Consider the following 57121-nt stretch of genomic DNA (forward strand, 5'->3'; position numbering starts at 1 on the left):
CGCAGCGTTCACGGCGTCGCCGAGCCACCGGCGGCGCCTGCCATGACCCGCGCCAGCATCTCGCGCGTGAAGCGCTCGTCGTACGGCGCCCCCGTCAGCAGCACCTGCAGACAGATGCCGTCCATCAGCGCGACCAGCGCCCGCACGGTGACCGGGTCGGTGCGCCGGGCGAGCCGGCAGGCCAGGTCCTCGGCCCACTCGGCGGCGACGGGGCGCAGGGCGGGGCGGCGCAGGGCGGCGAGATAGAGCTCGTACTCCAGCTCGACGCCCGTGCGGTCCCCGGACAGCCACTCGCCGAGGATCTGCGCGAGGTCCGTGGCCAGATCGCTCCCGGTGTCCTCCAGGGCACCGTGCGCGGCGACGACCTTGGCGAAGCCCTCGTTCGCCTGCCGCAGCGCCGCGACCATCAGTTCGTCGAGGGTCTTGAAGTGGTACGTCGTCGAGCCGAGCGGTACGTCCGCCTCGGCGGCGACCGAGCGGTGGCTCAGGCCGGCCAGGCCCTTCTCCCCCACGACCCGGATGGCCGCGTCGGTGATCCGCTGGCGGCGGTCGGGGTCGTAACGGCGGGGCATCAGTGCGCGCCTCCCAGGTTGAGCACCACGACCCCGACGATGATCAGCGCGATCCCGGCGGCCTTCTGAACGGTCATCTGCTCCCCGAGGAACACCATCCCGATCGCCACGATGGCGGCGGTGCCGAGGCCGGCCCACACCGCGTAGGCCGCGCCGACCGACATGGTCTTCAGCGTCTGCGCGAGCAGCGCGAAGGAGACGCCGTATCCGGCGAGCGTCAGCAGCGACGGCCACAGCCGGCTGAAGCCGTCGCTGAACTTCATGGCGGTGGTGCCGCCCACCTCGGCGGCTATGGCCGCGAGGAGCATGAGGAATGCCATGCGTACGAGTGTACATAACGGCGTTCGCGCAGCAGCCCCGGCGACCACCGACCCCGCCGGGCAAGGGCCGCCACGCCACCGACCTCGCGACTGCAGCGAGCAGTCGAGCACGACCCAACTCCGCCTCGTGCAGCCGGATATGACTGCGCGTCAGCCACAGCCGTCGGCATGTTCCGTCCACCGCCCGCGCGCGCAGGACGCCCAGCGCGCCGCCACAGGCCGGTGCCAGGTCTTGCGGGCGGGTTCCGCCACGCGAGCGAGGGACAGGCGTCGGATCGGCGACCCGCGCTCGACCCGCGCGGTCACCCGCCCGCGCCCACGCCCGGCCCGGGCAAGCGCTGTCCCGTTCGCTCCGCGGTCCACACGCCGAGGCCTGCCGGCCATCCTCACCACGCCAGGCCGTCGCCGGCCGGCAAGCCGGGACGGGAGCGGCGTTGAGTGGCAGATGTGAAGGGCGAGGCTCCACTTGAGGAAGTCCAATCCTCATAGAAATCGCTCGCTGAAACCACTCCCCGCGTCAGCCCTGCTCCACTAGGGTTTCAGCGCTCACTCACCCCACTCTCACATCCCCGGCCGCCGCCTCGGGCGCCGCTGGAGGAACAGCGCATGCCAGACACCACCCCCGAGCCGTCCCAGAACAAGCCCTGGGAGAACGGCTGGGCCCCCGACACGTCCCGGGCCCCCGGCACCCGAAGACTCTGGCTGGCCGGCGTGCTGGCCCTGGCCACGATCGTCGCCTGCGTGACGGCGATCACCGTGATGGACCACGAGAAGGACGATCCGGTACGGGCGTCGCCCTCGGGCTCCGCAACGGTCCCTGGTCTGATCTCCTACGCCACCCCGTCCACCGCCGACGCCACGACGCCCGCCGGCCGGAGCGGCCTGTCGTCCACCAGGACCAAGGCGTCCCCCGCAGCCAGCCCGCACGAGTCCGCGAACGGTGGCGCGGGGGCATCCAAGCCGCCCACGTCCCACGCGAGTTCACCCGGTCGCCCCAAGCCGTCGGCCACCTACAGGTCCGTCCGCTCGGTGAACTACCCCGACCGCTACTGGCACGTGAGCGGCGACTTCGTGAAACTGGACCCGATCGCCTCCGCCCCGGCCCGCCGCGACGCCACGTTCAAGCTGGTCAAGGGCCTGTGGAACGCGTCCTGTTACTCCTTCGCGACGTCGGACGGCACCTACCTCCGCCACCGCGACTTCGTCCTGCGCTCCGAACGCAGCGACGGGTCCCCCCTGTTCGAACAGGACGCGACGTTCTGCCCGCGGACCTCGTCGTACTCGGGCGCGGTCATGCTGGAGTCGGCGAACTACCCGGGCCGCTTCCTGCGCCACCAGAACTTCCAGCTCGAACTGGACCCGTATCAGCAGAGCGATCTGTTCCGGGCGGACTCGGCGTTCCGGTTGGTGGACGGACTGGCCTGAGCCGGGGCGTGCTACGCGTCACGGAAGGCGATCAGCGAGGTCTTCGGCCGCAGTACGCAGAACTCGTTGCCCTCGGGGTCCGCCAGCACCACCCAGCCGGCCTCGTCGCCCTGCCCGATGTCGACCCTGTGTGCGCCCAGTGCGAGGATGCGCTCGACCTCGGCCCCCTGGTCGTCCGGGGCGAGGTCGAAGTGCAGCCGGTTCTTGACGTGCTTCGGGTCCTCGACGGGCATGAAGCAGATGCCCGTCGGCGCGAACTCGTCCCGTCCGATGACGACTTCGCGTTCCCTCTCGGACAGCACCTTCCAGTCGAGGACCCGGCACCAGAAGCGGGCGAGTCCGGGAAGGTCGTGCGCGTCGACGACGAGGTGATGCAGCGAAACGGCCATACCGGAGAAGGTATGGCCGTTTCACGGGTGCCGCAGATGTTTTCCGGGTGCCTCAGACGTTGAAGCCCAGCGCCCGCAGCTGCTCCCGCCCGTCGTCCGTGATCTTGTCGGGGCCCCACGGCGGCATCCAGACCCAGTTGATGCGCAGCTCGTTGACGAGGCCGTCCGTGGCGGACTTGGCCTGGTCCTCGATGACGTCCGTCAGCGGGCAGGCCGCCGAGGTCAGGGTCATGTCGAGGGTCGCGATGTTCGCGTCGTCGATGTGGATGCCGTAGATCAGGCCGAGGTTGACGACGTCGATGCCCAGCTCGGGGTCGACGACGTCGTACAACGCCTCGCGGACCTCTTCCTCAGAGGCCGGCTTCATCTCAACGGTCTCGCTCATGCCGTCTTCCTTTCGGCGTCGGCGCCCAGCGCCTGGGCCGTCGCGTCCTTCCATGCCATCCAGCTGAGGAGGGCGCACTTCACCCGGGCCGGGTACTTGGAGACACCGGCGAACGCGACCGCGTCCTCCAGTACTTCCTCCATGGCGTCGTCCGGCTCGATCCTGCCCTTGGACTGCATCAGCTCCAGGAAGGTCTCCTGGACCTTCTGGGCGTCCGCCAGGTCCTTCCCGACGAGCAGTTCGTTGAGGACGGATGCGCTGGCCTGGCTGATCGAGCAGCCCTGGCCCTCGTACGAGACGTCCTCGATCCTCGTGCCGTCGTACTTCACCCGCAGGGTGATCTCGTCGCCGCACGTCGGGTTCACGTGGTGCACCTCGGCGTCGCCATCCCTCAGACCACGCCCGTGCGGGTTCTTGTAGTGATCCAGGATGACTTCCTGGTACATCGAGTCCAGCTTCACGCGGACAAACCTCGCATCTCTCAGCTCACGCCCTTCAGCCGAAGAAGTTCCGTACGTGCTCCAGGCCGTCGACCAACGCGTCGATCTCGGCCGGCGTGGAGTACAGATAGAACGACGCTCGCGTGGTCGCAGGAATTCCGTAGCGCAGGCAGACCGGCCGCGCGCAGTGGTGGCCGACCCGGACCGCGATGCCCTGCTCGTCGAGGACCTGGCCCACGTCGTGCGGGTGGATGTCGCCGAGCGTGAAGGAGATCGCGGCGCCCCGGTCCTCGGCCGTGGTCGGGCCGATGATCCGCAGGTCGGGAACATCCCCGAGGCGCTTGACCGCGTACTCCGTGAGCGCGTGCTCATGGGCGAGGATCTTGTCCATGCCGATCGAGGACAGGTAGTCGATCGCCGCGCCCAGACCGACCGCCTGCGCGATCGGCGGGGTGCCCGCCTCGAACTTGTGCGGGGCGGGAGCGTATGTCGACGAGTGCATCGACACCGTCTCGATCATCTCGCCGCCGCCGAGGAACGGAGGCAGGTCCTCCAGGAGCTCCTGCCGTCCCCAGAGCACGCCGATACCCGTGGGGCCGCACATCTTGTGGCCGGTGAAGGCCACGAAGTCCGCCTGCAGGGCCTGGACGTCCAGCGGCATGTGCGGGGCGGCCTGCGAGGCGTCGATGCAGACCAGCGCGCCGACCTCCTGGGCGCGGCGGACTATCGCGTCGACCGGGTTGAGCGTGCCGAGGATGTTCGACACCAGCACGAAGGAGACGATCTTCGTCTTCTCCGTGATGATCTCGTCGATGTTGGAGAGGTCGAGGCGGCCGTCGTCGGTCAGTCCGAACCACTTCAGCTTCGCGCCCGTGCGCTGCGCGAGCAGCTGCCACGGGACGATGTTGGAGTGGTGCTCCATCTCCGTGATGACGATCTCGGTCTCGTGGTCCACCCGGTAGGGCTCGTCGGCCCAGCCGAGCATGTTCGCCACGAGGTTGAGCGACTCGGAGGCGTTCTTGGTGAAGATCACCTCGTCGCGGCTCGGCGCGTTGATGAACGCGGCGACCTTGTCGCGCGCACCCTCGTACAGCGCCGTGGCCTCCTCGGCGAGCACGTGCACACCGCGGTGGACGTTGGCGTTGTAGCGCTCGTAGTACTCGTTCAGGGCGTCGAGCACCTGGCGCGGCTTCTGCGAGGTCGCCGCGTTGTCCAGGTACACGAGCTTCTGGCCGTCGTGGACCTGGCGGTCCAGGATGGGGAAGTCCTTGCGGATCGCCTCTGTGTCGAGGAGGCCCGGCAGCTGTGTCACGCGGATACGCCACCCTTCGTGTATGCCTCGTAGCCCTCGTTCTCCAGCTTGTCGGCGAGCTCCGCGCCGCCGGACTCCACGATCCGGCCGGCGGAGAACACGTGGACGAAGTCAGGCTTGATGTAGCGCAGGATGCGCGTGTAGTGCGTGATCAGCAGGGTGCCGACCTCGCCGCTCTCGCGGACGCGGTTGACGCCCTCGGAGACGACGCGAAGGGCGTCGACGTCGAGGCCGGAGTCGGTCTCGTCGAGGATCGCGATCTTCGGCTTGAGCAGTTCGAGCTGGAGGATCTCGTGGCGCTTCTTCTCACCGCCGGAGAAGCCCTCGTTGACGTTGCGCTCGGCGAAGGCGGTGTCCATGTTGAGGCGCTCCATGGCCTCCTTGACCTCCTTCACCCACAGGCGCAGCTTGGGGGCCTCGCCGCGGATGGCGGTGGCGGACGTACGGAGGAAGTTGGAGACCGAGACGCCAGGGACCTCGACCGGGTACTGCATCGCCAGGAACAGGCCGGCGCGGGCGCGCTCGTCGACGGACATCTCCAGGATGTCCTCGCCGTCGAGGGTGACGCTGCCGCCGGTGATCGTGTACTTCGGGTGGCCCGCGAGGGAGTAGGCGAGGGTCGACTTGCCGGAGCCGTTGGGGCCCATGATGGCGTGCGTCTCGCCCTGCTTCACGGTGAGGTCGACGCCCTTGAGGATCTCCTTCGTGGCGTTGTCGGCCTCGACGGTGACGTGCAGGTCGTGGATTTCAAGCGTTGCCATGGGTGCCTCAGGACTCCTGGTTGAGGGAGACGAGAACGTCGTCCCCTTCGATCTTTACGGGGTATACGGGGACGGGGCGCGTCGCGGGAAGGCCGGACGGCTTGCCGGTGCGGAGGTCGAAGCTGGAGCCGTGCAGCCAGCACTCGATCTGACAGTCCTCCACCTCGCCCTCGGAGAGCGAGACGTTCGCGTGGGAGCAGATGTCGTTGATCGCGAACACCTCTCCCTCGGTACGGACGACGGAAACCGGCGTGCCGTCGATTTCCACCCGCTTGGGGGTGTCCTCCTCCAACTCGCCCAGTCCACAGGCGCGTACGAAAGCAGCCATCAGACCGCCGCCTCCAGCTCCTCGTCGATCTTCACGAGGAGGCGCTCTTCGATGTCGTCGACACCGATCTGCTGGACGAGCTCGGCGAAGAAGCCGCGGACCACCAGGCGACGGGCCTCGTCGGCCGGGATGCCACGGGCCATCAGGTAGAAGAGCTGCTCGTCGTCGAAGCGGCCGGTCGCCGAGGCGTGGCCGGCGCCGACGATCTCGCCGGTCTCGATCTCCAGGTTCGGAACCGAGTCGACCCGGGCGCCGTCGGTCAGAACCAGGTTGCGGTTCATCTCGTAGGTGTCCGTGCCCTCGGCCTTCGCCTCGATGAGGACGTCGCCGATCCACACGGCGTGCGCGCCGTCGCCCTGGAGCGCGCCCTTGTAGGCGACGTTCGACTTGCAGTGCGGGGTGTTGTGGTCGACGAGGAGTCGGTGCTCCTGGTGCTGGCCGGCGTCCGTGAAGTACAGGCCGAACAGCTCGGCCTCGCCGCCGGTGCCGGCGTAGGAGACGCGGGGGTGCAGGCGTACCACGTCACCGCCGAAGGTGACCACGAACGACTTGAAGGTGGCGTCCCGGCCGATCAGCGCGTTGTGCTGGCCCACGTGCACGGCCTTGTCGTCCCAGTCCTGGACTGAGACGACGGTCAGCTTGGCGCCGTCGCCCAGGATGTAGTCGACGTTGGCGGCGATCACCGCGTCACCGGTGTGGTCGATGACGACGACGGCCTCGGCGAAGGCTTTCAGCTCGATCACCTGGTGGCCGTAGGCGACACCGCCCTCGCCGTGCACGGCGATGCGGATCGGCTCGGTGAGGACCGTCTCCTTGGGGACGGTGACCACACCGGCCTTCTCGAACGCCGAGTAGGCCTGGGCGGCGACGCGGTCCACCGGGGCACCGGCCCTGCCGAGGCGCGCGTCGTCACGGTCCACCTGTTCGACGGTGACGCCCTCGGGAGCCTCGACGGCGACCTTCACGGCCTCGCCGGTCGCGACGGCGGTGCCGTCGTGCAGCCCGCGCAGGCGCTCCAGCGGGGTGAACCGCCACTCCTCCTCGCGGCCGTGCGGGACCGGGAAGTCCGCGACGTCGAAGGACGGGGGCGCGCTCATGCGCGTGGCGACGGTCGACTCGGCGGCCACCGCGATCTGGCCCGCGGTGGTGGACCCCACGGGTGGGGGTCCCCCCGCCCGAACGGAGTTGAGGGTGGGGGAGTTCTGAGCCTCAGCCATGGCTGTCGGTCTGCTCTCTTCCTACGTCAGATTTCGCTGGCTGCTTTTCTGCGGAGCGGTCTTAACCGACCGCGCCTTCCATCTGCAGCTCGATCAGCCGGTTGAGTTCGAGGGCGTACTCCATGGGCAGCTCCTTCGCGATGGGCTCGACGAAGCCGCGCACGATCATCGCCATCGCCTCGAACTCGCTCAGACCACGGCTCATCAGGTAGAAGAGCTGGTCCTCGGAGACCTTGGAGACGGTGGCCTCGTGGCCCATGGACACGTCGTCCTCACGGACGTCCACGTAGGGGTACGTGTCGGAGCGGGAGATGGTGTCGACGAGCAGCGCGTCGCACAGCACGTTCGACTTGGAGCCGTGGGCTCCCTCGCCGATCTCGACCAGACCACGGTAGGAGGTACGGCCACCACCGCGCGCCACGGACTTGGAGACGATGTTGGAGGAGGTGTTCGGCGCCATGTGGACCATCTTGGAGCCGGCGTCCTGGTGCTGCCCCTCGCCCGCGAAGGCGATGGAGAGGGTCTCGCCCTTGGCGTGCTCGCCCATCAGGTACACGGCCGGGTACTTCATCGTGACCTTGGAGCCGATGTTGCCGTCGATCCACTCCATGGTCGCGCCCTCGTACGCCACGGCACGCTTGGTGACCAGGTTGTAGACGTTGTTCGACCAGTTCTGGATGGTCGTGTAGCGACAGCGGGCGCCCTTCTTCACGATGATCTCGACGACCGCGGAGTGCAGGGAGTCCGACTTGTAGATCGGGGCCGTGCAACCCTCGACGTAGTGGACGTAGGCGTCCTCGTCGACGATGATCAGCGTCCGCTCGAACTGGCCCATGTTCTCCGTGTTGATACGGAAGTAGGCCTGGAGCGGGATCTCCACGTGCACGCCCTTCGGCACGTAGATGAAGGAGCCGCCGGACCACACGGCGGTGTTCAGCGACGCGAACTTGTTGTCGCCGACCGGGATGACCGTGCCGAAGTACTCCTTGAAGAGCTCCGGGTGCTCCTTCAGGGCGGTGTCGGTGTCCAGGAAGATGACGCCCTGCTCCTCCAGGTCCTCGCGGATCTGGTGGTAGACGACCTCGGACTCGTACTGGGCGGCGACACCGGCGACGAGGCGCTGCTTCTCCGCCTCGGGGATGCCGAGCTTGTCGTACGTGTTCTTGATGTCCTCGGGCAGGTCCTCCCAGGACTCCGCCTGCTTCTCCGTGGAGCGCACGAAGTACTTGATGTTGTCGAAGTCGATGCCCGACAGGTCCGAGCCCCAGTTGGGCATGGGCTTCTTGTCGAACAGGCGCAGGCCCTTGAGACGGAGCTTGGTCATCCACTCCGGCTCGTTCTTCTTCGCGGAGATGTCCCGGACGACGTCCTCGTTGATGCCGCGCTTCGCAGAGGCACCGGCCACGTCGGAGTCGGCCCAGCCGTATTCGTAGTTGCCCAGACCCTCGAGCTCAGGGTGGGCAGTCTCCTCGATGGGGAGCGTCATGCGGGGTTCCTCCCGGCGGTGCTTGCAGATGCGTTGTCAGTGGTCTGGGAAATCTTGGGGATGAACGTCGTGCAGACGCCGTCACCGTGCGCGATGGTCGCCAGCCGCTGGACGTGAGTACCCAGCAGCTGCGAGAAGATCTCGGTCTCCGCCTCGCACAGCTGCGGGAACTTCTCCGCCACATGGGCCACCGGGCAGTGATGCTGGCAGAGCTGCTCACCTTTTCGCGGGAGGGGGGCGCTGCGAGCCGTAGCAGCGTACCCGTCCACGCTCAGGGCCTTGGCCAGGGCTTCGGTGCGCTGTTCGGGGGCGGCGGCCTCGATCGCCTGGCGGTAGGCAGTGGCCTGCTCGGCGATCCTCGCGCGGGCGAAGGCGACGACCGCCTCGTCCCCGCCGAACCGCTCCTGGATCCAGCGCAGGGCGTCCGCGGCGAGCTTGTCGTAGGACTGGTCGAAGGCGTCGCGGCCGCAGTCGGTCAGCGCGAACACCTTGGCGGGCCGTCCACGCGTGCGCGCGCCGTACACCCGCTGCTCCCGCGCCTGAACGACGTCGTCGGCGACCAGCGCGTCCAGATGGCGCCTTACGGCCGCGGGGGTGAGCCCCAGCCGCCCGGCCAGCTCGGTGACGGTCGACGGCCCGTGGTCCAGGATCGATCGCGCGACCCGGTTGCGCGTGGAGCGCTCCCCGCTCGCGTGCTCTTCCTGGTACACCCCCGTGGGGGTCTCCAGAGCCTCGCCGACGTTTTTCACAACACCATTGTTGCGTAATTCCTCAGGGCCGGGCAACCCGCGTCCCGCGGACTGGACGGTGCCCTGTGTCACTTAGGCACACCTAACCTGACCTGCGAAAACGATCTTTGGCCGACCAGGGGGCAGCCAATTCGGTGGCATCTGCGGGCACCTTCCCGGACACTGCTCAACCATGTCGACACCCCCTCCGACCGGCCCTCTTGTCACCCGCGACACTGTCGCCGCACAGGTACGCATGCTGGGTGTGGAGACCGGCGAGATTCTTCTGGTGCACTCCTCCCTCAGCAGCCTCGGCTGGGTCTGCGGAGGCGCCGTCGCAGTCGTCCAGGGACTGCTCGACGCGCTCGGCCAAGAGGGCACTCTGGTCGTCCCCACCCAGACCGGCGACCTGTCGGACCCGGCCCTGTGGGGAAACCCGCCGGTGCCCGAGGAGTGGTGGGACCGCATCCGGGCCACGATGCCCGCGTACGACCCCCTGCTCACCCCCTCGCGCGGGGTGGGCGTGATCCCGGAGACCGTGCGCGGCTGGCCGGGCGCCCGGCGCAGCGCGCACCCGCAGACGTCCTTCGCGGCGCTCGGCCCGCGCGCGGCGGAGGTCGTCGACGGCCACGCTCCCGACTGCCGGCTCGGGGAGCGGAGTCCGCTGGCGCGGCTGGAGCGGCTGGGCGCCCGGGTCCTGCTGCTCGGCGTCGGCTACGCGGCATGCACGAGCTTCCATCTCGCCGAGTACCGGATACCGTCGCCGCTCGTCCGGGTCGGGCGGCCGGCTCCGGGCGGCGGCTGGGAGGTGGTGACCGAGGTGTCGATCACCTCGGAGAACTTCGCCGAGCTGGGCCATGACTTCGAGCGGGATCGTGCCGTCGTCCGCGAAACGGTGGGCGCCGCCGACGCCCGGCTGTTTCCCGTGGCGGACGCGGTGGCGTACGCGGAGCGGTGGCTGGCGCTGCACCGGTCGCGGGAGGACGAGATCCCCACGGCGCCCGGCAGCGCTTCGGCGAGTGGAGATCCTGCACCCCCCGGTCCGGGCCGCCGACGGCGTACCTAGACTCTGGACCCATGCGAAGTGAGCCCGTGGTCCAGGTTCAGGCCCTGGTGAAGCGGTACGGCACGAAAACCGCTGTGGACGGCCTCGACCTGGTGGCCAAGGCGGGCGTGACCGCCGTACTCGGCCCGAACGGCGCGGGCAAGACCACCACCGTCGAGACCTGTGAGGGATACCGCAGGCCGGACTCCGGCGCGGTACGCGTCCTGGGGCTGGATCCGGTACGGCAGGCACGTCAGCTGCACCCGCGCATCGGTGTGATGCTGCAGTCCGGCGGCGTCTACTCGGGCGCGCGTGCCGACGAGATGCTGCGGCACGTGGCGAAACTGCACGCGAACCCGCTGGACGTGGACGCGCTCGTCGAGCGACTCGGCCTCGGCTCGTGCGGCCGTACGACCTACCGACGTCTCTCCGGCGGACAGCAGCAGCGCCTCGCGCTCGCGATGGCCGTCGTGGGGCGTCCCGAGCTGGTGTTCCTGGACGAGCCGACCGCCGGCCTCGACCCGCAGGCCCGGCACGCGACCTGGGACCTCGTCCGCGACCTGCGCACCGACGGTGTCTCGCTGATCCTCACCACGCACTACATGGACGAGGCCGAGCAGCTCGCCGACGACGTCGCGATCATCGACTCCGGCCGGGTCATCGCCCAGGGTTCCCCGGACGAGCTGTGCCGCGGCGGCGCCGAGAACACACTGCGCTTCACCGGCCGTCCAGGTCTGGACGTGGGCTCCCTGCTGAAGGCGCTGCCCGCGGACTGCTCGGCGGCGGAGCTGACGCCGGGCTCGTACCGGGTCGTCGGCAAGGTCGACCCGCAACTGCTGGCGACGGTGGCGTCCTGGTGCGCGCAGCACGGGGTGATGCCGGACCGGATCTCGGTCGAACGGCACACGCTCGAAGACGTCTTTCTCGAGCTCACGGGCAAGGAGCTGCGTTCGTGACGACCGCAACCGGTACGTACGCGCCGAAGCCCGGCGCGGCCCCCCTTCCCCGCATGATCGCGGCCCAGGCAGCGCTCGAGACGAAGATGCTGCTGCGCAACGGCGAGCAGCTTCTGCTGACGGTCGTGATCCCGACGCTGCTGCTGGTGCTGTTCAGCTCGGTGGACATCGTCGACACCGGCGCGGGCGAGGCGGTGGACTTCCTCGCGCCCGGCATCCTGGCCCTCGCCGTCATGTCCACCGCCTTCACGGGCCAGGCGATCGCGACGGGCTTCGAGCGGCGCTACGGCGTACTGAAGCGCCTGGCCTCCTCCCCGCTCCCCCGCTGGGGCCTGATGACCGCGAAGACGGCTTCGGTCCTGGTCACGGAGGTCCTCCAGGTGATCCTCCTGACGGTGATCGCCTTCGCGCTGGGCTGGTCCCCGGACGGCAACCCGGCGGCCGTCCTGCTCCTGCTGGTCCTGGGCACGGCGGCCTTCTCCGGCCTCGGCCTCCTCATGGCCGGCACCCTGAAGGCCGAGGCGACCCTGGCTGCCGCCAACCTGGTCTTCCTGCTGCTGCTCGTGGGCGGCGGCGTGATCGTGCCGATGGACAAGTTCCCGCAGGGCGCTCAGGACGTGCTGGGACTCCTGCCGATCTCCGCCCTCTCGGACGGTCTGCGGGACGTGCTGCAGCACGGGGCCGGCATGCCCTGGGGCGACCTGGGGATTCTGGCCGTGTGGGCCGTCGTGGGGCTTGCCGCCGCAGGGAGGTTCTTCCGCTGGGAGTAGGGGCGGGGCGGACCCTCGTGAAAGCGTGCACAAGTGGGCGCCTACGATGGTGCGCGTGCCAAACGTGACCCACGCCGACGCCGTGGCGGCCCTGCGCAACCCGCTCTCCTTCATCGCCGCACGCTGGACCCCGAAACCCGGGACGGTCCGGCGGGCGGCTCTCTCCGCGCTCGTCATGTCGGTGGTCATCGTGGTCACCGGCGGTGCGGTGCGACTGACCGGTTCCGGGCTCGGCTGCCCGACGTGGCCCAAGTGCACCGCGGACTCGCTCGCTCCCACCGGTGCGATGAACTTCCACAGTGCGATCGAGTTCGGCAACCGCATGCTGACGTACGTGCTGTGCGCCGCCATCGGCTGGGCGATCATCGCGGCGCGCTCGGAGAAGCCGTACCGGCGAAGCCTGACCCGGCTCGGCTGGGTGCAGTTCTGGCTGGTCATGAGCAATGCGGTGCTCGGCGGCATCGTGGTCCTGGTCGGCCTCAACCCGTACACGGTCGCGGCCCACTTCCTGCTCGCCTCGGCGCTGATCGCGGTCGCCACCGTGATGTGGCAGCGCACCCGCGAGGGCGACGGGGCGCCCCGCCCGCTGGTCGGCAGGCCGGTGCAGCAGCTGGTGTGGTTCCTGGTCACCGCCTCCGTGCTGCTGATCGCGGTGGGCACCGTGGTGACCGGCGCCGGTCCGCACGCGGGCGACTCGCGCGAGGTCGAGCGGATGCCGCTGGACTGGGAGACCGTGAGCAAGCTGCACGCCGTGCTGGCCTGGATCGTGGTCACGCTGACCTTCGCCCTGTGGTTCATCCTCAAGGCGGTGGACGCCCCCAGGAGCCCCCTGCACCGCACCCGCGAACTCTTCCTGATCCTGCTGTCCCAGGGCGTCATCGGCTACGTCCAGTACTTCACCAACCTCCCCGAGGCCCTGGTCGGCCTGCACATGCTCGGCTCGGCCCTGGTGTGGATCGGGGTGCTGCGGGTCCTGCTGGCGATGCGGGAGCGGCCCGAGCCGGTGGCGGACCTGCCGGGGCCTTCGGCCGAGGTGACGGTGGGCACGCGCGCGTAGGCGCTCACTCCGGACGGTGTCCACGTGGGCGCAGGCGCTCACTCCAGTCCGTACACCCTGCGCGCGTTCCCGGCCGCCACCATCCCCGCGACCCGCTGCGCGTCCGTGAGCGACCACGCTCCCTCGGCGACCCAGCCACCCAGCACCCGCCCCAGGGCCTCCCGGAACAACCGCGCTCCCACGACATGCAGCTCGGGCAGTCCGTGAGCCCCGCTGGAGAAGAGGATCTTCCCGAAGGGGGCCAGCTCCAGGATCTCGGCGAGGACGGTGGCCGCGCGGGCGCCGGTGCGGACCAGGGCGGCCCCCGAGTCGGCGTACACATGCGGGAAGACGCCCGCGAGATGGGCGGCGTGGCGGTGGTAGGGGTAGCCGTGCAGCAGGACCAGGTCCGTGCCCAGTCCGGCCGTGGCGCGGACGAAGTCGGTGAGCAGCACGGGGTCGGTGCGGTCGATGCGCTGGCCCGGTTCGCCGAGTCCCGCGTGGAGCTGGAGGGGCAGCCCGGAGGCCACGGCGATCCACAGCAGGTGCCGTAGCAGAACCGGGTCGGTCAGCTCGCCGCCCACCCTGCGGTCGGCCAGCCACCGCCCGGCGGCACCCCGCACCTCCCCGGGCCCGGGCGGCTCGGGCGCGAGCGCCAGACCGTGCCGTACGCCCGCGACGGAGGTGAAGGCCACGGCGCTTCCGGCGGCGCCGTGCACCGACTCGGCGAGGTTGGCGAGGAAGGACTCGACGGTGCCGGAGGTGTCGGCGACCTGCTCGGCCAGTAACTCGAGGCGGACGATCTCGCGGGCCTCGGCGGCCCCGGCGGACGCCAGCTCGGTGGGTCCGGTGAGGTCACCGGGCAGCCCCGTGTCGACCAGATACGTCGTGATGCCGCTGCCGCGCAGGAGTCGGCGGCCCGTCTCCGGTACGCCCAGTTCACGGCGCCGGGCGAGATAGCGGGCGGGGGGACAGTGCGGTTCCAGACCGAGCAGCGGGGGGCACCAGCGGCGTACGGCGAAACCGGTCTGTGTGTCGAAGAGGGTAGTGCCGGGCGCCGGCGGTCCCTCGGTGCGGGCCAGCTGGGCCTCGAAGGTGCCGAGGCCCAGCTCCGTCCTCAGTACGCCGTGGCAGTACTGGTCCACGAGGGACGGCGTTTCGATCATCCGGACTCCCCGTGTACCTGGACCGTGCGGTGCCTTACAGGTCCTAACGGGTGACCGGGGTACTAGGTGTTGCTCTCGCGCGCCCCGTGCGAAAAGCCGGGCGCGTTCAGGTGTTCGACGGGCCGCCCACCTGGATCCCCGCCATGCGCGTCCACTCGTACGGCCCCGTCTTCACCTTGGCCGCGAACTCGCCGTCGAAGTCCTCGTGAACGGTGATGCCGGACTTCTCCACCGCCTTCTCGGCCAGCTCGTACGAGGGCGCCACGAGGTCACCCCAGCCGCCGTCCTCACCGACGAGGACGATGCGCGCGCCGCGCTCACCGATGTGGGCCACCTGGCCCTCGGCTCCGCCGTGCGCCTTGGAGAAGGCGTTGATCTGCTTGGCGAGGCGCGCCACCTTGCGCTCGGCCTTCGGGTCAACCTGCTGAGTCTCTGCCATGGCCAGGATGCTACCGACGGGTAGATCGAACGGCGACGGGCGGGGTGCGTGGCCTTGGCCACGCACCCCGCCCGTCGGACGTCACCGGGGCGTCAGCGCAGGAAGGGGTCCACCGCGACCGCCACGAACAGGATCGACACATAGGTGATGGACCAGTGGAACAGCCGCATCTCCTTCAGCTTCCCGCCCGTCACCTCCGCCTTGGCCCTGTTCTGCAGCCCGTGCGCCTCCCACAGCCAGAAGCCGCCGGCCAGCAGCGCGACGAGCGTGTAGAACCAGCCCGTGTAGCCGAGGGGGGTGAGCAGGAGCGAGACCGCCACCATCACCCAGCTGTAGATCACGATCTGCCTGGCGACCACCTTGTTGGAGGCGACGACCGGCAGCATCGGCACGCCCACACGCGCGTAGTCGTCCTTGACCTTCATCGACAGCGGCCAGTAGTGCGGCGGCGTCCAGAAGAACATGACGAGGAAGAGGATGACCGGCGCCCACGACACGGAGTTCGTGACGGCCGACCAGCCGATGAGCACCGGAAGGCAGCCGGCGATGCCGCCCCACACGATGTTCTGCGAGGTGCGCCGCTTGAGGATCATCGTGTAGACGACGACGTAGAAGAGCAGCGCACCGAGTGACAGCCACGCCGACAGCCAGTTGACGGTGAGGCCGAACAGGAGCGTGGAGACCACCGCGAGGGTGATGCCGAAGGCGAGGCACTCGCGCGGGCTGACCATGCCGGTGACCAGCGGGCGCTGCGAGGTGCGGTCCATCAGCGCGTCGATGTCGCGGTCGATGTACATGTTCAGCGCGTTGGCGCCGCCCGCCGAGAGGTAGCCGCCGAGGCAGGTGAGCAGCACCAGCGTCAGGTCCGGCACACCCTGCTGGGCGAGGAACATCACCGGGACCGTGGTGATGAGCAGGAGCTCGATGATCCGCGGCTTGGTCAGCGCCACGAACGCCTTGACACGGGCCCCGAACGGCCGGTGACGCGGGCTCTCGCTCGCACCGAGTACCCCCGCTGGACGGGATTCGACGGCCGTCACGCACACCCCTACAGAGACATCCCAGCAAGCCCGACCCGTGTGAAGTCCCGGTAAAGGCTCGCGCGTACCACGCCACTTTAGACGTTGCCCATAGCCGGGCCTTCGCGGGGGTCGGGTCGTGTTGAAAGGTGCCGTCACAAGAGCCCGCCGCCACTCGCTTGAGCACTCGGACGAGCGCCTGCGTATTCAGTTGCCGAATGGCGATCCAGCCCGGTCGGGAGGCAGATCCCCGGGAGTCCCGGCAGTCTGGAATGACTCGAAAAGACGCACGTACTTACGGGGGTAGGCTCGACACCGGCCGGTGGGCGTCCAGTGCGCCGGCATTCGACATGCGTGACATGTGGAGAGGAGCCCTGACTCAGGGTGAGCACCAAGCCGACCACCACAGACCTCGAGTGGACCGAGTTGGACCAGCGGGCCGTGGACACCGCCCGCGTCCTGGCCGCCGACGCCGTACAGAAGGTCGGCAACGGCCATCCGGGTACGGCCATGAGCCTGGCGCCTGCCGCGTACACCCTCTTCCAGAAGGTGATGCGCCACGACCCGGCCGACCCGGACTGGGTCGGGCGGGACCGCTTCGTGCTGTCCGCCGGACACTCGTCCCTGACGCTGTACACGCAGCTCTACCTGGCCGGCTTCGGCTTGGAGCTGGACGATCTGAAGGCCTTCAGGACCTGGGGTTCGAAGACCCCCGGCCACCCGGAGTACGGCCACACCAAGGGTGTGGAGACGACCACCGGTCCGCTGGGGCAGGGTGTCGCCAACGCGGTGGGCATGGCCATGGCCGCCCGCTACGAGCGCGGCCTGTTCGACCCGGACTCGGCGCAGGGCGAGTCGCCCTTCGACCACTTCATCTACGCGATCGCCGGCGACGGCTGCCTCCAGGAGGGCATCTCCGCCGAGGCGTCCTCGCTGGCCGGCCACCAGAAGCTCGGCAATCTGGTGCTGCTGTGGGACGACAACCACATCTCGATCGAGGGCGACACCGAGACGGCCGTCTCCGAGGAAACCGTCAAGCGCTACGAGGCCTACGGCTGGCACGTCCAGCGCGTCGCCCCGAAGCCGGACGGCGACATCGACCCGCACGCTGTCTACAACGCGATCGAGGCCGCGAAGAAGGTCACCGACAGGCCGTCCTTCATCGCGATGCGCTCGATCATCGCCTGGCCCGCCCCGAACGCGCAGAACACCGAGGCCGCGCACGGCTCGGCGCTCGGTGACGACGAGGTCGCGGCCACCAAGCGCGTCCTCGGCTTCGACCCCGAGAAGTCCTTCGAGGTCTCCGACGAGGTCCTCAAGCACACCCGGCAGGCGCTGGAGCGCGGCCGCGAGGCGCAGGCCGAGTGGGACAAGTCGTTCCAGCTGTGGCGCCAGAACAACCCGGAGCGCGCGGCCGGCTTCGACCGCATCCACGCGGGTGAGCTGCCCGCCGGCTGGGAGGAGAAGGTCCCGGTCTTCGAGCCGGGCAAGGGCATCGCCACGCGTGCCGCCTCCGGCAAGGTGCTGCAGGCGCTGGGCGCGGTCATCCCCGAGCTGTGGGGCGGCTCGGCCGACCTGGCCGGCTCCAACAACACGACCATCGACAAGAACTCCTCGTTCCTGCCGGCGGACAACCCGCTGCCGGAGGCGGACCCGTACGGCCGCACGATCCACTTCGGCATCCGCGAGCACTCCATGGCCGCGGAGATGAACGGCATCACCCTGCACGGCAACACCCGTGTCTACGGCGGTACGTTCCTGGTCTTCTCCGACTACATGCGCAACGCCGTGCGCCTGTCGGCGCTGATGCACCTGCCGGTGACGTACGTGTGGACGCACGACTCCATCGGTCTGGGCGAGGACGGCCCCACCCACCAGCCCATCGAGCACCTGGCCTCGCTGCGCGCCATCCCGGGCCTGAACGTGGTCCGCCCGGCCGACGCCAACGAGACCGCGATCGCCTGGCGCGAGATCCTCAGGCGCTACACCAAGGTCTACGGCGAGGGCGCCCCGCACGGCCTGGCGCTGACCCGTCAGGGCGTGCCGACGTACGAGCCCAACGAGGACGCGGTCAAGGGCGGCTACGTCCTGTTCGAGGCCGAAGGGCCCGAAGGGCAGAGCGCAGCCGCGCAGGTCGTCCTGATCGCCACCGGTTCCGAGGTGCACGTCGCCGTCGAGGCGCGCGAGCAGCTCCAGGCCGACGGGGTGCCGACACGGGTCGTGTCCATGCCGTGCGTGGAGTGGTTCGAGGAGCAGGAGCAGGGGTACCGGGACAGCGTCCTGCCGCCGAACGTGAAGGCGCGGGTCGCGGTGGAGGCCGGTATCGGTCTGACGTGGCACAAGTACGTGGGGGACGCCGGCCGCATCGTTTCCCTGGAGCACTTCGGTGCTTCGGCCGACGGCAAGGTGCTCTTCCGCGAGTTCGGCTTCACTGCCGAGAACGTGGCCGCCCAGGCGCGGGCTGCGCTCGATTCGGCTGGCAACACCGCCGCCGCCCGGAACTGACGCTCACATACGACACGTAGGAGATGTAATTCCATGACAGACGCACTCCAGCGCCTCTCCGAAGAAGGCGTCGCGATCTGGCTGGACGACCTGTCGCGCAAGCGGATCACGTCCGGCAACCTCGCCGAGCTGATCGACCAGCAGCACGTCGTGGGCGTCACCACCAACCCGACGATCTTCCAGAAGGCGATCAGCGGCGGTGACGGCTACGACCAGCAGCTGTCGGACCTCGCCGCCCGCAAGGTCACCGTCGAAGAGGCCGTACGCATGATCACCACGGCGGACGTCCGCGACGCCGCCGACATCCTGCGCCCGGTCTTCGACGCCACCGACGGCCAGGACGGCCGCGTGTCGATCGAGGTGGACCCGCGCCTGGCCCACAACACCAGGGCGACGGTCGCCGAGGCCAAGCAGCTCGCCTGGCTGGTCGACCGCCCCAACACGCTCATCAAGATCCCGGCCACCAGGGCGGGTCTGCCGGCGATCACCGAGGTCATCGGCCTCGGTATCAGCGTCAACGTCACGCTGATCTTCTCGCTGGAGCGCTACCGCGAGGTCATGGACGCCTACCTTTCCGGCCTGGAGAAGGCCAAGGAGCGCGGCCTCGACCTGTCGCTGATCCGTTCGGTGGCGTCCTTCTTCGTGTCCCGTGTGGACACCGAGATCGACAAGCGGCTGGACGAACTGGGCACCGACGAGGCCAAGGCGCTGCGCGGCAAGTCCGCCGTCGCCAACGCCCGTCTCGCCTACCAGGCGTACGAAGAGGTCTTCTCGTCCGACCGCTGGAGCACGCTGGAGAAGGCGGGCGCCCGCACGCAGCGTCCCCTGTGGGCCTCCACCGGCGTCAAGGACCCGGCGTACAAGCCGACCCTGTACGTCGACGACCTGGTGGCGCCGAACACGGTGAACACCATGCCGGAGGCCACCCTGCAGGCCACCGAGGAGCACGGCTCGATCACCGGCAACGCCGTCGCCGGTACGTACGAGCAGGCCCGCGCGGACCTCGACGCCGTCGAGAAGCTCGGGATCTCGTACGACGACGTGGTCCAGGTGCTTGAGGACGAGGGCGTCGAGAAGTTCGCGGCGTCCTGGAACGACCTGCTCAAGTCGACCGAGGCGGAGCTGGAGCGCCTCGCCCCCTCGGAGGGCTGATCTCTTGGCTCCTTTCTCCGGTTCCGGAGCGAATCCGCTTCGTGACCCCGCGGACCGACGGCTCCCGCGTATCGCGGGGCCGTCGGGCCTGGTCATCTTCGGCGTCACGGGCGATTTGTCCCGAAAGAAGCTCATGCCCGCCGTGTACGACCTCGCCAACCGGGGTCTGTTGCCGCCGGGCTTCTCCCTCGTCGGCTTCGCGCGCCGCGAGTGGAAGCACGAGGACTTCGCGGCCGAGGTCCACGACGCCGTCAAGGAGCACGCCCGTACGCCGTTCCGTGAGGAGGTCTGGCAGCAGCTCATCCAGGGGATGCGCTTCGTGCAGGGCACCTTCGACGACGACGACGCGTTCGAGCGCCTGCGCGCCACGATCGAGGAACTCGACAAGGCGCAGGGCACGGGCGGCAACTTCGCCTTCTACCTGTCGGTGCCGCCGCGCTCGTTCCCCGTGGTCATCCAGCAGCTGAAGAAGCACCACCTGGCCGAGCAGACCGGCGGCTCCTGGCGCCGCGCGGTCATCGAGAAGCCCTTCGGGCACGACCTGAAGTCGGCCGAGGAGCTCAACAAGGTCGTCCACGAGGTCTTCGCCCCGGACCAGGTCTTCCGCATCGACCACTACCTGGGCAAGGAGACCGTCCAGAACATCCTGGCGCTGCGCTTCGCCAACACGATGTTCGAGCCGATCTGGAACCGGTCCTTCGTGGACCATGTGCAGATCACCATGGCCGAGGACATCGGCATCGGCGGCCGGGCCGGCTACTACGACGGCATCGGCGCCGCCCGCGACGTCATCCAGAACCACCTCCTCCAGCTGATGGCGCTCACCGCCATGGAGGAGCCCGCCTCCTTCGACGCGGACGCGCTGGCCGCCGAGAAGACCAAGGTGCTCGGGGCCGTACGACTGCCGAAGGACCTGGGCCGCGACACCGTGCGCGGCCAGTACGCGGCGGGCTGGCAGGGCGGCGAGAAGGCGGTCGGCTACCTCCAGGAAGACGGCATCGACGCCAAGTCGAAGACCGACACGTACGCGGCGATCAAGGTGGAGGTGGACAACCGCCGCTGGGCGGGCGTCCCGTTCTATCTGCGCACCGGCAAGCGCCTCGGCCGCCGGGTCACCGAGATCGCGGTCGTCTTCCAGCGGGCGCCGCACTCCCCCTTCGACCACACGGCGACGGAGGAACTCGGCAAGAACGCGATCGTCATCCGCGTCCAGCCGGACGAGGGTGTCACGGTCCGCTTCGGCTCGAAGGTGCCGGGCACCTCGATGGAGATCCGGGACGTGTCGATGGACTTCGCCTACGGCGAGTCCTTCACCGAGTCCTCCCCGGAGGCGTACGAGCGTCTGATCCTGGACGTGCTGCTGGGCGACTCGAACCTCTTCCCGCGCACCGAGGAGGTCGAGCTGTCCTGGAAGATCCTCGACCCGATCGAGCAGTACTGGGACCAGAACGGCAAGCCCGCCCAGTACCAGTCCGGCACCTGGGGGCCCGTGGAGGCGGACGAAATGCTTGAGCGAGACGGACGGAGCTGGCGCCGGCCATGAAGATAGACCTCACGGACACCACGGCCAGCAAGATAAACAAGGCGCTGGTGCAGGGCAGGCGGGCCATCGGCACGCCTGCCGTGGGCATGGTGCTCACGCTGGTCATCGTCACGGACGAGGAGAACGCGTACGACGCCCTGAGGGCGGCGAACGACGCCTCGCACGAGCACCCTTCACGCACTCTGGTGGTCATCAAGCGCGTCTCACGCACTCCCCGCGACCGTACGCAGTCGCGCCTGGACGCCGAGGTCCGGGTGGGCGCGGAGGCGGGGTCGGGCGAGACGGTCGTCCTGCGTCTGTACGGCGAAGTGGTGCACCACGCGCAGTCGGTCGTGCTCCCCCTGCTGCTGCCGGACGCACCCGTCGTCGCCTGGTGGCCGGTGAACGCGCCCCTCGACCCGGCAAGGGACCCCCTGGGCGCTCTCGCCCAGCGCCGTGTGACGGACACATATGCCTCGGAACAGCCGGTACGGGAGCTGACGGCCCGGGCCGACACCTACACCCCCGGCGACACCGACCTCTCCTGGACCCGCATCACGCCCTGGCGCTCGATGCTGGCCGCCGCCCTCGACCAGGTCACCTGCAAGGTGGAGTCCGTCGAGGTGGAGGGCGAGGAGTTCAACCCGAGCTGCGAGCTGCTCGCGATGTGGCTGGCGGACCGGCTGGACGTGCCGGTGAAGCGGTCGCTGTCGAACGGCCCGGGTCTGACGGCGGTCCGTATGGCCACCGACACGGGCCAGGTGGTCCTGGACCGCGCGGACGGCTCCCTCGCCACCCTCTCCATCCAGGGCCAGCCCGACCGTGCGGTGGCGCTGAAGCGACGCGAGACGGCCGAGCTGATCGCGGAGGAGCTGCGGCGGCTGGATCCGGACGACACCTATGCGTCGGCGCTGCGGTTCGGGGTGGAGCGGCTGAACCCGTCGGCGCCCGCGCCGTCGGCGCAACCCGCGGCCGAGGAGCCGGCCAAAGGAGAACCGGGCCGAGTCGAAACCCCTGTCGAAACCCCTGTCGAAGGCGCTGCGAAAGCTCCCGCGAAGGAAGCGGCGGCGGAGGCGGCGGTGACCGACGTGGCGAAGAAGGCGGCGGCGAAGTGAGCACTCCGCAGGTGGTCGTGCACCGCGACAAGGAACTGATGGCGCAGGCCGCCGCGGCCCGCCTCATCACGAAGATCGTGGACGCGCAGGCCTCCCGGGGCTATGCGTCCGTGGTCCTCACGGGCGGCCGCAACGGCAACGGCCTGCTGGCCGCCCTGGCCGCCGCCCCGGCCCGGGACGCGGTCGACTGGGGCCGGCTGGACCTGTGGTGGGGAGACGAGCGCTTCCTGCCCGAGGGCGACTCCGAGCGCAATGTCACGCAGGCCCGTGAGGCCCTGCTCGACGCCGTTGCGCTGGACCCGAAGCGCGTGCACGCCATGCCGGCGTCGGACGGCCCGTACGGACCGGACGTCGAAGCGGCGGCGGAGGGGTACGCCCTGGAGCTGGCCCGTGCGGCCGGCCCCGAGAACCACGGTGCCGTGCCCACGTTCGACGTCCTGATGCTGGGTGTCGGTCCGGACACGCACGTGGCGTCCCTGTTCCCGGAGCTTCCCGCCGTCCGGGAGGCGGAGCGGACGGTGGTGGGCGTGCACGGCGCGCCCAAGCCGCCGCCGACGCGTGTGACCCTGACCCTTCCGGCGATCCGTGCGGCGCGCGAGGTCTGGCTGCTGGCGGCCGGCGAGGACAAGGCGCAGGCCGCGGCGATCGCCCTCTCCGGGGCGGGCGAGGTCCAGGCCCCGGCGGCGGGCGCGCGCGGCCGCTCCCGCACACTGTGGCTCCTGGACGCGACGGCGGCATCACAGCTGCCGCGATCGCTGTATCCACCGGCTACACCGTGAGGCTCGGCTGAGCCGAATTCAGCCTCTCCGGCGTCTGCAGAGCGAGGTCCGGGGGGCGGCCCGATGGGACGGGTGGGGGCGGCGGGGGTGAGGACTCCCGCCGCCCTCTCACTTCACCGACCCCGCCATGACCCCCTGCACAAAGTGCCGCTGGAACGCGAAGAACACGACCACCGGCACCACCAGCGACAGAAACGCCCCCGGCGCCAGCACATCGATGTTGCTCCCGAACTGCCGTATCTGCGACTGGAGTTGCACAGTCAACGGCTGCGAGGAACTGTCCGCGAACAGCAGCGCCACCAGCATGTCGTTCCACACCCACAGGAACTGGAAGATGGCCAGCGAGGCGATCGCCGGGCGCCCCACGGGCAGGACCAGCCGTGTGAAGATCCGCCACTCACTGCCACCGTCCATGCGAGCCGCCTCCAGCATCTCCTTCGGCATCTCGGCGAAGTAGTTGCGCAGGAGGAACACGGCGAACGGCAGGCCGTAGGCCACATGGAAGAGCACGACCCCCGGAATCGTCCCGAACAGCCCCAGCTCTCCGAAGAGTTTGGCCACCGGCAGCAGTCCGATCTGCACCGGCACCACCAACAGGGCCACCACGACCAGGAAGACGGCCTCCCGCCCGGGGAAGTCCAGCCAGGCGAAGGCGTATCCGGCCAGCGCCGCGAGGACGACGACCAGCACGGTCGCCGGCACCGAGATCAGCACCGTGTTCCAGAACGCCTGCGTCATCCCGGCGTTCTTCAGCAACGCCGAGTAGTTGTCGAAGGACAGCTGACCCGGACTGGTGAACACCGTCCACCAGCCACTGCTCGCCGAGTCCTGCGTGGACCGCAGCGAGGACAGGAACAGCCCCGCCAGCGGCGTGACCCACACCAGGCCGATCAGCACGAGAAAGGCCTGCACCACACCGCTGCTCAGCGTACGCCGCACCGCGTTCATCGCTGACTCCTTCGGAAACGACGGACGTTGAGAACCATGGCGGGCACCACCAGCAGCAGGAGCAGCACCCCGAGCGCGCTGCCGAGTCCCTGGTTGTTGCCGCCGCCGAACGACACCAGCCACATCTGCGTGGCGAGCACGGTCGCGTCCTCCTGCACCGGGCCGGGCGCGATGATGTAGACGAGGTCGAAGACCTTCATCACGTTGATCACGAGGGTCACGAAGACCACGGTCAGTACGGGCGCGAGCAGCGGGACCGTGATCCGGCGGAAGATCTGCCACTCGTTCGCGCCGTCCATCCGCGCCGCCTCCAGCGCGTCGCGTGGCAGCGCGGCCAGCCCTGCGCCGATCAGTACCATCGCGAATCCCGTCCAGATCCACAGATACGCCCCGATGATGGCCGGTGTGACGAGCATCGGCCCGAGCCAGGAGACCCCGTCATACGGCTGCGCGAAGTTCGAGGCCGGCAACTGCACCGCGTACGAGCCGGACTTGAGGCCCGTGAAGCGGAAGGAACCGTCGGACGCGGTGGTCGCATGCGCGACGGTCGTACCGTCGTCCCGCACCGCCTCCACCCTCATCTTCGGCAGCCCGCTCTCCCGCCGGTCGACCTGCCCCTGCTTCCCTCCCCCGCCGGGCGTGAAGTCCAGGTAGACGACCCCGCGCAGTTCGTCGGCCGCCGCCTTGCGGTGCGCGGCCGCGTACGCCGGCCCGGCATCGCCCGGCAGGTCCTTCGGCGCGACGCCCACCAGACCCAGCGCCACCGAGCCCCCCGGCGACAGATGGCCGTTCGTCCGGTACGAGCCGTCCGGCCGCGCCACCAGCCCCTGGCCCTCGCGAGCCCGCGCGGCCGGATACTGCGAGGTGTTCTCGAAGGCGTCGTGCACGCCGACCACGGCCGCGTTCAGCACGCCCTTGTTCGGGTCCTCGTCGTAGGCGAGCCGGAAGATGATGCCCGCGGCCAGGAAGGACACCGCCATCGGCATGAAGAGCAGCAATTTGAAGGCCGTCGCCCAGCGGACCTTCTCCACCAGGACGGCGAGGATCAGGCCCAGGCCGGTCAGCAGCGCCGGGGCGAAGACGACCCAGATGGCCGTGTTGCGAACGGCTTTGAGGGTCGCCGGGTCCCGGAACATCTCGGTGTAGTTCTCGCCGCCCACGAAGCGCGTGCCGGACGCGTCGAAGAAGCTGCGGCCGACGGAGAACAGCACCGGGTAGACGACGAGCGCACCCAGCAGGAGCAGTGCCGGCAACGCGAACAGCACGGCGATGAACCGCGCCCGCCGCCGTGAGCGGCGAGCACGCTCAACCGCCCCGAGTCCAGGCGGACTTGTCTCTTTGAGCAGAGTCGCGGTCATGGCCCGTCAGCCCTTGTACGCCTGGGCCGCCGCGGTCTCCAGCTGCGCCGCGGTGCCCTTCGGGTCGGACGGGTCGCGCAGGAAGTCCTGGAGCAGCTTCCACTCCCCCGCGCCCTTCGTCCCGCCGAAGGCCGCCGGCGCCTGGTCGGACATGTCGAAGCGGACCGAATCCCCGGCTGAGACAAGGGACTTGGCGGTGGCACGCGTGACGTCGTCGCCGTAGGAGTCGAGGGTCAGCTTCCTGTTCGGGGACAGGAAGCCGCCGGCCTTCGCCCACACGGCCGCGGCCTCGGGGGTCGCGAGGTACTCCAGGAGCTTCATGCCGGCCTTGGTGTTCTTGCCGTCCTTCAGGACCACGGCCGCGTCGCCGCCGCTGACCACGGGCGCCCTGCCCCCGTCGACCGCCGGGAAGGGGAAGAAGTTCGCGTCCGCGCCGATGCTCTTGCCGAACTGGTCGTGGGCCACCCCGGCGACGAAGTCGCCCTCGTACACCATGCCCGCCTCGGGCTTGGGGCCGAACACCTTCTCCACGGAGCCGGGGAAGTCGGTGTTGAGGGCCCCCTTCTGGCCGCCGGCTATCAGCTGCCGGTCCTTGAACAGCTTGCCCAGCGTGCCGAGTGCCTTGACCACCGAGGCGTCGGTCCACTTCAACGTGTGGGCGGCCAGGGCGTCGTACTTCTCGGGGCCGGCCTGCGAGAGGTAGATGTTCTCGAACCAGTCGGTGAGGGTCCAGCCGTCCTGACCGGCGACCGAGAAGGCGGCCAGGCCCGAGTCGGAGACGGTGTGTCCGGCCTTCAGCATCGCGTCGTACGTGGTCGGCGGCTTGACGCCGGCCTGGTCGAGGGCGTCCGGGCTGTACCAGACCGTCGACTTGTGGGCGGCCTTGAAGTAGAGGCCGTAGAGGCGGCCGTCGACGCTGCCGTACTTCTTCCAGACGGGCGAGTATCCCGCGTCCAGGGACTTCTCGGTGGTGGCCGACAGCGGCTTGAGCCAGCCCTTCTTCGCGAACTGCTGCAACACGCCGACCTGCGGGACCATCACCACGTCCGGCGCGTTGCCGCCCTCGATCTTGCTGCCGACGACGGTGGAGACGTTGTCCCCGGTGGACGTGAACTGCGTCGTGGCGCCGGTCTTCGCGGTGAACGCGTCCAGCACCTTCTGGAAGTTCTTCTGCTCACTGCCGGACCAGACACCGGCCACGGTGACCGTCTGCCCGCTGAGCGCCTTGTCACCACCCCCGGCGGAGACCGGACCGCCGCCTGCGCAGGCGGTAGCGCCGAGGGCCAGGGCGAGGGCGGTGCAGCCCGCGAGCATGGTCGTACGTCGTCGCATCATCGTTGATGTCCCTTCAATAGGTGGATAACTGATGAACAGTCAGAGGAGTGCGCGGTGATCAACGGGGTGTGACGGTGGTCAGAGGTCGTTGATCCACCACGCGGCCGTCGAGCCGGGCAGCACCCCGATCGGACACGGGCCGCTGGCCAGCAGGGGAGTGCCGGAGACCGGCGCGGGCGTGGGCGCCGTTCCGAAGTTGACGGCGCAGACGAGGCCGTCGCCCCGGGTGAAGGCGAGGACGCCTGGTGGGGTGTCCAGCCAGCGCAGCATCCCTTCGCCCAACTGGGGTAGCGCGGCCCGGAGTTGGAGGCCGTCGCGGTACAGGTGCCAGAAGGAGCGGGTGTCGGCGAGGGCGCGGTCGGTGGCGTACTCGGCGAAGTACGACGGCTGCGGCAGCCAGGGCCGTGCGCTCTCGGCGCCGGAGGTGAAGCCGAAGGGCGACGCCTGCCCAGACCACGGCAGCGGCACCCGGCAGCCGTCGCGGATCCGGGCCCGGCTGCCGGTGCGGCGGAAGATGGGGTCGGTGAGCACGTCGTCGGGCAGGTCGACGACCTCGGGCAGGCCCAGCTCCTCGCCCTGGTAGATGTACGCGGCGCCGGGCAGCGCCAGCATCAGCAGCGCGGCGGCGCGGGCGCGGGCGGCGCCGAGGCCGCTGCCCCCGGTGGCGGGTTCGCCGTAGCGGGTGACGGTGCGGACCTGGTCGTGGTTGTTGAGCACCCAGGTGACCGTGGATCCCGTTCCCGCGATGTCCTGCATGGCCTCGGAGATGACCTTGCGGAAGGCGTCCGCGTTCCAGGGGGCGCTGAGCAGGTCGAAGAAGAAGGCCTGGTGGAGTTCGTCCGCCCGTACGTACTTGGCGTGTTCGCGGGCGCTGGGCACCGACACCTCGCCGACCAGCAGCCGCTCGTGGCCGTCCCGTGCCGTGTACTGCTCGCACACCGCCCGCCAGTGCCGCCACACGTCGTGCACCTCGGGCTGGTTCCAGGCGAGAGGGTTGACGGAGTCGCGGGTGCGGGCGTCGGCCTCGGGGTCGTCCGAGTCGGGCAGGCCGGGGTGCTTGAAGAGGCCGGCGGCGACGTCGATGCGGAAGCCGTCGACGCCCCGGTCGAGCCAGAAGCGCAGCACCCGGTCGAACTCGGCGGCGACCTCCGGGACGCGCCAGTTCCAGTCGGGCTGCTCGGGCGCGAACATGTGCAGGTACCACTGGCCGGGGCGGCCGTCGGACTCGACGACCCGGGTCCAGGCGGGGCCGCCGAACATGGAGTGCCAGTTGTTGGGCGGCTCGCAGCCGTCCGCGCCGCGTCCGTCGGCGAAGTGGAAGCGGGCTCGGGCCGCGCTGCCGGGTGCCGCGGCGAGCGCTTCCCTGAACCACGGGTGCGCGCTGGAGCAGTGGTTGGGCACCACGTCGAGGAGCACCTTGACACCGAGCCGCCGGGCGGCCGCCACCAGCAGATCGAACTCGGCGAGGTCGCCGAAGAGCGGGTCGACGTCGCAGTAGTCGGCCACGTCGTAGCCGTGGTCGTGCTGGGGCGAGGGATAGAAGGGGCTCAGCCAGATCCCGTCCACACCCAGCTTCTTCAGATACGGCAGACCGGCCCGGACCCCGGCCAGATCGCCGATGCCGTCGCCGGTGCTGTCCAGGAAGCTACGGACGTACACCTGGTAGATCACCGCGTCACGCCACCAGCGGCGGTACTTACTCAACATGCATGCATGTTAGGTAGACGTGTCGAGAGGGTGTCAATGAACAGACGGAAGCTACCGAGCAGTCAACCCTTTATATGCCTATTTAATGGGCTGCAATGAACCCAAGAGAGACCGTCGCGTTACCTAACAAGTAACTAAGAGAGCTATCGGCCGGGGATGGCGGCCAGCTCCCGCGCCAGCCGTCGCACCGCCGCCGTGGGCGTCTCGTGCCCCGTCATCGCGTCCTGCACGACCGCCTGCACCACCAGGCTGACCTGGTCGTAACGCGGGCTCTTGGGACGCGGCTGGGCGGAGAGGACGCTCTTGCGCAGGGTCGGCAGATACGGGAACTGCCGTATCAGTGCGGGATCTTCGTACAGCGCGGCGCGTACGGGCGGCAGCGCGCCGCGCGTGAGGACCTGGCGCTGGACGGGCTCGCTGGTGAGGTACGCGATCAGGCGCGCGGCCGAGTCGGGATGCCGGGTGTGCGTGTTGACGGCCAGGTCGGAGCCCCCGAGGACACTCTTCCCCGGCCCGTCCGGCCCGGGCAGCGGTACGGCGCCTATCCTGCCGGCGACCGGGGAGCCCTTGGCGGACGCGGCGACGTAGGCGTAGGGCCAGTTGCGGAGGAAGAGCAGGTGGCCGTCCTGGAAGGCCTGCTTGGACTCCTCCTCCTTGTACGTCAGCGCCTTCTTCGGGATCCAGCCCTCGCGCACGCCCCGGGCGAGGAAGCCGATGCCCTCGCCTGCGGCCGCCGAGTTCACGGTGACCCGTGCGCCCTCGTCGCCGAGGATGCTGCCGCCCGCGGAGTAGACGGCCTCCGCGGCGTTGACGGTGAGGCCCTCGTAGGGAAGGAACTGCCCCGCGTAGCCGTCGAGTCCGTACTTCGGCGCGATGGTTCTGGCGTCGTGCTCCAGTTCGGCCCAGGTGCGCGGCGGCGGGACGCCCTCCTTGGCGAGGACGTCCTTGCGGTAGAGGAGCAGGCCGGCGTTGGTGACGTAAGGGACGGCGTACAGATGGCCGTCGTAGGTCGCCGTGTCGACGACCGGATCCAGGAAGCTCTTCAGCGGGAAGCGGTCGCGGGGCAGTGGCCGTATCCAGCCCGCCGCCGCGAACTCCGAGGTCCAGTTGACGTCGATGTTGAGGACGTCGAACCGGCTGCGGTCGCCGCCGCGCAGGTCGGTGACCATCTGGGCATGGGTCTCGTCGGCTGAGTCCGGCAGTTCGACGAGGGTGACCTTCTCGCCGGGGTGGGTGCGGTTCCAGCCCTCCAGCAGGGGGCCGAGATAGCTGGTGAGGTCTCCCGCGGTGGCGAGCGTCAGGGGCCCGCGGCCGCCCGCCGTGCCCTCGTCGGCGCGCGCACCGGAGGTTATGTACCCGGTCATGACCACGACGAGAACGAGGAGGCCCCTACCGGCGGCATGGATCCACCGCATAGGTTCCTCCCTGTACACCGGCACCACGGGCATCCTCGCCCGGGGACAGAGGCCATGTATACCTGTTAGGTATGCGCGATACTAGGGCCTGGAGCACATTACGAGGACGGGAGGACAGCACACGTGCGCCTGCCCCTCCTGGCACTCCTCGCACGCGGCCCGGCCCACGGCTACGAGCTGAAGCAGGACCTTGAGCAACTGCTGGGCTCCGCGTACCCTCAGCCGAACGTCGGCCAGATCTACGTAACCCTCGGCCGCCTCGAGAAGCAAGGCCTGATCGAGGGCAAAGACGTCGAGCAGTCGAGCAGGCCCAACAAAAAGGTCTACGACCTCACCGACACCGGGCGGGCGGCACTGCGCGCCTGGTTCGAGGAGCCCGAGGACGAGCCCCGGGTGCGGGACGAGTTCTTCATGAAACTGGCACTCGCTCCGCAGACGGGTCTCGCCGAGCAGATCGCCCTGATCAACAAGCAGCGGCGCCAGTACCTCAACACTATGCGTGACCTGTCGAAGCTGGCGGCCGCCGAAGACCGCGACAACCGCATCGCCCATCTGCTGATCGAGGGCGCGATGCTGCACCTGCAGGCCGACCTCGACTGGCTGGAACGGTGTCAGGAAGAGCTGGAGGAGCTGGAGTGAGTGCTGGGTTGAGTGACGGCCCCGCTCCCGTGCTGCGCGCCGAAGGCCTGGTCAAGACGCACTACGGCGAGGGTGCACCGGCGCATGCCGTGCGCGGGGTCGAGCTGCGGGTGCGGCAGGGCGAGTTCGTGGCCGTCACCGGCCCGTCCGGCGCCGGCAAGTCGACGCTGCTGCACCTGCTGGGCGGACTGCAGCGGCCCGACGGCGGCAGCATCCTGCTGGACGGCGAGCGCACGGACGCGTGGAGTGAAGCGCGCTGGGCGGTGGAGCGCAGGAAACGGATCGGAATCGTCTTCCAGTTCTTCAATCTCGTATCCGGTCTGTCGGTCGCCGACAACGTGGAGCTGCCTGCGCTGCTGGCCGGGGTCTCGCCGAAGCGGGCGCGTGCCGAGCGGGAGGAGCTGCTGGGCGAACTGGGTCTTGAAGGCAAGGAGCGGAACCTGCCGGGCGAACTGTCCGGCGGCCAGCAGCAGCGGGTCGCACTGGCCCGCGCCCTGGTCAACCATCCGCCGCTCCTGCTGGCCGACGAACCCGCGGGCAGCCTGGACAGCAAGGGCACCCGCGAGGTGATGCGGCTGCTGTCCCGCTTCCACCAGCGCGGCCAGACGATCGTGCTGGTCACCCATGACGCCCGGCTGGCGAGCGCCGCGGACCGGGTGATCAGCTTCTTCGACGGCCGGATAGCCGACGACGCGGCACTCGACGGCGCGCCGTCGCGCGGGACGGGCATATCCGGTGTGCTCGAACTCAGGGACTGACATGCGGTTGTACGACGACCCCCGGAAGGGCTGAGCCGCATGCGGGCGACGTTGCGCTGGGCGCACTCCGATCTGCGCACGCATCGCGGTGAGGCGCTGTTCCTGGTGCTCGCCACCGCCGGAATAGTGGTGTCGCTGCTGCTGGCCACGGCGCTGTTCGGGTACGCCACCAACCCCTGGCAGCGGATCTTCACGCAGGAGCGCGGGGCGCACGTCTGGATCCACACCAGCGAGTCCGCCAAGGTGCGCAGACTGGCGGACCTGGCCGGCGTCGAGTCGGTCTCCGGCCCCTACCCCACCGCCCCCGCCACCCTCGCCTCGCGCGGCACCCGCGCGTCGGTCGAACTGCGTGCGACGCCCGAGCGCCCCGCCATCGGCCATCCGCTGCTCACCGCCGGCCACTGGCTGGACCCCGCCACGCCCGACGGCGTGGTCCTGGAGAGCCGACTCGCCCGCGCCCTGCTCGCCGAACCGGGCGACACGCTCACCCTGCCGGGCACGGCACGCACGGTGACCGTGCTGGGCGTGGCCGACAGCGCCGAGCCCCGATACCGCCCCGGCGAGCAGCCGGGCCTGGTCTGGGCGCTCCCCTCCGCGGTGTCCCACCCCACCGGGCAGGTCATCGGCCTGCGCCTCAGCGACCCCGAGGACACGGCCTACGCCGTCCAGCGCGCCGTCACCGTCCTCGGCGCCGGCGCCATCGGCGAGGTCTCCACCTGGCAGCAGGCCCGGGCCGAGGCGCAGGGCGACAACCGGCTGCTCGGCCAGGTGCTGGGTCTGTTCGGGCTGGGCGCGCTGGTCGCCGCCGGCCTCGCTGTGCACGGCGCGATCGCCACCCGCATCCGCGGCCACCTGCGGGACATCTCGGTCCTGAAGGCGATCGGCTTCACCCCGGGCCAGGTCGTCCGCGTGTTCCTGCTCCAGCACATCGCCTACGCCGTCCTCGGCGCCGTGTCCGCGGCAGCACTGACCCAGGCCCTCGGCAGCCGCTTCCCGGGCCGCCTCGGAGACGCACTCGGCGTATGGCAGAGCCTCCCCGGCCACACGGCGGCCCTGTTCGCCATCCCAGTGGGCGCGATCCTCTTCATCACCGCGACGACGGGCCTCGCGGCCTGGCGAGCGGGCCAGGTACCACCGGTCCCGGTGACACGGCCCTCGGCCGTGAGGGGCGGAAGGCTGCCGGGGGCGGCGCGCGGGAATCCCGCCCCGGCTCCTGGCCTCACCCGCGCCGGGGGGCGCGCCCCCTCCGCTCCGCCCTCCACCGCGCGCTCCGTCGGGCAGCTCTCGGGTATGGCCCGGTCGGCGCTCGGGGTGGGGGTGTCGCCCGCCTTGGTGCTGGGCTGGCACACGGCCTTTGTCCGTCGGATGCGGTCCCTGGCCACCGTGGCCCGGCTGGCGTTGCCCCTGCTGCTGATCGTCGTGGCGATGAGTGCCTGGACCACCATCGACCGTTTCCACAGCAGCCCCGAGCAGATGGGCCTGCCGACCGCACTCACCGTCCACACGGACGCGGGTCTCAGCGACCCCGCCACGCGCACACTGCTGGATCGCGACCCACAGGTCGCCGCCGCCTACCCCGGCGTCGAGGTGGCCGCCCTGGTCCCCGGCCAGACGGCCACGATCGCCCTGCGCGGCCTGGGCACCCGCCAGGATCCCTACCCGTACGCCCTGGTCGAGGGCCGGCGCGCGCACGGCAGCGACGAGGCGGTGGCCGGGCAGGGCTTCCTCGACCTGCTGGACGCCCGTGTCGGCGACTGGGTGCGGATCACGGTCGGCGAGCAACCGCAGATCCTGCACATCGTGGGCCGCAGCATCGAACCGGAGAACGCCGGCCGGGTCATCTCCACCTCGCTCGACACCCTTCGCGAGAACGACCCCCACCTCACCCCGAGCCTCTACCAGCTCCGCCTGCGCCCCGGTGCCGACCCTCACACGGTCGCCGGCCGGCTGACCACCGCCGGCCACGGGCATCTGGACGTGCATGCCGTGACCAACCCGGCCGACGGGCTCTCCCCGCTGCGGTCGGTCGTCATCGGCCTGATCGTCGTCCTCGCCCTCATCGGGCTAGTCGAACTGCTCACCGCGATCGGCGGCACGGTCCGCGAGGGCGAACGCGATCTGCTCGCCCTCAAGGCCATCGGACTGTCCCCGCGCCAGATCACCGCGATCACGGTCACGGCCACCGTCTGCACCTCGCTGGCCGCCGTCCTCGCCGGTACGGCCCTGGGCGCACCCCTCGCGCACTGGCTGATCGACGCCCAGGGCAGATCGAGCGGCATCGGGGCAGGGATAGCCCAAGGACCGTCGCCCGCGCTGCTGGTGCTGTTCGGCGTGGCCGCGGTGCTCGGCGCCGCCGGGCTCGCGGCCCTGCCCGCCGCACGTGCGGCACGACGACGGCTCGCGGACACCCTCAGCGCGCTGACCTGACCACAACGCGAGAGCAGCTCAACTTCCGTAGGGATTCGCGGAGTTGCCGTAGGGATTCGACGGGAGGTACGGCGGGCGCGGGTCGTACGGATTCCCGTATGTGTTCCCGGAGGGATGACCCGACGGATGACCCGACGGATGACCGTACGGGTTGCCCTGCGGAGGGACGAAGCCGTTGGGGGCGTACTGCGGCGGTGGCGGCGGAGCGATCCGCGGCAGCGTGAGCGGATGTGCCGTCAGCCGGACGCCGTAGCGCTGTCTGAGCCGCCGCAGCTCCAGAACCGCGATCGCGGTGACCGTCACGGGAGCGCCCAGGATGAACACGATGCCCATGCCGAGGCTCAGACCGTGCAGATCTCCCGTGAACAGGTCGGGCAGGGCCATCAGCCAGGTCGTCACCGTGGCGAGCAGCGGCGGCAGGCCGCGGTGCACGGCGGCGGTGCCGAAGAAGTTCCCGGTGAGCTTGACCGCGCCCGCGATCACGAACCAGGCCATCCAGAGTCCGGCGACGCTCACCACGAGTCTCGCGAGGATTCCGAACGCGTCGCCCAGCCGGAAGAGCAGCACGGTCACAAGGACCGAACCGATGAAGAGCAGCAGCAGCTTGAGCGCGTTGACGAGTGGCACCCGCAACTGCCGCACCGTGCCACCGCGCCGCCAGACGTAGAGCATCACGCCGACCGTCAGCGGGGTGAGGAAGAGCAGGACGACGGATGCGGTGACCGCGTTGTCCAGCATCTCGTCGAAGGCGAACCCGCCCTCGACGAAAGTGTAGACGCCGAGCGCCGCGACCGCCCCGGCGATGATCCGCACCCGCTTGAGCTGCTCCACGGACGGGTCGACCGCCTGGGGTATCCACGCCGGATGGAACACCGCCCGCGCCATGTGATGAGGCTTCAGAAAGGACCGGGCGTCCAGCCTCTCGCTGAGCCAACTCCCCTGTGCGTTAGTCACGGTGTGCTCCCCCGAGCGGTCGTGTTCATGATCGCCGGGGCAGTCTACGGGAAGCGGACGGCCAGGCGCCGCCTCGCTTCCCGAACCTCTGGCGGCGGTGTCACACCCGCCCGCGCAGCTCCCGGTACTTGGCGACCAGTGCCTTGCTGGACTCGTCCAGACCGGGAACCTCCGCCCCTTCGGTCAGCGCCGGCTCGACCCGCTTGGCCAGCACCTTGCCGAGCTCGACGCCCCACTGGTCGAACGAGTCGATGTTCCAGACCGCCCCCTGCACGAACACCTTGTGCTCGTACAGGGCGATCAGCTGGCCGAGCACGGACGGTGTCAGTTCACGCGCGAGGATCGTCGTGGTCGGGTGGTCGCCCTTGAAGGTCTTGTGCGGCACCAGCTCCTCGGGTACGCCCTCCGCCCGAACCTCGTCCGGCGTCCTGCCGAAGGCGAGGGCCTGCGTCTGCGCGAAGAAGTTGGCCATCAGCAGGTCGTGCTGCGCCTTGAGCCCGTCGCTCAGCTCGCCCACCGGCTCGGCGAAGCCGATGAAGTCCGCCGGGATCAGCTTCGTGCCCTGGTGGATCAACTGGTAGTAGGCGTGCTGCCCGTTGGTGCCCGGCGTGCCCCACACCACCGGCCCGGTCTGCCAGTCGACCTCCCGCCCGTCGCGGCCGACGTACTTGCCGTTGGACTCCATGTCCAGCTGCTGCAGATACGCCGTGAACTTGGACAGGTAGTGGCTGTACGGCAGCACGGCATGCGACTGGGCGTCGTGGAAGTTGCCGTACCAGATGCCCAACAGACCCAGCAGCAAAGGCACGTTGGACTCGGCGGGCGCCGACCTGAAGTGCTCGTCGACGAGCGCGAATCCGTCGAGCATCTCCCGGAAGCGGTCCGGGCCGATGGCGATCATCAGCGACAGGCCGATCGCCGAGTCGAAGGAGTACCGTCCGCCGACCCAGTCCCAGAACTCGAACATGTTGTCCGGATCGATGCCGAACCCGGTGACCTTCCCGGCGTTCGTCGACAGTGCCACGAAGTGCTGCGCGACGGCTTCCTGACCGGCCTTCAGCTCACGGAGCAGCCACTCGCGCGCCGAGGTCGCGTTCGTGATGGTCTCGATCGTGGTGAAGGTCTTGGAGGCGATGACGAACAGCGTCTCCTCCGCGTCCAGATCACGGGTGGCCTCGTGCAGGTCGGCGCCGTCGACGTTCGACACGAAGCGGACCGTGAGGTCGCGGTCGGTGAAGCTGCGCAGCACCTCGTACGCCATCGCCGGGCCGAGGTCGGAGCCGCCGATGCCGATGTTCACCACGTTCTTGATGCGCCTGCCGGTGTGGCCGGTCCAGGCGCCGGAGCGGACCCGCTCGGCGAAGCCGGCCATCTTGTCGAGGACGGCGTGCACATCAGGGACGACGTTCTCGCCGTCGACCTCGATCACCGCGTCGCGCGGAGCGCGCAGGGCGGTGTGCAACACGGCCCGGTCCTCGGTCGTGTTGATCTTCGCGCCACGGAACATGGCGTCCCGCAGGCCGAACACATCCGTGGCGGCGGCCAGCTCGCGCAGCAGCCGCAGGGTCTCGTCGGTGACCAGGTGCTTGGAGTAGTCGACGTACAGGTCGCCCACCTGGAGCGTGTAACCGGTGCCGCGGCCCGGGTCGGTGGTGAACAGCTCCCGCAGACCGGTGCCGGCGAGCTCCTCACGGTGCCTGGCCAGCGCGGTCCACTCGGGCGTCTGGTTGAGCCTGGTACGGCCGCCTGCGTTCATGTCCGACTTCAGCCTTCTTTCGTGCCTGTCCCAGCTGTTCCAACCTAATTGATCAGCGCGGGGCGTGAGCCGTCGTGGCGTCGTCGTCCGCCGCAACAACAGGTACGTCCCGCTTGCGGGCAGGTATCAGCGCGAGGATGGACAGGACGAAGAAGGCGGCGGTGAGCAGGGCCGGTGTGTTCGGACCCCAGGCGGTGGCGACGGCCCCGCCGAGCAGGGCGCCCACCGGGGCCCCGGCGACGGCCAGGGTACGGAAGGCCGAACTGACCCGGCCAAGCATGCCGGAGGGGGCGCGCTGCTGCATCAGCGTTGTGGTGTTGACGTTCCACACCATGCCCATGAAGCCGAAGACGGCGAGGGCGGCCGCCGTCACGGCCAGGCGGCGCACACTGCCCAGGACCACGAGGGCACCGATCTGCACCAGGCCGGCGAGCAGCACGGCCCGCATGGGCCCGAGCCGCGTGGCGACCCGCCCGCTCACCACTCCCCCGGCCAGGCCGCCGGCCGCGTACGCGGTGGTCACCGCCGCGTATCCGGAGATGCCGGCGTCCAGCCAGCCGGTCACCAGGATCACCAGCGTGGCGATCAGGGCGCCCATGCCGATGTTGCACAGCGCTGTGGCGGTGCACAGTCCACGCAGGGCCCGGTCGCGCCACAGGGTGCGCAGACCGTCCGCGATCTCCCGGCGCAGAGTGCTGCCCGCCGGTCTCGGCGCGCGCCCGGGGGCTTCGGTTCGCAGGGAGGCGACCAGCGCGGCGGCGAGCAGGAAGGTCCCCGCGTCGGCCGCGAAGGGAACGGCGGCCCCCGCGGCGATCAGCAGCGGCACCACGGGCGCCCCGACCAGACCGCCCGCGATCTGCTGCCCGGTCATCAGCCGTGCGTTGGCACGGCCGAGCGCCTCATGGTCGACTAGGGCGGGCAGCAGGGCCGTGGAGGCGTTGTCGAAGAGCGTCTGGAGGGTGGTCAGTACGAAGGCGAGCGCGATGAGCAGCGCGATCGAGGCGTGCCCGAGGGCGACGGCCACGGCGAAGACGGCGACGAGCAGCCCCCGTACCGCATCGACGGTCCACATGGCGCGCCGCTGGTCCACCCGGTCCGCGACCGCGCCGCCGAGCAGCCCGAAGACGATCCACGGCAGATAGCCACAGGCGGTCACCGACGCGATGAGCAGGGGCCTGCTCGTCAGTGAGGTGGCGAGCAGGGGCAGCGCCGCGCCGCGCAGCGCGTCCCCGAACCGGGAGACCACCGCGGCCGTGCACAGCCGCCCGAAACCCCCGCGCCACGCGGGCGCGTACGTGCCCGCCCCCTCGACCGTCGCCACGTCTCCCCCTCACGATTCGCCGATGCACAAACCGTAGAGGGCACCACTGACAATCGGTCCGCGGGCGGCCGTTCGCCGGTGACGTAAGGGGCCGCGAAAGGGGCCGATGACGAAACAACTCCGGCCAGGCACCCTGGGTACCCGGCCGGTCTCAACTCCTAGATCTCTCCCCGCAGTTTGGCGAGCGCCTCGGCGAGGATCGCCTCGCCGTCCGCGTCGCTGCGCCGCTCCCGGACGTACGCGAGGTGCGTCTTGTAGGGCTCGGTACGCGGCGGGTCCGGCGGGTTGTCCCGGTCCTGTCCGGCCGGGAAGCCGCAGCGCGGACAGTCCCAGGTCTCCGGAACCTGCGCATCGCTGGCGAAGCTGGGCTGCGTCTCGTGCCCGTTCGAGCACCAGAAGGAGATGCGCAGACGCGGCGCGGACTCGCCACGCTCGGCCTCGCCCATCGGCCCCGCCCCGACCCGGCTTCCTCGGATCGCGTTGCCACTTGCCACGGTCGTAACTCCCTGCGTGATGGTGCCGCGAAGCGAGTCGGCGTGTCGCTTCGTTGCGAGCGCCTCAGTCTACGTAAGGCCCAACGCGCGTCCAGTGATTGGAGTTACATCCCCTACATCCAGACGCAAGCCCCATGATAGGCCGCGCTCAGCTGCGCGTACCGAACATGGGGCCTTACGTGCGGAATCCAGGTGCTGTGTGTGCGTTGCTGCTCAGCTGTTCGTCTTCATGATGATGCCGAGCACGACAATGCACGCGAACCACAGCAGACCGATCACCACGGTGATGCGGTCGAGGTTGCGCTCGGCGACCGAGGAGCCGCCGACGGACGACTGCATGCCGCCACCGAACATGTCGGAGAGGCCGCCGCCCTTCCCCTTGTGCATCAGCACCAGCAGCATCATCAGCAGGCTGAAGACGATCAGGGCGATCGAGAACCCCAAAACCACGGCTGGACCAACTCTCTCGGATTCGGATGAACGACGGGGGCACGGTAGCTCCCTACCATGCCCCCGCAAGGGTACGACGGATCGCCGCTATGGCCTACTCACTGGTCGCGGAAGCGCACGATCTTGACGAACTCGTCCGCGTCCAGCGAGGCACCGCCGACCAGGGCACCGTCGATGTCGGCCTTCGCCATGATCTCGGCGACGTTGCCGGCCTTCACGGAGCCGCCGTACTGGATGCGCACCCGGTCGGCGAGCTCCTGGGTGTACAGCTCGGCGACCTTGCCGCGGATGGCGGCGCAGACCTCCTGGGCGTCGTCGGCGCCGCAGACCTTGCCGGTGCCGATGGCCCACACCGGCTCGTAGGCGATGACGATCGTCTCGGCCTGCTCGGCCGGGAGGCCCTTGAGGCCGCCCTCGACCTGGGCGAGCGTGTGCGTGACGTGGTTGCCCGCCTCGCGGACCTCCAGCTCCTCACCGACGCACAGGATCGGGGTCAGGCCGTGCTTGTAGGCGGCCTTGACCTTGGCGTTGACCAGTTCGTCGGTCTCGTTGTGGTACTGGCGGCGCTCGGAGTGGCCGATCGCCACGTACGTGCACTTCAGCTTGGCCAGCATCGAGCCGGAGATCTCGCCGGTGTAGGCGCCGGAGTCGTGCGCCGAGATGTCCTGGGAGCCGTACTTGATCTTGAGCTTGTCGCCGTCGACCAGGGTCTGCACGGAGCGCAGGTCGGTGAAGGGCGGCAGGACGGCCACCTCTACGGCCTCGTAGTCCTTGTCCGCGAGAGCGAAGGCGAGCTTCTGGACATGGGCGATGGCCTCAAGGTGGTTGAGGTTCATCTTCCAGTTGCCCGCCATCAGCGGCGTGCGCCCAGAAGAAATAGATGAAGCCATAAAGGTCAGTCCTCCAGTGCGGCGAGGCCGGGGAGCGTCTTGCCCTCGAGGTATTCGAGGGAGGCGCCGCCGCCGGTCGAGATGTGTCCGAACGCGTTCTCGTCGAAGCCCAGGAGGCGCACGGCCGCGGCGGAGTCGCCACCGCCGACGACCGTGAAGGCCGGGGAGTCGAGGAGGGCCTGGGCGACCGCCTTGGTGCCCTCGGCGAAATCGGGGTGCTCGAAGACGCCCATCGGGCCGTTCCAGAAGACGGTGGCGGCGTCGGTGATCTTCGAGGCGTACAGCTTGCGGGACTCCGGGCCGATGTCCAGGCCCATCTGGTCGGCGGGGATCGCGTCCGCGGCGACGGTGGTGGCGCCGGCCGAAGCCTTGGTCTTCAGGTCCGGGAACGCGGGACCGACCACCGCGTCGACGGGCAGGACCAGCTCGACGCCGGTCTTCTCCGCGCGCTCGACGTACTCCAGGACCGCCGGGATCTGGTCCTCCTGAAGGAGGGACTTGCCGATCTCGTAGCCCTTGGCCTTGAGGAAGGTGTACGCCATGCCGCCGCCGATGAGGATGCGGTCGGCCTTGCCGAGCAGCTGGTCGATGACGGCGAGCTTGTCGGAGACCTTGGCGCCGCCCAGGGCGACGACGTAGGGCCGCTTGACGTCGTCGGTGAGCTTCTTCAGGACGGCGACCTCGGTCGTGATGAGGTAACCGGCGGCGTGCGGCAGACGGGCCGGGAGGTCGAAGACCGAGGCGTGCTTGCGGTGCACCGCACCGAAGCCGTCCCCGACGTAGACGTCCGCGAGCTCGGCCAGCTGGTCCGCGAAAGCGCCGCGCTCGGCGTCGTCCTTGCTGGTCTCGCCGGCGTTGAAGCGCAGGTTCTCGATCACGGCGACCTGGCCGTCGGCGAGGCCCGCGACGGTGGACCCCGCGGAGTCACCGACCGTGTCGGTCGCGAACGCCACGTCCGCGCCGAGGAGTTCACCCAGGCGCGCGGCGGCGGGGGCAAGGGAGAAGGCCGGGTCGGGCGCGCCCTTGGGGCGGCCGAGGTGCGAGGCGACGACGACGCGCGCGCCGGCCTCAGCCAGGGCCTTCACGGTGGGCAGCACGGCGCGGATACGGCCGTCGTCGGTGATGGTGGTGCCGTCCAGCGGCACGTTGAGGTCGGCGCGGACGAAGACCCGCTTGCCGGCCACGCCTTCGGCGAGGAGTTCGTCGATCGTCTTCATTGCGAGGGCTCCCGAGGAGGACTTGTGGTGCTCGTGATCGTAAGAGGGCCGGTCCGTACGTGAGTCAGGGCCCGGGCGGCGCGTCGCTGCGCCGCCCGAGCCCTGCCGTCACATCAAGTGCCTGCTCTGTGGATCAGAGCTGGTTGCCGACGAAGACCGTGAGGTCGACGAGGCGGTTGGAGTAGCCCCACTCGTTGTCGTACCAGCCGAGGATCTTCACCGAGTTGCCCTCCTGGACCATGGTCAGGGAGGAGTCGAAGGTGCAGGAGGCCGGGTCGCTGACGATGTCCGAGGAGACGATCGGGTCCTCGGTGTAGGCCAGGTAGCCCTTGAGGTCGCCGTCCTCGGAGGCCTTCTTGAACGCGGCGTTGACCTCGTCCTTGGTGACCTCGCGCTGGAGCGTGACGACGAGGTCGGTGGCGGAACCGGTCGGGACCGGGACGCGCATCGCGATGCCGTCGAGCTTGCCCTTGAGCTGCGGGAGGACCAGGGCGGTGGCCTTGGCGGCACCGGTCGTGGTCGGGATGATGTTCTCGGCGGCGGCGCGGGCGCGACGCAGGTCCGAGTGCGGGAAGTCCAGGATGCGCTGGTCGTTGGTGTACGCGTGGACCGTCGTCATCAGGCCCTTGACGATGCCGAAGTTCTCGTCGAGGACCTTGGCCATCGGCGCCACACAGTTGGTGGTGCAGGAGGCGTTGGAGATGACGTGGTGGTTGGCCGCGTCGTACTTGTCCTGGTTGACGCCCATCACGATGGTGATGTCCTCGTCCTTGGCCGGAGCCGAGATGAGGACCTTCTTGGCGCCGCCCGCGATGTGCTTCTCGGCGTCGGCCTTCTTGGTGAAGATGCCGGTCGACTCGATGACGATGTCGACGCCGAGGTCGCCCCACGGGATGTCGGCGGGGTTGCGCTCGGAAAGGACCTTGATGGTCTTGCCGTCGACCGTGATGGTGTCGGCGGTGTGGGAGACCTCGTGCTTGAGGCGGCCCAGGATGGTGTCGTACTTCAGCAGGTGAGCGGTGGTCGCTGTGTCACCCAGGTCGTTGACAGCCACGATCTCGATGTCTGCACCCTGCTCCAGCAGCGCGCGGAAGTAGTTGCGACCGATACGACCGAAGCCGTTGATGCCTACGCGGATCGTCACGAACCGATCTCCTCGTTGGTACGCCGGCTATGCGGTGCCGGCGAGCTCTGTTTGGGATGTCCCCGACCAACCCCGACCCTACCTCCCTGCGGGCCCCGCGGTGACATCGAGATGCCGCATACACGGGCAGGCGGTCCGTACCCGCCAGTAGGGGTACGGACCGCCCGGCTCGAAAGTTCTGATCACTCTTTCTGACTACGGAGTGCTAGTCATCGTTGACCAGGTGTTTCAGCCTCGGAGAGCCGCGAGTGCCTTCTTGACGAGGATGTTGCGATCCGCGGCCGCGGGGACGTGCTCCAGGCCGAAACCCAGCAGCACGCTCCGGTCGGTGGTGACCGCTCCGTAGGTCTTGAACAGTGCTCCGGAGCGCACCCAGTCCCTGAGCACGGCCGGGCTGCCCGCGGGCGGTCCGCTCACGCTCCAGGCGCCGAGCGACGTCTCGAAGCCCTCGGTCTGCGTCGCCGCGCCGCCGACGACGAGCGAGGCCTCGTCGGCGAGGACACCGTGGCCGCCCGTGCCGGGGTCGGTGACATAGCTGATGGAGACCTCGACGGACTTTCCTGCGTAGGCGCTCAGGTCGTAGTTGACCTGCTGCCAGCCGCTGGAGGCGCCGGTGAGGCTGTTCCAGGAACCGCTGGTGCCGCTCGCGGTGCAGCCGCCGGAGGCGACGGTGAGGTAGTGCTTGAGCCACGGGTGCTCTTTCACCAGGAAGCCCGCCTCGCACTCCGCCGGCACCTTCTGGCTGGTGGCGCCGCCTGCCTCCGGCAACGTCGTCCAGTCGTCTGCGCCGGTGGTGTGCGCCTCGACGATCACGTGGTCGTAGCCGGGTTCGGTGTCCCACAGCAGCCGGCTGCGCAGGGCGGGCTGTTCGGCGGCGGTGACGCCGGTGAGGTCGACGGTGCGGGTGAGGCGCTTGTAGGAGTCGTCGGTGTGGACGGCCGCGGCCATGGAGGAGCCCGCGTACGGCGCGTACGGGTCGACGGTCCCGGCGAACCGGCCCGCGCCCGCGCTCGCGAACTGCGGATAGGTGCCGGCGGGCAGTTCCTCGGAGGTGACGCTGTAGGTGCCCGCCTTGTCGAGCGGGTTGCCGGGCGCCGCACCGAGCGCACCACTGAAGCCGTCGAGCCTGCCGGAACCGGTCATGCCGGTCGCCCCGGGCGTCGATGTACGCGAATAGGCGCCCAGGTAGTACTGGCTGAAGTCGTTCGACAGGGTGCCGCCGCCGAGATCGACGTTGCCGCCGGCCTGCTCGCCCGCCTCGATCAACTTGCCGCCCTCGTTGAGGAAGGCGCGCAGCTGCAGCTGGGTGGCGTTGCCGGGGACGCTCGCGCCGGTGTAGTGGACGACCGTTGTGAAGTGCTTGAGCACGCCGAGCGCGTCGGGCGCGCCCTGGGTGGCGACGTCCCAGACGATCGCCTTGCGGCCGTTCGCCTTCAGCGCGTCCACGTACGTCTGCGCCTGCGTGGCGGCCGTGCCCTCCTCGGCGACGACGAGGGTGTCGGCCACTGGCCGCTGGGCGACGGTGTAGGTGAAGTGCCCGCTGGAGACCTTCTTGCCGCTCTTCGTCTTCCCGGTGGACCAGACCTCGACCTTGTCGCCCGGGTCGCCGTCCTTGACCTTGGCCCGGTACTCGTCGAAGTACAGGTTGTCCGCACCGCCGTAGGTCTCGCCGCCCTTCCAGGACTTGAGCGCCACGTCCTTGGTACGGCCGTCGTCGACGCGGTATTTGAGCTTCTTGTCGCGGACGGCCTTGCGTACGACGACGGAGACCTCCTGGTCGGCGCCGCGGGAGTACGAGGTGGAGAACGTCGCCGGGGTGAAGTCGGCGGCGCTCAGGCCGAGCGAGGAGGACGGCGTGTCGGGGTGCGGGGCGGTCTCGGCGACTGACAGTGCGAACGGGACGTTCTTCGCGAACTCCGCCTGGATCAGCTTCTCGTCGTCCGGGAAGTTGAAGACGGACTGGCAGTCGGCCGCGTTCCACTGGTCGCCCGGGTCGGCGTTCGAGGCGGTCTGGCACGTCGACATCTCGGGGGTGAACATCGACATGCCGTTGACGTTCCCGGCGTGACCGTCCGCCTCGCCGTTGGTCGTGTACAGCTCCGAGGAGACCTGCGGGTGGTAGCCGGGGATCGCGGAGTTGTCCGGCGAACCGGCGAGGGCCTTGTAGACGACGTCGTCCGGGGTCGGCGTGGCGACCTGCCAGCCGACGCCGTAGAGCAGGAGTTCGGCGGCGGAGTGGTAGTTGATGGCGTACGTGAAGCCGATCCGCTTCTCGAAGGCGTCGAGCGCCTTGGTCTCGGGCTCGGAGCCGGGGCTCGCGCCGCGATAGGTCTCACTGGTCGGGTTGGGCGAGGAACCCTCGTCGTCGTAGCCCCACTTGTAGGCGAAGTTGCGGTTGAGGTCGACGCCGTCGCCGGTGGAGATGACACCGTCGCCGTTGACGTCCCGCAGGTTCTTGCGCCACAGGCGGGTGTCGGAGTTCTGGAACGTGTAGTCGTAGCCGTCCGGGTTGGCGGAGATCACGAACCACAGCTCGGTCGAGTCGACGATCTTCCTGATGCGTTTGTCCGTCTTGTAGTTGTCCAGGTAGTAGTGCATCAGCCGGCGGGTCATCTCCGGCGTGATCCACTCGCGCGCGTGCTGGTTGGACATGTAGAGAACGGAGGGCTTCGAGCCGTCCTTGGACTTCTTCGCCCCCTTGGTCAGTTTGACCGCGAGGATGTCCTGGCCGCCCACCGTCCTGCCGATGGAGACGACCTTGGTGAGGTTCGGGTTCTCCCGCCCGGTCCGGACGATCTCCTCCTTGAGTCCACCACTTCCGCCGTACGGGCGGAACACGCCCTGAGCGGCCGCGTCGACGCGCTTCTCCGCCTTGGCCGAAAGCGTGTGCTCGGTGAGGTCGACGCCCTGTTTCTCCAGCTTGTGGGCCTGCTGGTCGGTCAGATAGACCTCGACCGATGCGGTGCCCTTGTCCGGGAGCTCACCGAGTTCGTGGCTGTCCTGCCCGGCCGCCAGCAGCAGGGGTACCTGCCTGGCGGTGACGTCGGCGCGAAAGACCCTGACCTCGTTGGGGTCGGATCCCTGCGAACTTCCGTTCTGCGCATGGGCGATGGGTGCGAGGCTCGCTCCGCCGATCAGGAGCGCGCCGGCAGCGAGGATCGATCTCGCTCTAGGTCTCATGAACCCCCCTAGCAGTGGTCCGCCACAGTAGGCGAACTGCTGCCAGGTTCATGACACTCCATGATCGAGTCAAGGGTGCCCCATGACAGACGAACGCCGGTGGCGACGCCCCAACAGGGCGTCGGCACCGGCGTGTTGAGCGATCCTTCGCGCCGTCAGCCGACGAGGTGGTCGGCCATTTCCTCGGTGATGCTGGACTCCGTGCCGGGAATGCCGATGTCGGAGGCGCGCTTGTCGGCCATCGCGAGCAGCCGGCGGATACGGCCCGCGACAGCGTCCTTCGTCAGCGGCGGGTCGGCGAGCGCGCCCAGCTCCTCCAGCGAGGCCTGCTTGTGGTCCATGCGCAGACGCCCGGCGGCCGCGAGGTGCTCGGGGACCTCCTCGCCGAGGATCTCCAGGGCACGCTGGACACGGGCACCGGCCGCGACCGCGGCGCGGGCGGAGCGGCGCAGGTTGGCGTCGTCGAAGTTGGCGAGCCGGTTCGCCGTCGCCCGCACCTCGCGGCGCATCCGGCGCTCCTCCCAGGCCAGCACCGACTCGTGCGCGCCGAGGCGGGTGAGCAGGGCGCCGATCGCGTCGCCGTCACGGACGACCACGCGGTCCACTCCGCGCACCTCACGGGCCTTGGCGGCGATCGACAGACGGCGGGCGGCGCCGACCAGGGCGAGGGCGGCCTCGGGCCCGGGGCAGGTCACCTCCAGGGAGGACGAGCGGCCGGGCTCCGTCAGCGAGCCGTGCGCGAGGAAGGCCCCGCGCCACGCGGCCTCCGCGTCGCAGGTGGCCCCCGAGACCACCTGCGGGGGCAGACCGCGGATCGGGCGGCCCCGGCCGTCCACCAGGCCGGTCTGCCGGGCCAGCTGATCACCTCCGGCGACGACACGGACGACGTAGCGCGAACCGCGCCGCAGTCCGCCCGGTGCCATCACGATCAGTTCGGAACTGTGGCCGAAGATCTCCAGGATGTCCCGTTTCAGGCGCCGGGCCGCCATCGCGGTGTCCAGCTCCGCCTCGATCACGATCCGCCCGCTGACCAGGTGGAGGCCGCCGGCGAACCGCAGAATGGCGGAGACCTCCGCCTTCCTGCAGCAGGTCCGGGTGACGGGGAGCCGGGAGATCTCGTCCTTCACCGCTGCCGTCATCGCCATGGGCCGATCCTTCCATGCATCCGAAAAATACGGTCGTACGCGGCGGCCAGCAGCTCCGGGTCGTGCCGAGGGGTTCCGTCCCTCCGGGCCACCGGCGCCAGCTCGACCGCGGCTCCGAGTCGCTTGGCAGCTTCGGTGAGCACGTCGCGGTCGGGCACGGCGGCCTCGTCGGCCAGCACCACGTCCAGGGCGAGTTTAGGGGCGTGTCGTCCCAAAACCTCCAAATGACGCTGCGGTGAGAAGCCTTCGGTTTCTCCGGGCTGCGGGGCGAGGTTCAGCGGGAGCACTCGGCGCGCCTTGGTCTCGATGAGTGCGTCCAGCAGATCGGGCACGAGGAGGTGCGGGATGACCGAGGAGAACCAGGAGCCGGGGCCGAGAACCACCCAGTCGGCGTCCAGGACCGCCTCCACGGCCTCGGGGACCGCCGGCGGGTCGTGCGGCACGAGGTGCACGGACTGCACCTCGCCGGGCGTGAGCGCCACGGTCGCCTGGCCGCGCACTGTCTCGACGTCCTCGGGCCGCTCCGGGACATGCCCCTTGACCAGTGCCTGCAGTTCCAGGGGTACGGCGGACATGGGCAGCACCCGCCCGTGCGCTCCGAGCAGCTTGCCGACCAGGTCGAGGGCCTGGACGTGATCGCCGAGCTGTTCCCAGAGAGCGACGATCAGGAGGTTGCCGACGGCGTGCTCGTGCAGGTCGCCCTTGGACTGGAAGCGGTGCTGGATGACCCGGGCCCAGGTCTGGCCCCAGTCGTCGTCGCCGCACAGCGCGGCCAGCGCCTTGCGCAGGTCGCCGGGCGGCAGGACGCCCAGCTCGTCGCGCAGACGTCCGCTGGAGCCGCCGTCGTCGGCCACGGTGACGACGGCGGTGAGGTCGCCGGTGATCCGGCGCAGTGCGGCGAGCGACGCGGACAGGCCCATGCCGCCGCCGAGGGCGACCACCTTGGGCTGGGCGCCGCGTCGGCGGGGCCTGGCACCGCGGGTCTCGACCGGCCGGCTCACACGCCCCTCGGGCATCGTCCGGCGCAGCCTGCTCAGCCGCGAGGAACGTCCTGTCATTCCCGTCCCATGTCCCGGTGCACGACCACCGTCTCCACACCCTCGGCCACGAGGCGCGCGGCGAGCTTCTCCGAGGTGGCGACCGAGCGGTGCTTGCCGCCGGTGCAACCGATGGCGATGGTCACGTAACGCTTGCCCTCGCGGCGGTAGCCGGCCGCGATGAGCCGGAGCAGTTCGGCGTACCGGTCGAGGAACTCCTTGGCGCCGGGCTGGTTGAAGATGTACGCCGACACCTCCTCGTTGAGGCCGGTGAAGGGGCGCAGCTCCGGGACCCAGTGCGGGTTGGGCAGGAACCGCATGTCCGCGACCAGGTCGGCGTCGACCGGGAGGCCGTACTTGAAGCCGAAGGACATGACGGTGGCCCGCAGCTCCGGCTCCTGATCGCCGGCGAACTGGGCGTCCATCTTGGCTCGCAGCTCGTGCACGTTCAGGCTGGAGGTGTCGATCACCAGGTCGGCGTCGCCGCGCAGCTCGCGCAGCAGTTCGCGCTCGGCCGCGATGCCGTCGACGATGCGGCCGTCGCCCTGGAGGGGGTGCGGGCGTCGTACCGACTCGAAGCGGCGCACCAGGGCCTCGTCCGAGGACTCCAGGAAGACGATCCGCCGGGTGACGTGCTTGGACTCCAGGTCGGCGAGTGAGTCGCGGAGGTTGTCGAAGAAGCGGCGGCCGCGGACGTCGACGACGACCGCGATCCTGGCCACGTTGCCCTGCGAGCGGGCGCCGAGTTCCACCATGGTGGGGATCAGGGCGGGCGGCAGGTTGTCGACGACGAACCAGCCGAGGTCCTCAAGACACTTGGCTGCCGTCGACCTGCCCGCACCGGACATGCCGGAGATGATCACCAGCTCGGGGATGGCCGACTCGGGCACCCCGGGTGTTTCGCTGCCCGTACTCACCTGTGCTCCGTCTCCGGCTGGGGTCTGTTGCCCGTCGTGCTCGTTCACATTCATGTCTCCTGCCCCCGTCGTTCGTCCGGGGCGCCCATCGTCACGGGCTCCCCACTGGAACCCATGGTGCCGGATTCCTCCTCCATGATCTCTCCAGTCGCCGTGTTCACGGCGGGCGCGGCCGGGACCGCCTGGGCGAGGGCCGCGGCGATGGTCTCGGCCGTCTTGCGGCCTATACCGGGGACCTCGCAGATCTGGTCGATGGTGGCGGATCGCAGTTTCTTCAACGAACCGAAGTGCTTGAGAAGTGCCTGCTTGCGGGTGTCTCCGAGGCCCGGCACGTCGTCCAGGGGGCTCGACCGGAAGCGCTTGGCCCGCTTGGTGCGCTGGTAGGTGATCGCGAAGCGGTGGGCCTCGTCGCGGACGCGCTGCAGCAGGTAGAGGCCCTCGCTGGTGCGGGGCAGGACCACCGGGTCGTCGTCGTCCGGCAGCCACACCTCCTCCAGACGCTTGGCGAGGCCGCACACCGCGACATCGTCGATGCCGAGCCCGTCGAGGGCCCTCTTGGCGGCCGCGACCTGGGGCTGCCCGCCGTCGACGACGACGAGCTGCGGCGGGTAGGCGAACTTCTTGGGCCTGCCTTCCTCGTCCTTGAGGCCGTTGCCGGGATCACCGTCGACGTGGTTGTCCTGGCCCTCGTCGACCCACTCGCCGGTCTTCTCCTTCTCGACGAGGTACCGCTTGAAGCGGCGGGTGATCACCTCGTGCATGGAGCGGACGTCGTCCTGACCTTCGAAGCCCTTGATCTGGAAGCGGCGGTACTCGCTCTTGCGCTGCAGACCGTCCTCGAAGACGACCATGGACGCCACGACGTCGTCGCCCTGGAGGTGCGAGATGTCGTAGCACTCGATCCTCAGGGGTGCGCTGTCCAGGTCGAGGGCGTCGGCGATCTCCTCCAGGGCGCGCGAGCGCGTCGTCAGGTCGGAGGCGCGTTTGGTCTTGTGCAGCACCAGCGACTGCTGCGCGTTGCGCTCCACCGTCTCCATCAGGGCCTTTTTGTCGCCGCGCTGCGGGATGCGCAGGGAGACGCCCGAGCCCCGGCGCTCGGCGAGCCACTGCTGGACGGGCTCGACCGGGTCGGGCAGGGCGGGGACGAGGACCTCCTTGGGGACGGAGTCGCCCTTCTCCTCGCCGTACAGCTGCTGCAGCGCGTGCTCGACGAGGGCGCCGGTGGTGATCTCCTCGACCTTGTCGGTGACCCAGCCGCGCTGGCCACGCACGCGTCCGCCGCGGACGTGGAAGATCTGGACCGCCGCCTCGAGCTCGTCCTCGGCGACCGCGATCAGGTCGGCGTCGGTCGCGTCGGCGAGCACGACCGCGCTCTTCTCCATGGCCTTCTTCAGGGCCCCGATGTCGTCGCGCAGGCGGGCCGCCCGCTCGTACTCCATGTCCTCGGCCGCCTGGGTCATCTGCTTCTCCAGGCGGCGGAGGTACGTCCCCGTGCGGCCGGCCATGAAGTCGCAGAACTCCTCGGCCAGTTCGTCGTGCTCCTCGGCCGAGACGCGGCCGACGCAGGGCGCCGAGCACTTGCCGATGTAGCCGAGCAGACAGGGCCGGCCGGTGCGCGCGGCGTTCTTGAAGACGCCGGCCGAGCAGGTGCGCACGGGGAAGACGCGCAGGAGGAGGTCCACGGTGTCACGGATCGCCCACGCGTGTCCGTACGGCCCGAAGTAGCGCACGCCCTTGCGCTTGTGGCCGCGCATCACCTGGACGCGCGGAAATTCCTCGTTCATGGTCACCGCGAGGTACGGGTAGCTCTTGTCGTCGCGGTACTTGACGTTGAACCGGGGGTCGAACTCCTTGATCCAGGAGTACTCCAGCTGCAGGGCCTCGACCTCTGTGGACACCACGGTCCACTCCACGGACGCGGCCGTGGTGACCATCGTCCGGGTGCGCGGGTGCAGGTTCGTCAGGTCCTGGAAGTAGTTCGCCAGGCGCTGGCGCAGGCTCTTCGCCTTTCCGACGTAGATCACCCGGCGGTGCTCGTCGCGGAACCTGTACACCCCCGGAGAGTCCGGGATCGCACCCGGCCTGGGGCGGTAGCTGGAGGGATCGGCCATGTCTCACACCCTACTGGCGAGGGCTGACACTGCGGCCGGCCTGTGGACAACCCCGCTGCGGGGACTACCGGAACTCGAGGAACGTGAGAACGGCCAGGCCGGCCAGGACGCTGCGGTCGTCGTCGGTGTCCCCGGTGCGGCGGAGTTTGCCCAGGATGCTGCGGACGTGTTTCCCGGCAGTTCCCTCGGTGACCCACGGCCTGCGGCCCATGCCCGCGTTCGAGCGGCCCTCCGCCATCAGGGCCGGGACCCCGCGCGCCCGGGCACTGAGGTGGGACACGGGTCGTCGGGCCGGTTGGCCGCGAACAGCCCAGCCACCAGCGACGGGTCTCCTCAGGGGCCGGTGGGCGGGTGGTGCTGGTGGTGCTGGTGGTCGGCCTGGTCCTTGTCGATGGCCTGGACCGCCCGGCCGAGCGCGGCCCTGACGGGCGCCCGGTCCAGGACGATCTTCGCGAGGGCGCGGCAGGGGGCGGGCGCTGTTCGGGCAGCTTGACGAGTTCGACTCGGACTTGTTTCAGCGCCTTGCCCAAGGCGCGGAAGACACCGGGCGACACCACCTGCGACGGCCGGATCGACGTTCCTGCAGAAGTCCGGCCTGTCGGCGCGGGCGATCAAGGAGGTGCTCGGCGACGAAGGGACGACCCGACCGGCCCGAGAGAGCCGATCGCGTCTCGGCCAGGAGTACGCGGCTGTTGGGCGTCAGGTGTTGTCGGGACTTGGTCAACACGCTTCAATGCGGGGGAACTCGGGGCCGTGAACGACGGCGTACGGATGGGAAGACGCCCCGGCGCCGACGGGGTGGCCCCGGCAGACAGCACGAACCCGGCCCGACCAGCCGTAGCGAGCATTCACAGAAAGGCCCCTGCATGCCGCACGCCACACAGCACGCGGACGTCGCCACCGCGGAACTGGACTCGGCCCTGCGGGGTGGCCCATTCCACGCCGCGCTGCGTGCCGCGATCGCCGCCCGTGGGCTGCCGCTGCAGCGCGTGCAGCACCATCTGTCGCGCTACGGGGTCAAGGTTGGCGTCACCAGCCTGAGTTACTGGCAGCAGGGTGCCCGGCGACCGCAGCGCCCCGAGTCCCTGCGGGCCGTGCGGGCGCTGGAGGAGATCCTCCAGCTGCCGGAGGAGTCCCTGATCCGGCTGCTCGCCGAGACCGACGAAGGCCCGTCCGCACAACGGGCCTCGGGCCGTTCCTACCGCTCCCTCGTGGAGGCGTCGGGCGTCCTGGAACGGCTGCTGGCAGAACTGGGCTCGCCCCTGGACAGCGGGCTGCACACCCTGGGGCATCACGAGCGGATACGGATCGGATCGCACCGCGAGCTGGCGGGGCGCGAGTCCCACCACATCGTGCGCGCCCACAAGGACGGCGTCGACCGCTTCGTGGCCGTCCACCACGGCGACCCGGGGTGCGCTCCGGAACGCATGGGGGTGCACGCGCTGGAGAACTGCCGTACGGGACGCACACGCGTGCACCACGAGACCGGTGTGCTCGTCGCCGAGCTCCTCTTCGACACCCGCCTACGGGCCGGCGACACCTTCCTGTTCCGCTACGGCATCGAGGACGGCACCGCGGGTGTGTGCCGCGAGTACGTGCGCAGCTTCGGGCCGGCGGGCGGGCAGTACGCGCTCCAGGTGCGCTTCGACGAGCAGGCCCTGCCGTCCCAGTGCCACCGCTTCGCCCAGCACTCTCCGGCGGCTCCACGCAGCGGACGCCAGGAACTCGCCCTCACTGGACGCCACCACTCGGTCCACCTCGTCGAGCCCCGGGTGCGGTCGGGGATCGTGGGGATCGGCTGGGACTGGGAGTGAGCCGGACGTAAGGGGCCGGGCCGGCTCACGCAGAGTTCCCGGGTGAGGGACGCCCGCAGGCGCACGGTCGGTGACGTAAACGTTTGCGCAAGCGTTTACGTCCGCCCTCGAATGGGATACCGTCCCGGCCTGAAGGCACGCTCTGCCGGCGGAGGGCCACGGTCCAGGAGGGGGTACGTCATGGCCACCATGGCCGATGTCGCTCGGAGCGCCGGCGTCTCCGTCGCGACCGTCTCGCACGTCCTGAACGACACCCGGCCCGTCCTCCCTCACACCCGCCAGGCCGTCATGGACGCCGTCGACCGGCTCGGCTACAGCCCGAACACCCTCGCCCGCTCCCTGGTGACCTCGTGCACCCGGTCCATCGGTCTCGCGGTGTCGGCGATCAGCAACCCGTACTTCACGGAGATCCTCCAGGGTGTCGAGGCGACCGCCCTGGAACATGGCTACAGCCTCCTCATCGCCGATCCGCACGACGACCCGGAGCACGAGCGCAAGGTCGTCCAGCTGCTGCACGAACGCCGAGTCGACGGCATGATCGTCGCCCCGTCCGCGGACCCGAGCGAACTCGTCGCCTATCTGGGCCGGCACGGCGTCCCGGCCGTTTTCCTCGACCGCCGTGTGGACTCCCCCGCCGACGGGACACCGCGCTACGACCAGGTCTGTACCGAGAGCACCGAGCCGACCGCCCGGCTGGTCACCCATCTCGCCGAGCTCGGCCACCGCCGGATCGCCCTGGTCGCCGGCGCGCCCGGGTTCAGCACCACCCGCGAACGCATCGCCGGATATTGCAGCGGCCTCGCCGCCTCCGGGCTCCTCCGCGACGAACACCTCGTGGTGCACGGCAACTCCGAGTCCGCCGGCGCCGAACGTGCCACTGCGCAGCTCCTCTCCCTCACCGACCCGCCCACCGCGCTCGTCACCGCCAACAATGCGATGACCATCGGCGCACTGCGTGCGCTGCGGGAACGCGGCCTGTCCGTGCCCGGTGACATCGCCTTGTGCTGCTTCGACGACTTCGCCTGGGCGGACCTGTTCTCGCCCCGGCTCACCGCCGTGGCCCAGCCCAGCAGGGAGCTGGGCGCCGAGGCGGTGCGGGTCCTCCTGGAACGCCTCGCCTCCCCTGACCGCCCCGCCCGCACTCTGCGACTCCCCTGCACCTTGGTCCACCGCACCTCGTGCGGTTGTCCGGAGGGGTCGGTGCAGTTCGAGCCGCCGCTATTCGCACGTCCCGAACAGCCTGCGCCGCGCGGGGAGTTCGAGGAGGACGAGGCCTCGAAGGCCGAAGGGGCCGAGTGTGAGAAGACCGCAGAGTTCGAGAAACCCGAGTAGTTCGAGAAAGGAACCGTCTCGTGATCGTCGTCGCCGGTGAGGCTCTGATCGACCTGGTACCGCACGGCACGGGTGCCCTCGCGGACCTGAAACCAGCACTCGGCGGCGGCCCGTTCAACACGGCCCTGGCCCTCGGACGACTCGGCTCCCCCACTGCCTTCTGCTCCCGCACCTCGCACGACGCCTTCGGCGAGGCGCTGCTCGACCGGCTCCGGGAAGCGCGCGTGGATGTCTCGGCCGTGCAGCGCGGTCCGGAGCCGACCACGCTTGCCCTCGCCACGCTCGACGGGAACGGCTCGGCCGCCTACTCCTTCTATGTCGAGGGCACCGCCGACCGGCTGTTCGCGACACCACAGGCGCTGCCCGCCGGGACACGAGCCGTGTCCTTCGGCACCTGCTCGCTCGTCCTGGAGCCCGGCGCCACCGCCTACGAGAGCCTGATGCGGACCGCTGCCGCCCAGGGCGTCTTCACCGCGCTCGACCCCAACATCAGGACGGGGCTGATCCCTGATGCGGACGCCTACCGGGCCCGCTTCACGAGCTGGCTGCCCTCGGTGGCGCTGCTCAAGCTCTCCGAGGAGGACGCCCTCTGGCTGGGCGGCACCCCGCGCGAGTGGCTGGCCGCCGGACCCGCGGCGGTCGTGATCACCCATGGCGGGGACGGGCTGACCGCCTTCACCCGGGGCGGAGCGGTGCACGCCGTGCCGGGCGAGAAGGTCGACGTGGTGGACACCATCGGTGCCGGTGACACCGTGAACGCCGCTCTCCTGCATGGTCTGGCCGCCCAGGGCGCCCTGTCCGCCGAGGCGCTCCTGGGACTGGGCGCCGACGGCTGGACGAGGCTGCTGCGATTCGCGGCGCGCGCAGCCGCGATCACCTGCTCCCGGGCAGGGGCAGAGCCGCCGTACGCCTCCGAACTCGGGGACTGGTAAGGGGTGTTCGGCTTTCCATCACTAATTCCACTGTTCAGGTGTCAAGGTGCGTCGTAGCCGCGGATCAGGCGGCTGATCTCGCAACGAGCGGCGCCCCGCGGGGAGTTCCCGCGGGGCGCCGCACATTTCCGGATTGTTCAGGCTTTCCGCGCCCGCGTCGTCTTCTTCGCGGGTGCCGCCTTCTTCGTGGCACCGACCGCCTTCTTGGTGGCCGTGCTGTCGGCGGTCCTGGCCGTCGTCGTCCTCTTCGCCGTCGACTTGGCTGCGACGGTCTTGTTCGGCGCGACCGTCTTCTTGGCCGCGACGGTCTTCCTGGCCGTCGTCTTGCGCGGGGCCGGTACCGGAGCCGCGTCGCTGATCCGGTCGGCGCCGAGGATCTCCCTCAGGAACTTGCCGGTGTGGCTCGTGGAGACCCCGGCGACCTCCTCGGGTGTGCCCTCGGCGACGACGAGTCCGCCGCCGGCACCGCCCTCGGGGCCCATGTCGACGACCCAGTCGGCGGTCTTGACCACGTCGAGGTTGTGCTCGATGACGATCACCGTGTTGCCCTTGTCGACCAGGCCGGACAGGACCGTCAGCAGCTTGCTGATGTCCTCGAAGTGCAGACCGGTGGTCGGCTCGTCCAGGACGTAGACGGTACGGCCGGTGGAGCGGCGCTGCAGCTCACTGGCGAGCTTGACGCGCTGCGCCTCGCCGCCGGAGAGGGTGGTCGCGGACTGGCCGAGCCTGACGTAGCCGAGACCGACGTCCTTGAGGGTGTTGAGGTGGCGGGCGATCGCAGGGACGGCCTCGAAGAAGTCCGTCGCCTCCTCGATCGGCATGTTCAGGACCTCGGCGATGGACTTGCCCTTGTAGTGGACCTCCAGGGTCTCCCGGTTGTAGCGGGCGCCGTGGCAGACCTCGCACGGGACGTACACGTCCGGGAGGAAGTTCATCTCGATCTTGATCGTGCCGTCGCCCGCGCAGTTCTCGCAGCGACCGCCCTTGACGTTGAAGGAGAAGCGGCCGGGCAGGTAGCCGCGGACCTTCGCCTCGGTGGTCTCCGCGAACAGCTTGCGGACGTGGTCGAAGACGCCGGTGTACGTGGCCGGGTTGGAGCGCGGGGTGCGGCCGATGGGCGACTGGTCGACGTGTACGACCTTGTCAACGAGGTCGTCGCCGTCCACGCGCGTGTGCCGCCCGGGCACACTGCGGGCGCCGTTGAGCTCGCGGGCCAGGTGTGTGTACAGGATGTCGTTGACCAGCGTCGACTTGCCGGAGCCCGACACACCCGTCACGGCCGTGAACACGCCCAACGGGAACGAGACGTCGATGTCCTGGAGATTGTTCTCCCGCGCGCCGTGCACCGTGAGCCGACGTGTCGGGTCTTGCGGGCGCCGGATCTCGGGCAGCGGGATCGACTTCTTGCCCGACAGGTACTGGCCGGTCATCGACTCGGCGTTGGCGAGCAGTTCCTTCAGTGAGCCGCTGTGCACGACCTTGCCGCCGTGCTCACCCGCGCCGGGACCGATGTCGACGATCCAGTCGGCGATCTTGATGGTGTCCTCGTCGTGCTCGACGACGATGAGCGTGTTGCCCATGTCGCGCAGCCGGACCAGAGTCTCGATCAGCCGGTGGTTGTCGCGCTGGTGCAGGCCGATGGACGGCTCGTCGAGGACGTACAGGACGCCGACGAGGCCGGAGCCGATCTGGGTGGCCAGACGGATGCGCTGGGCCTCGCCGCCGGAGAGAGTGCCGGCCGCGCGATTCAGCGAGAGGTAGTCCAGGCCGACGTCGACCAGGAACCGCAGCCGTTCATTGACCTCCTTCAGCACGCGCTCGGCGATCTTCTTGTCGCGGGCGTTGAGCTTCAGCTCGCCCAGGAAGCCCGCGCAGTCACTGATGGACATGCCGGAGACCTCGGCGATCGACTTCCCCATGATCGTGACCGCGAGGACGATCGGCTTGAGGCGCGTGCCCTGACAGGTGGGGCAGGGCACCTCGCGCATGTAGCCCTCGAAGCGCTCGCGGCTGGCGTCGCTCTCGGACTCGCTGTGCCGGCGCTTCACGAAGGGGACGGCGCCTTCGAAGGGCGTCGTGTACACGCGCTCGCGTCCGTACCTGTTCCGGTAGCGGACCTCGATCTGTGTCTTGTGGCCGTGGAGGAGTGCCTTCCTGGCGCGCTGCGGCAGGCCGGCGAAGGGGATGTCCGTCCGGAATCCCAAGGCGTCCGCCAGGGCTCCGATCAGCCGGCCGAAGTAGTCCTTGGTGTGGCCGTGGGACCAGGGGTGGATGGCACCCTCGTCGAGGGACTTGTCCTCGTCCGGGACGATCAGCTCGGGGTCGACCTCCATGCGCGTGCCGATGCCGGTGCAGTCGGGGCAGGCGCCGAAGGGCGAGTTGAAGGAGAAGGAGCGCGGCTCCAGCTCCTCGAAGGACAGGTCGTCGTACGCGCAGTACAGGTGCTCGGAGTACATGCGCTCGCGCTCGGGGTCGTCCTCGGGCAGGTCGACGAAGTCCAGCACGACCATGCCGCCGGACAGCCCGAGGGCGGTCTCGACGGAGTCGGTGAGGCGGCGCTTGGCGGAGTCCTTCACCGTGAGGCGGTCGACGACCACCTCGATGGTGTGCTTCTCCTGCTTCTTCAGCGTGGGCGGGTTGGAGAGCTGGACGGTCTCGCCGTCCACGCGCGCACGGCTGTAACCCTTGGTCTGCAGGTCGCCGAAGAGGTCGACGAACTCTCCCTTGCGCTCGCGCACGAGCGGCGACAGCACCTGGAAGCGGCTCCCCTCCGGCAGCTCCAGGACCTTGTCGACGATGGCCTGCGGCGACTGGCGCGAGATCGGACGCCCGCACTCGGGACAGTGCGGCTTGCCGATGCGCGCGAAGAGCAGACGCAGGTAGTCGTAGACCTCGGTGATGGTGCCGACCGTCGAGCGCGGGTTGCGCGAGGTCGACTTCTGGTCGATGGAGACGGCCGGGGAGAGACCTTCG

At 69.7% G+C, this 57121-nt stretch carries 50 protein-coding genes (1 of these 50 running past the window's edge); 16 read left to right on the forward strand and 34 right to left on the reverse strand.

Annotation, left to right across the window (positions count from 1 at the left end; all coding sequences use genetic code 11):
• Nucleotides 1-8 precede the first annotated feature (8 nt).
• Together OOK07_RS09855 and OOK07_RS09860 are read right to left on the reverse strand one after the other, a co-directional pair.
• On the reverse strand, nt 9-572 hold the full coding sequence (locus OOK07_RS09855; protein WP_266678838.1) for a TetR/AcrR family transcriptional regulator: 564 nt from the start codon (nt 570-572) through the stop codon (nt 9-11).
• A complete protein-coding gene (locus OOK07_RS09860; protein ID WP_266678845.1) occupies nt 572-892 on the reverse strand; it encodes a DMT family transporter in 321 nt (106 codons plus the stop codon). The genes OOK07_RS09855 and OOK07_RS09860 overlap by 1 nt, the downstream gene beginning before the upstream one ends.
• Nucleotides 893-1498: 606 nt before the next feature.
• On the opposite strand from OOK07_RS09860, the gene OOK07_RS09865 reads away from it, so the two are divergent.
• Nucleotides 1499-2317 carry an AbfB domain-containing protein gene (locus OOK07_RS09865; protein WP_266795974.1) on the forward strand — a complete coding sequence of 273 codons (819 nt, stop codon included), beginning with the start codon at nt 1499-1501 and terminating at the stop codon, nt 2315-2317.
• An 11-nt stretch (nt 2318-2328) separates the two neighbouring features.
• On the opposite strand, the gene OOK07_RS09870 is transcribed toward OOK07_RS09865, so the two are convergent.
• The 9 genes from OOK07_RS09870 to OOK07_RS09910 form a co-directional block, all read right to left on the reverse strand.
• Nucleotides 2329-2706, reverse strand: coding sequence for a VOC family protein (locus OOK07_RS09870; RefSeq protein ID WP_266795976.1), 378 nt, complete (start codon nt 2704-2706; stop codon nt 2329-2331).
• Nucleotides 2707-2758: 52 nt separating this feature from the next.
• Nucleotides 2759-3091, reverse strand: a complete 333-nt coding sequence (locus OOK07_RS09875; RefSeq protein WP_102911749.1) for a metal-sulfur cluster assembly factor — start codon at nt 3089-3091, stop codon at nt 2759-2761.
• On the reverse strand, nt 3088-3552 hold the full coding sequence (gene sufU, locus OOK07_RS09880; protein WP_266678851.1) for a Fe-S cluster assembly sulfur transfer protein SufU: 465 nt from the start codon (nt 3550-3552) through the stop codon (nt 3088-3090). Before sufU ends, OOK07_RS09875 begins: the two co-directional genes overlap by 4 nt.
• A 34-nt stretch (nt 3553-3586) precedes the next feature.
• Complete coding sequence (locus OOK07_RS09885) at nt 3587-4843, reverse strand: cysteine desulfurase (RefSeq protein ID WP_266678853.1); 1257 nt, start codon at nt 4841-4843, stop codon at nt 3587-3589.
• Nucleotides 4840-5604, reverse strand: a complete 765-nt coding sequence (sufC, locus tag OOK07_RS09890) for a Fe-S cluster assembly ATPase SufC (RefSeq protein ID WP_266795977.1) — start codon at nt 5602-5604, stop codon at nt 4840-4842. The genes OOK07_RS09885 and sufC overlap by 4 nt, the downstream gene beginning before the upstream one ends.
• 7 nt (nt 5605-5611) lie before the next feature.
• A complete protein-coding gene (locus tag OOK07_RS09895; protein WP_266678857.1) occupies nt 5612-5932 on the reverse strand; it encodes a non-heme iron oxygenase ferredoxin subunit in 321 nt (106 codons plus the stop codon).
• On the reverse strand, nt 5932-7149 hold the full coding sequence (gene sufD / locus OOK07_RS09900) for a Fe-S cluster assembly protein SufD (protein ID WP_266795979.1): 1218 nt from the start codon (nt 7147-7149) through the stop codon (nt 5932-5934). The genes OOK07_RS09895 and sufD overlap by 1 nt, the downstream gene beginning before the upstream one ends.
• 61 nt (nt 7150-7210) lie before the next feature.
• Nucleotides 7211-8635 (reverse strand): Fe-S cluster assembly protein SufB, encoded by a 1425-nt coding sequence (sufB, locus tag OOK07_RS09905; RefSeq protein ID WP_266512169.1) that lies wholly within the window; start codon nt 8633-8635, stop codon nt 7211-7213.
• Nucleotides 8632-9384, reverse strand: coding sequence for a helix-turn-helix transcriptional regulator (locus OOK07_RS09910; protein ID WP_266795981.1), 753 nt, complete (start codon nt 9382-9384; stop codon nt 8632-8634). The genes sufB and OOK07_RS09910 overlap by 4 nt, the downstream gene beginning before the upstream one ends.
• Nucleotides 9385-9556: 172 nt before the next feature.
• Here OOK07_RS09910 and OOK07_RS09915 point away from each other — a divergent pair, with 172 nt between their 5' ends.
• From OOK07_RS09915 to OOK07_RS09930, 4 genes are read left to right on the forward strand one after another with little or no spacing between them, the layout of a single operon-like run.
• Complete coding sequence (locus tag OOK07_RS09915; protein WP_266678863.1) at nt 9557-10429, forward strand: AAC(3) family N-acetyltransferase; 873 nt, start codon at nt 9557-9559, stop codon at nt 10427-10429.
• Nucleotides 10430-10440: 11 nt separating this feature from the next.
• On the forward strand, nt 10441-11364 hold the full coding sequence (locus OOK07_RS09920) for an ABC transporter ATP-binding protein (RefSeq protein WP_266795983.1): 924 nt from the start codon (nt 10441-10443) through the stop codon (nt 11362-11364).
• Between the two features lie 53 nt (nt 11365-11417).
• Entirely contained in the window at nt 11418-12134 is a 717-nt protein-coding gene (locus OOK07_RS09925; protein WP_266801918.1) for an ABC transporter permease, read from the forward strand.
• 46 nt (nt 12135-12180) lie between these two features.
• The gene (locus tag OOK07_RS09930) at nt 12181-13191 is read left to right on the forward strand and encodes a COX15/CtaA family protein (RefSeq protein ID WP_266795984.1); all 1011 of its coding nucleotides are present in this window, start codon (nt 12181-12183) and stop codon (nt 13189-13191) included.
• Between the two features lie 38 nt (nt 13192-13229).
• Here the strand turns inward: OOK07_RS09930 and OOK07_RS09935 are convergent, their stop codons facing one another.
• The 3 genes from OOK07_RS09935 to OOK07_RS09945 form a co-directional block, all read right to left on the reverse strand.
• Nucleotides 13230-14336, reverse strand: coding sequence for an amidohydrolase family protein (locus OOK07_RS09935; RefSeq protein ID WP_266678869.1), 1107 nt, complete (start codon nt 14334-14336; stop codon nt 13230-13232).
• 106 nt (nt 14337-14442) lie between these two features.
• A complete protein-coding gene (locus OOK07_RS09940) occupies nt 14443-14775 on the reverse strand; it encodes a hypothetical protein (RefSeq protein ID WP_266512185.1) in 333 nt (110 codons plus the stop codon).
• A 92-nt stretch (nt 14776-14867) separates the two neighbouring features.
• Complete coding sequence (locus tag OOK07_RS09945) at nt 14868-15821, reverse strand: heme o synthase (protein WP_266678871.1); 954 nt, start codon at nt 15819-15821, stop codon at nt 14868-14870.
• Nucleotides 15822-16178: 357 nt separating this feature from the next.
• On the opposite strand from OOK07_RS09945, the gene tkt reads away from it, so the two are divergent.
• Genes tkt through pgl form a run of 5 tightly spaced genes read left to right on the forward strand, consistent with a single transcriptional unit; the run spans nt 16179 to nt 22867 of the window.
• Nucleotides 16179-18299, forward strand: a complete 2121-nt coding sequence (gene tkt / locus OOK07_RS09950) for a transketolase (protein ID WP_266795986.1) — start codon at nt 16179-16181, stop codon at nt 18297-18299.
• 33 nt (nt 18300-18332) lie between these two features.
• On the forward strand, nt 18333-19451 hold the full coding sequence (gene tal, locus OOK07_RS09955; protein WP_266678875.1) for a transaldolase: 1119 nt from the start codon (nt 18333-18335) through the stop codon (nt 19449-19451).
• A 4-nt stretch (nt 19452-19455) separates the two neighbouring features.
• Entirely contained in the window at nt 19456-20994 is a 1539-nt protein-coding gene (gene zwf / locus OOK07_RS09960) for a glucose-6-phosphate dehydrogenase (RefSeq protein ID WP_266678877.1), read from the forward strand.
• Nucleotides 20991-22088 carry a glucose-6-phosphate dehydrogenase assembly protein OpcA gene (gene opcA / locus OOK07_RS09965; RefSeq protein ID WP_266795988.1) on the forward strand — a complete coding sequence of 366 codons (1098 nt, stop codon included), beginning with the start codon at nt 20991-20993 and terminating at the stop codon, nt 22086-22088. Before zwf ends, opcA begins: the two co-directional genes overlap by 4 nt.
• Entirely contained in the window at nt 22085-22867 is a 783-nt protein-coding gene (pgl, locus tag OOK07_RS09970; RefSeq protein ID WP_266678881.1) for a 6-phosphogluconolactonase, read from the forward strand. Before opcA ends, pgl begins: the two co-directional genes overlap by 4 nt.
• Nucleotides 22868-22975: 108 nt before the next feature.
• Here the strand turns inward: pgl and OOK07_RS09975 are convergent, their stop codons facing one another.
• The 5 genes from OOK07_RS09975 to OOK07_RS09995 all read right to left on the reverse strand — a co-directional run bounded on the left by OOK07_RS09975 (nt 22976) and on the right by OOK07_RS09995 (nt 29630).
• Nucleotides 22976-23815: a carbohydrate ABC transporter permease gene (locus tag OOK07_RS09975; protein WP_266678883.1), complete on the reverse strand. Its 840-nt coding sequence runs from the start codon at nt 23813-23815 to the stop codon at nt 22976-22978.
• The gene (locus OOK07_RS09980) at nt 23812-25173 is read right to left on the reverse strand and encodes an ABC transporter permease (protein WP_266678885.1); all 1362 of its coding nucleotides are present in this window, start codon (nt 25171-25173) and stop codon (nt 23812-23814) included. The genes OOK07_RS09975 and OOK07_RS09980 overlap by 4 nt, the downstream gene beginning before the upstream one ends.
• A 6-nt stretch (nt 25174-25179) precedes the next feature.
• Nucleotides 25180-26508 (reverse strand): ABC transporter substrate-binding protein, encoded by a 1329-nt coding sequence (locus OOK07_RS09985; protein ID WP_266795991.1) that lies wholly within the window; start codon nt 26506-26508, stop codon nt 25180-25182.
• A 78-nt stretch (nt 26509-26586) separates the two neighbouring features.
• The gene (locus OOK07_RS09990; protein ID WP_266678889.1) at nt 26587-28215 is read right to left on the reverse strand and encodes a glycoside hydrolase family 13 protein; all 1629 of its coding nucleotides are present in this window, start codon (nt 28213-28215) and stop codon (nt 26587-26589) included.
• Nucleotides 28216-28358: 143 nt separating this feature from the next.
• Nucleotides 28359-29630 (reverse strand): ABC transporter substrate-binding protein, encoded by a 1272-nt coding sequence (locus OOK07_RS09995; RefSeq protein WP_266795993.1) that lies wholly within the window; start codon nt 29628-29630, stop codon nt 28359-28361.
• 123 nt (nt 29631-29753) lie between these two features.
• Here OOK07_RS09995 and OOK07_RS10000 point away from each other — a divergent pair, with 123 nt between their 5' ends.
• Genes OOK07_RS10000 through OOK07_RS10010 form a run of 3 tightly spaced genes read left to right on the forward strand, consistent with a single transcriptional unit; the run spans nt 29754 to nt 33454 of the window.
• Nucleotides 29754-30269, forward strand: coding sequence for a PadR family transcriptional regulator (locus OOK07_RS10000; RefSeq protein ID WP_266512222.1), 516 nt, complete (start codon nt 29754-29756; stop codon nt 30267-30269).
• 8 nt (nt 30270-30277) lie between these two features.
• Nucleotides 30278-31027 carry an ABC transporter ATP-binding protein gene (locus tag OOK07_RS10005; RefSeq protein WP_266801919.1) on the forward strand — a complete coding sequence of 250 codons (750 nt, stop codon included), beginning with the start codon at nt 30278-30280 and terminating at the stop codon, nt 31025-31027.
• A gap of 39 nt (nt 31028-31066) precedes the next feature.
• Nucleotides 31067-33454: an ABC transporter permease gene (locus OOK07_RS10010; protein WP_266795995.1), complete on the forward strand. Its 2388-nt coding sequence runs from the start codon at nt 31067-31069 to the stop codon at nt 33452-33454.
• A gap of 18 nt (nt 33455-33472) precedes the next feature.
• Here the strand turns inward: OOK07_RS10010 and OOK07_RS10015 are convergent, their stop codons facing one another.
• The 14 genes from OOK07_RS10015 to OOK07_RS10080 form a co-directional block, all read right to left on the reverse strand.
• Entirely contained in the window at nt 33473-34408 is a 936-nt protein-coding gene (locus OOK07_RS10015) for a hypothetical protein (protein ID WP_266795996.1), read from the reverse strand.
• 100 nt (nt 34409-34508) lie between these two features.
• Nucleotides 34509-36164: a glucose-6-phosphate isomerase gene (gene pgi / locus OOK07_RS10020; protein ID WP_266795998.1), complete on the reverse strand. Its 1656-nt coding sequence runs from the start codon at nt 36162-36164 to the stop codon at nt 34509-34511.
• 52 nt (nt 36165-36216) lie between these two features.
• The gene (locus OOK07_RS10025) at nt 36217-37485 is read right to left on the reverse strand and encodes an MFS transporter (protein WP_266795999.1); all 1269 of its coding nucleotides are present in this window, start codon (nt 37483-37485) and stop codon (nt 36217-36219) included.
• Nucleotides 37486-37643: 158 nt separating this feature from the next.
• Nucleotides 37644-37979 carry an RNA polymerase-binding protein RbpA gene (locus tag OOK07_RS10030; protein ID WP_003976875.1) on the reverse strand — a complete coding sequence of 112 codons (336 nt, stop codon included), beginning with the start codon at nt 37977-37979 and terminating at the stop codon, nt 37644-37646.
• Between the two features lie 213 nt (nt 37980-38192).
• On the reverse strand, nt 38193-38423 hold the full coding sequence (gene secG / locus OOK07_RS10035; RefSeq protein ID WP_266520156.1) for a preprotein translocase subunit SecG: 231 nt from the start codon (nt 38421-38423) through the stop codon (nt 38193-38195).
• Between the two features lie 104 nt (nt 38424-38527).
• Nucleotides 38528-39283 (reverse strand): triose-phosphate isomerase, encoded by a 756-nt coding sequence (tpiA, locus tag OOK07_RS10040; protein WP_266683426.1) that lies wholly within the window; start codon nt 39281-39283, stop codon nt 38528-38530.
• Nucleotides 39284-39324: 41 nt separating this feature from the next.
• Nucleotides 39325-40536: a phosphoglycerate kinase gene (locus tag OOK07_RS10045; RefSeq protein WP_266678901.1), complete on the reverse strand. Its 1212-nt coding sequence runs from the start codon at nt 40534-40536 to the stop codon at nt 39325-39327.
• 133 nt (nt 40537-40669) lie between these two features.
• Nucleotides 40670-41680, reverse strand: a complete 1011-nt coding sequence (gene gap / locus OOK07_RS10050; RefSeq protein WP_266512237.1) for a type I glyceraldehyde-3-phosphate dehydrogenase — start codon at nt 41678-41680, stop codon at nt 40670-40672.
• Between the two features lie 228 nt (nt 41681-41908).
• Nucleotides 41909-44860 (reverse strand): M14 family metallopeptidase, encoded by a 2952-nt coding sequence (locus OOK07_RS10055; RefSeq protein ID WP_266796001.1) that lies wholly within the window; start codon nt 44858-44860, stop codon nt 41909-41911.
• Between the two features lie 155 nt (nt 44861-45015).
• Nucleotides 45016-46005: a DNA-binding protein WhiA gene (gene whiA, locus OOK07_RS10060; RefSeq protein WP_266512242.1), complete on the reverse strand. Its 990-nt coding sequence runs from the start codon at nt 46003-46005 to the stop codon at nt 45016-45018.
• Nucleotides 45996-47063: a gluconeogenesis factor YvcK family protein gene (locus tag OOK07_RS10065; RefSeq protein WP_266678905.1), complete on the reverse strand. Its 1068-nt coding sequence runs from the start codon at nt 47061-47063 to the stop codon at nt 45996-45998. Before OOK07_RS10065 ends, whiA begins: the two co-directional genes overlap by 10 nt.
• A complete protein-coding gene (gene rapZ, locus OOK07_RS10070; RefSeq protein ID WP_266678907.1) occupies nt 47060-48013 on the reverse strand; it encodes an RNase adapter RapZ in 954 nt (317 codons plus the stop codon). Before rapZ ends, OOK07_RS10065 begins: the two co-directional genes overlap by 4 nt.
• A complete protein-coding gene (gene uvrC, locus OOK07_RS10075) occupies nt 48010-50070 on the reverse strand; it encodes an excinuclease ABC subunit UvrC (RefSeq protein WP_266678909.1) in 2061 nt (686 codons plus the stop codon). The genes rapZ and uvrC overlap by 4 nt, the downstream gene beginning before the upstream one ends.
• Before the next feature lie 64 nt (nt 50071-50134).
• Nucleotides 50135-50350 (reverse strand): helix-turn-helix domain-containing protein, encoded by a 216-nt coding sequence (locus tag OOK07_RS10080; RefSeq protein WP_266796004.1) that lies wholly within the window; start codon nt 50348-50350, stop codon nt 50135-50137.
• Nucleotides 50351-50936: 586 nt separating this feature from the next.
• Here OOK07_RS10080 and OOK07_RS10085 point away from each other — a divergent pair.
• From OOK07_RS10085 to OOK07_RS10095, 3 genes are all read left to right on the forward strand, one after another.
• Nucleotides 50937-51884 (forward strand): hypothetical protein, encoded by a 948-nt coding sequence (locus OOK07_RS10085; RefSeq protein ID WP_266796005.1) that lies wholly within the window; start codon nt 50937-50939, stop codon nt 51882-51884.
• Nucleotides 51885-52064: 180 nt separating this feature from the next.
• Nucleotides 52065-53216: a LacI family DNA-binding transcriptional regulator gene (locus OOK07_RS10090; protein ID WP_266796007.1), complete on the forward strand. Its 1152-nt coding sequence runs from the start codon at nt 52065-52067 to the stop codon at nt 53214-53216.
• Nucleotides 53217-53236: 20 nt separating this feature from the next.
• The gene (locus tag OOK07_RS10095; RefSeq protein WP_266796008.1) at nt 53237-54148 is read left to right on the forward strand and encodes a carbohydrate kinase family protein; all 912 of its coding nucleotides are present in this window, start codon (nt 53237-53239) and stop codon (nt 54146-54148) included.
• 137 nt (nt 54149-54285) lie between these two features.
• Here the strand turns inward: OOK07_RS10095 and uvrA are convergent, their stop codons facing one another.
• On the reverse strand, nt 54286-57121 hold the 3' portion of the coding sequence (gene uvrA / locus OOK07_RS10100; protein ID WP_266678919.1) for an excinuclease ABC subunit UvrA. 230 nt of this gene lie beyond the right edge of the window; the window shows 2836 of its 3066 coding nt (coding positions 231-3066); its start codon lies off the right edge, out of view; the stop codon is at nt 54286-54288.

Origin of the sequence: Streptomyces sp. NBC_00078, from assembly GCF_026343335.1 — a bacterium.
Taxonomy (GTDB): Bacteria; Actinomycetota; Actinomycetes; order Streptomycetales; family Streptomycetaceae; genus Streptomyces.

What these genes read in the sequence shown, in the direction of transcription:
- OOK07_RS10045 (WP_266678901.1), bottom strand. Translation starts at nt 40,536, where the DNA reads ATGAAGACGATCGACGAACTCCTCGCCGAAGGCGTGGCCGGCAAGCGG.
- OOK07_RS09975 (WP_266678883.1), bottom strand. Translation starts at nt 23,815, where the DNA reads ATGAACGCGGTGCGGCGTACGCTGAGCAGCGGTGTGGTGCAGGCCTTT.
- OOK07_RS09865 (WP_266795974.1), top strand. Translation starts at nt 1,499, where the DNA reads ATGCCAGACACCACCCCCGAGCCGTCCCAGAACAAGCCCTGGGAGAAC.
- OOK07_RS09860 (WP_266678845.1), bottom strand. Translation starts at nt 892, where the DNA reads ATGGCATTCCTCATGCTCCTCGCGGCCATAGCCGCCGAGGTGGGCGGC.
- tal (WP_266678875.1), top strand. Translation starts at nt 18,333, where the DNA reads ATGACAGACGCACTCCAGCGCCTCTCCGAAGAAGGCGTCGCGATCTGG.
- OOK07_RS09990 (WP_266678889.1), bottom strand. Translation starts at nt 28,215, where the DNA reads ATGTTGAGTAAGTACCGCCGCTGGTGGCGTGACGCGGTGATCTACCAG.
- rapZ (WP_266678907.1), bottom strand. Translation starts at nt 48,013, where the DNA reads ATGAATGTGAACGAGCACGACGGGCAACAGACCCCAGCCGGAGACGGA.
- pgi (WP_266795998.1), bottom strand. Translation starts at nt 36,164, where the DNA reads ATGAACGCAGGCGGCCGTACCAGGCTCAACCAGACGCCCGAGTGGACC.
- OOK07_RS09995 (WP_266795993.1), bottom strand. Translation starts at nt 29,630, where the DNA reads ATGCGGTGGATCCATGCCGCCGGTAGGGGCCTCCTCGTTCTCGTCGTG.
- OOK07_RS09875 (WP_102911749.1), bottom strand. Translation starts at nt 3,091, where the DNA reads ATGAGCGAGACCGTTGAGATGAAGCCGGCCTCTGAGGAAGAGGTCCGC.
- OOK07_RS09930 (WP_266795984.1), top strand. Translation starts at nt 12,181, where the DNA reads ATGGTGCGCGTGCCAAACGTGACCCACGCCGACGCCGTGGCGGCCCTG.
- whiA (WP_266512242.1), bottom strand. Translation starts at nt 46,005, where the DNA reads ATGGCGATGACGGCAGCGGTGAAGGACGAGATCTCCCGGCTCCCCGTC.
- OOK07_RS09895 (WP_266678857.1), bottom strand. Translation starts at nt 5,932, where the DNA reads ATGGCTGCTTTCGTACGCGCCTGTGGACTGGGCGAGTTGGAGGAGGAC.
- OOK07_RS09870 (WP_266795976.1), bottom strand. Translation starts at nt 2,706, where the DNA reads ATGGCCGTTTCGCTGCATCACCTCGTCGTCGACGCGCACGACCTTCCC.
- OOK07_RS09935 (WP_266678869.1), bottom strand. Translation starts at nt 14,336, where the DNA reads ATGATCGAAACGCCGTCCCTCGTGGACCAGTACTGCCACGGCGTACTG.
- OOK07_RS09980 (WP_266678885.1), bottom strand. Translation starts at nt 25,173, where the DNA reads ATGACCGCGACTCTGCTCAAAGAGACAAGTCCGCCTGGACTCGGGGCG.
- opcA (WP_266795988.1), top strand. Translation starts at nt 20,991, where the DNA reads ATGAAGATAGACCTCACGGACACCACGGCCAGCAAGATAAACAAGGCG.
- OOK07_RS10065 (WP_266678905.1), bottom strand. Translation starts at nt 47,063, where the DNA reads ATGACAGGACGTTCCTCGCGGCTGAGCAGGCTGCGCCGGACGATGCCC.
- OOK07_RS09925 (WP_266801918.1), top strand. Translation starts at nt 11,418, where the DNA reads ATGATCGCGGCCCAGGCAGCGCTCGAGACGAAGATGCTGCTGCGCAAC.
- sufD (WP_266795979.1), bottom strand. Translation starts at nt 7,149, where the DNA reads ATGGCTGAGGCTCAGAACTCCCCCACCCTCAACTCCGTTCGGGCGGGG.
- uvrC (WP_266678909.1), bottom strand. Translation starts at nt 50,070, where the DNA reads ATGGCCGATCCCTCCAGCTACCGCCCCAGGCCGGGTGCGATCCCGGAC.
- OOK07_RS09985 (WP_266795991.1), bottom strand. Translation starts at nt 26,508, where the DNA reads ATGATGCGACGACGTACGACCATGCTCGCGGGCTGCACCGCCCTCGCC.
- OOK07_RS09940 (WP_266512185.1), bottom strand. Translation starts at nt 14,775, where the DNA reads ATGGCAGAGACTCAGCAGGTTGACCCGAAGGCCGAGCGCAAGGTGGCG.
- OOK07_RS09915 (WP_266678863.1), top strand. Translation starts at nt 9,557, where the DNA reads ATGTCGACACCCCCTCCGACCGGCCCTCTTGTCACCCGCGACACTGTC.
- OOK07_RS09920 (WP_266795983.1), top strand. Translation starts at nt 10,441, where the DNA reads ATGCGAAGTGAGCCCGTGGTCCAGGTTCAGGCCCTGGTGAAGCGGTAC.
- OOK07_RS10090 (WP_266796007.1), top strand. Translation starts at nt 52,065, where the DNA reads ATGGCCACCATGGCCGATGTCGCTCGGAGCGCCGGCGTCTCCGTCGCG.
- tpiA (WP_266683426.1), bottom strand. Translation starts at nt 39,283, where the DNA reads ATGGCGGGCAACTGGAAGATGAACCTCAACCACCTTGAGGCCATCGCC.
- OOK07_RS10055 (WP_266796001.1), bottom strand. Translation starts at nt 44,860, where the DNA reads ATGAGACCTAGAGCGAGATCGATCCTCGCTGCCGGCGCGCTCCTGATC.
- OOK07_RS09855 (WP_266678838.1), bottom strand. Translation starts at nt 572, where the DNA reads ATGCCCCGCCGTTACGACCCCGACCGCCGCCAGCGGATCACCGACGCG.
- OOK07_RS10010 (WP_266795995.1), top strand. Translation starts at nt 31,067, where the DNA reads ATGCGGGCGACGTTGCGCTGGGCGCACTCCGATCTGCGCACGCATCGC.
- sufB (WP_266512169.1), bottom strand. Translation starts at nt 8,635, where the DNA reads ATGACGCTCCCCATCGAGGAGACTGCCCACCCTGAGCTCGAGGGTCTG.
- sufC (WP_266795977.1), bottom strand. Translation starts at nt 5,604, where the DNA reads ATGGCAACGCTTGAAATCCACGACCTGCACGTCACCGTCGAGGCCGAC.
- OOK07_RS10085 (WP_266796005.1), top strand. Translation starts at nt 50,937, where the DNA reads ATGCCGCACGCCACACAGCACGCGGACGTCGCCACCGCGGAACTGGAC.